We start from the raw sequence: 57,671 nt of genomic DNA, 5'->3' as shown, positions 1-57,671 counted from the left end.
GTGTTTCGCGGATCATGCGGGCAGCCTTTTCCAGCTTAAGGTTGAGCTGATATTGGCCTGGAGAGACACCTACAACTTCCTTGAAAGTCTTCCTAAACCAGGCATAACTTACATTGTGCTGCGATGCCAGTTCTTCCAGGGTGGCACAATTGGACAGGTTCTCATGTATTTTATACCTGATGTTATTGATCACCTGCTCTTTTCTGTCCATTACTTTCTCCTTTTGAAGGGCAGAAGCATAGACCAGTCCAAGTAGCTGAGTGGTCAGGCTGGACGATAATTGCGCAAAGGCCACACCCTCAAACTTAAGCGTGTCGATGAGCCTGATGAATACATTGATGAACTCCGAATTAAAACCCATATGGATCAGGGGAGCATGAGGATCGAAACAATCCTGCTGCATCAGGTAGCTGGCGTAACTGCCATTAAACCCAACCCAGTATTCTTCCCAGCCTTCATCGTCATGCGGTTTGTACCGGTGCCATATATTGGGAAAGAGGAGTAGCACGGTGCCCGGATGTACGACAACACTGCCGACCTGTTCGCTCTCGAATGTGCCGCTGCCCTTTGCGATATAGATCAGCTGGTATTCCTCCAATATACGTCCCTTCGACCAGTCAAAACAGTATAAATTGGGATGGTGGGGATCCGGATATTTTAATTTTCCAGGATGGATGTTATGGCCTACATTTAAGATGTTCACGCCGAAGTTGGGCTGTGACTCCTCTAAATAGGCGAGCTGGTCCGAACTGAAATATTTACGATAGGGCTCCATAGCAATCAAGTAGCTGGTTAAACTAAATACAACTGGAAAGCGGACATAATATAAATAAAAATGTTAGGATTACAGCATCTAGCAAACCTGAATCGTTTGAATATTTAGTAGACGGCCTAGTTTTACAATCTTTGAGGCAATGTGTCCTATGCCTATGGCACAATGGTGTGCGGGCCCATGGCTGTTCCATACATTTACGAACTTCCGGGCGCCAATGCTGAACTGATAGCGGCTGTTGGTATTGCCGATTTCAAGTATCGGTCCTGGTACGGAATGACCTTCGGCAATCAGGAGCATCAACTGTCCATCGGCTTTCTGCACGACTGACAGTAGGGTGACCGATCCATTTTTTACGGACATCTCTACGGATAAACCGCTGCCCACTTTGCCATGGTATTCCTTTAAAGGTTTTACCTTGGTTTTTCCCTCCGCAATGCGGATATGCCCCGGGCCATCATGGCCCATCAGTACTACATCATCTTTAAAGTCCATGGCATAATATTCAGTGAAGGACCCTCCCGCGCCAAAGCTATCCATGATCTTCATGGCTTGTGCGTTCTTGATCTCATATTCTCCGGCAACGGGAATTCCCCGGGCTGTGAGCATGGAGCTGCCAATGATGATGGAGCTAATCGTCTCCTCATGATCCGGATTTCCGGTACCTTTGTAATAATAGGCTATTGACCCTAAATTGTATTTCACTGTAAGCATGTCCAATGCGAGCGATGTGCAGGCTGCAGATTCCAGGTGCTGTTCGCTGCTATCGGGAGCAACATCAAATTGTTCACGAATATATTTTACACGCTCGACTATTGCCGACGGTGTGACCTCTTTCCGTAAACAGGAAAGTTCATCCACCTCAATCATCTCCATATGTCCGCCGAATGTTGCCAGCTGCTGCGTCAGGTCAGTATAAATATCCAGCATACCACTGTAGTAATGACCAATACAGCCCATTCTGTTATGAAACATGATGTTTGCAACGTTTGCCGCCGCGATCCATTCCTCGATTTCATTCCAGCATTCCGGGTCCTGATGCAGCATACCTGTGACTTCATAAAAGGGGATACCTGCTCTTCTGAAAACATTGGAGATCTCCGGAACTGCGCAGGAAGAACAGTGTGCAAGCCATTCACCAGTCATCAGTGTCCGGTCGTTCATGGCATTGAAGTTTTTATAATCAATGGAGGCTTCCGGGGAAAGGTTTAGCACAATGACAGGAACACCCGCCCTTTGTATAACCGGAAGCACCGTTGCAGAGAGGGAGTAGGTCGTAACATAAAGAAAAATGAGGTCTACATCTGCACTGCGGAATTGATGTCCTGCCTCAAAAGCTTTGTTTACCGTATCGATCAGCCCAAGGTTCAGTACCGATCCGTTGATGGCTTTAATCTTCGATTCTACAATATCAAGGTAGCCTTCCAGCCTCGGTTTTAATCCTTTGAACTGGTTCCAGTAGGTGTCAAGTCCTATACCAAAAAGTCCGATTTTAAGCTGATGATCGCCAGTGGCAGGTTTGTTCTCTTTTTGACTACTCATAATTGTTTTCAGGCCTCATGTTGCTTTTTAAGGCTCAAATCAAATATAGGTCTGCAAAAAACTGCATTTCTTATCTTATTTGATCAAAACAATATCATTAATGATAAAATGCCGCAGTCTCGGCAGATATGGTGGGGTATCCTATTTCCGCAGCGATTCCACCAGATGTCCATCCATTATATCCCTTGTTAATGTAAGTAATACCTGACAGTTGATCGGTCACTCTCGTGAGATAGCCTTTTGAAACACGGTTGCCCGTTTCGGAAGGATGGTCATTGAGGTATGTGATGGAATCGCCAATGGCCAGCCAGGTTATCTTTGCTGGTTTAAATGACGCCATCAGGCATACTACTATCAGCAGAAGTAGACATTTTCTCATTTTGTATAAGGAATTTTAGGTAAGTATATACAGATGGAAGTAGCCCGCTCAGAGCATTATTTTTTTTCCTTCTTTTGCAGAGCGTTTTGCTGCTTCCAGTATGCGCACGACGATGAGATTGTTCTCAAGCGAGGAAAGGTCATTGCCAGGCTTGATTTCATTCTTCAATACTGCAGACAGGTAATCCAGGTAGCTGCGGAAAGATTGCTCCAGCGGTTTCGCCGTCTTCATTTGGTATTCACTTTGTCCTTTTTCCTTGATGCGTAGTGTGTTGGCGTCGACAGCCTGAACATATCCGGTCTGGCCAAAAAGTTCCATATCCTTAATGTTAAAAGGCCAGTTCCAGGAGGCTTCGATAATCCCTGTAGCATCAGGATATTCCAAAACAATAGTGGCATCATCATCTACATTTGGGTACATCTCTTTTTTGATCTGTTTGGTGACGGCGGTAACCGATAGAGGGGCTTTTCCATCCATCAGCCAGGTCATCAGGTTGGCGCCGTAACAGCCGAAATCGATAATCGCCCCGCCACCATTTTTGACGGGGTCAGTTAACCAGCTTACAAATTCTTTGCTGCAACCGATTTCTTTAGGACCGTTATGGCCGTCATGCACAATCATTTTTCGTAGTTCCCCGATGGACTTTTCATTTTTCACCTTGGCGTAGGCTTCCTGGTTGCTTGCGTACCATGTCGTTTCGTAATTTGTCAGCAGCTGGATTTTGTATTGTCTTGCCAGTTTTGCCATACGTTCCGCATGTTCAACAGAAACTGCCAGGGGTTTTTCTACCATAACGGATATACCTAGCGGAGCTGCGGTTTCTACCACTGCGAGGTGATCCTCTATCGAGTTAAAAGCGAGTACGATGTCCGGTTTTTTCTGCGCCAGCAATGTGTTCAACTGATTGTAGAAAATTGAGTCGGGTAGATTTGCCCGTTTTTTAAATCGCTTCACCAGATTCTGATCTGTCTCAGCAATGCCGATGATGTTGACCTCACCTTTTACATAGCTGTCCATGATTAGATTGACGTGATCATGGCTTAAGCCTGCCAATGCTACGTTCAGCTTGGCTATTTTATTGGATTCCTGGGCGCTACTGTAAAGGGCGATTATTGTCAGAATTGTTATCATGCCAATGTATAGGCTCACTTTTTTACAAATTTCAGTAATTCGCATTGCTGTATGATTTTAAGGAATCAGCAATTTAACGATTTACTATTTAAAAAAAAGCGCTCTAAGCTGATGATTTGATAATGAAGCAACTCTGGCGCACGTACGCAGATATAGTCACCTGTGTGCAGATTAAGTGTTGACATGCTAACCTAAAAACAGAAGAGCAACACTTATTTGTGTCGCCCTTCTGTTTTTTTAGGTGCATCTATTTGCCGCGTCTGGCAGTTCTGGTATCGCTGCTTCTGCGGTCTGGCCTCTGATCACGATCGTTGGATTTTTTATTCTTATCGTTGTTGTTCTTGTAATTACGGTCGTTAGACTTTCTGCTATCGCGAATCACTAGTTGAGTTGTTCTTCCTCCTTTATACCTGCTGTACTGCTTTACATTATTCCGGTGAGAGAGGTAGGGTTTTGGGTTGTTCATCACCACTTTATATCCTTTATACAAATCATAGTTTCTATATCTTGAAGGCAGGACATTTGCTCTCGTCCATCTTCCATTTTCCATATAGATGTATTGTTTGTCGGGCACATGGTAATATGCTTCGATGTCTGGCAGGTAATAGTAGTCTACATGATTGTATCCTGAAGGACCCCATTGTGGCTGCGAACCGATATTGATGCTTAAGCTAACCTGCGCTTTAGTGCTGATGCTGCTTAACGAAGCTACTCCGAAAACTACAGCTAAGATGATTCTTTTCATAATGTGTGTATTTGCCAGGAGTAGTTCAAAGGACATGCCGCGGCATGGTCAAATTAAGTGTTAATCTACGGATAGGAGCTGTCAGACGATGAAGCTTCGGAAAGAATCGACGGAGGCCTCTTTTGTGTGTATTGTTGATGCTGGCCATTGTCCTGAATACATTTCAAATGTGCTGACTTGTTGTCTTAAGTAGGAAGACTACTTTATTTAAACCTATAGCCAATTCCAATTTGAAAGATTTTGAAGTCGTGCTTAAAAGATCCGAGGGGATTGCTGAAGCTGTAGGGACTTAGCCATTCATATCTTGTATTGATATCGAATTGCCGGATATGAAAGCTGGTGCCGATGCTAAATCCAATATTTACACTGTTTATTTTTGTGTTCTGCAGCTGTTGCATAAAGTTTTTAGTGTTCATGAGTGTATCCGTAACTTTCTCTATAGTACCCAGCTTAAATCCTGATTTGGACAAAGGTATGCTTAACAGCGGTCCTGCTTTCAGGCTGATGGCCTTTGATAGCTTGTATTCCAGTAGTAGTGGGATGTCTGCCACAACAAGTTTTCGGGTGTCGCTGAATTTAAATGCCGGCATAGAATCGGGTCGAAAATAACTGGAGAGTGTATAGTTTCCGGAAAAACTTCTTGATGTATTTAGCCTCAACCCGGATTGTATTATCCACCGGGTGTTAATTCTGTAAGCGGCGATGGCTCCAATCTGAAAGCCTGTATGACTGGCATTTTTGCTGAGGCCCAGCTCCAGGGTATAGTTGTATTTTGGTGTTTCCAGCTGCTCCTTTTTTGCTTTTTTATTTTTAACTACATGGTTTTTTGAGGTTTTTGCTGCGAGCGCCTTTACCTTCTTAACCTTGTTTCGTTTTTCTGAAACTTCTGTTTCTGTCTGTTTGTTCAGGACGTTTAGCCCCGTGTTTGTTAATGCTGTAGTGTGGTTGCCCATGTGTGTTGTATCTCCAATCGTTTCGTTGCCTTTGTTTCCGGCCTGTTGACTTTTGGTGTTTTCTTTGACAGTTTCTTCTGTTTGGAGATGTTTACTTTTATTGAGCCCGATGCTGAGCTGCGGAGTATTGCGTTCAATGTCTACATTGTCTCTGGGTACGGACAGGGATTTCCTTCCTGAGACGCTGCTGGCCTGTCTCTGTTCTTCGGCAGCTTGTTCAAAAATCTTTCCGGAATGATTTTGAAGTGCACTTACTTTTGATGTTGGTGTTATTGCTGCCGTTTGACCTTTTGTATGATCCTGATCTTTAACATGTTTTTCCTGATGAAGGCGATCCTCAATTCTGGGGAGATCTGTTGTTGTTGTTGTTTCGGTTTTTTGGTTTTGTTGACGAAGTGCTGTTTTTGCAGGTGTTTTTAATTGTTGTGGTTGGTGGAAAATTAAAAAATAAGTGATCCCAAGGAGGATGGATGTTGCGGGAAGGGCGTATGTTAAAACGTTGATGAATTTTGATCCTAAAGTTTTAGGTGTGGGAAGGCTCTTCCCGGTAGAGGGTATATACACATCCAGGATCTGCTGCATAGCCGTCCAGCTGGAATCCGCGGATTCCTTTATCGGCAGGTTGTTGAGTTTGCGCTGCCATATTTTGCGATACCATGCTGAATTGCTCATGTTGTTTTTTTGTTTTTTTCAGTTGGTTGATCCTGGGATAACTGTTGTGGTTCCAGTAGTCCTCTTAATATTTTCTTTGCTTCTGAAAGGTGCCATCGGGAGGTGCTTTCTCCGATGTTCATTTGCGCTCCTATTTCTTTGTGTGAATAACCATCAATAACCGATAGGTTGAACACCAGTTGAGTCGCGGTGGGCAGCTTTCTGATGTAATTGAGCAGATCTTCCGCGTACAGTTTGTTTAATATTTCGGGGGCTGGCAAGTCTTCGCTATATTCTTCGGCCTGCAGGTTGATTTCACGGAATCTTGCTTCTTTGCGGCTAAGGTCAATGCAGCTTCTGATCATTATGGTCCTGATCCAGCCACCAAGTTCCCCCTTATGTGGTTCGAAGCTGATGATGTGCTGAAAAACCTTCAGAAATCCGGAGTTGAGTGCTTCCTTAGCGAGAAGGTCTGACTTAAGATAACGATAGCATAGGCGCAGCATTTCTCCATAGAATAACTTGTAGAGCTGCTCCTGAGCCTTCCTGTCGTTTGCCTTACAGTCTTTGATGAGCCTTGAGTAGCGTTTAAAGATATTCATTCAAATAATTTGGTAGCATGCACATAACTAGATCAACTACGTGCCTTGAGAGCTAAACGTTGGGCTGAGGAATGTTTTTTTTAAAAATAATAATATTGGGTGATTATTTGACTTTTCTGCCAGCGTTTATTGCCCGGGCGCCGTAATTGTTGCAAAAGAACATCCTATGTTTCATGAACGCAGTTACGACCAACATAAAGAATGGTACAATCATAAGTTTCCAACCGAAGCCGCTAAAGCCAGCTTCTATCAGCAGAAGAAAAAACGACAAGCAGACAGTGCTGCTTCATGGCTTCAGCAGCTTTTTTTCAATTGCATTGACCCCTTACTGAAAAGGGAAGGTAGTTGGCTCACCGTGGGTGATGCTTATGGGTTCGATGCGGCATATGTTCTGAGAAAAGGTAGTAAGGCAATTGCGACAGATTTAAACGGTGATTTCCTGCATGTAGCAAAAGTCCAGGGGCTGATCAGTACTTTTGCAATAGCCAATGCAGAATCACTTTTTTTTGAGGATCAGTCGTTTGATTATGTGCTCTGTAAAGAAAGTTATCATCATTTTCCAAGACCCTATGCTGCAGTTTATGAAATGATAAGGGTGGCAGTAAAGGCTGTTATAATCATTGAACCCCAGGATCCAGTCACTAAGATGCCCCTGCTGTTGTGGTTAGTTAACCTTACCTCCAGCTGTTACTTGCTGCAGAGAAAAATATGGAAGAACAGATTTTCATTTGAGCCAGTAGGAAATTTTGTCTATAAAGTGTCTGAAAGAGAATTCGAAAAGACCGCTGCGGGATTAAATCTGCCTGCAGTAGCGTTTAGGAAGATTAACCCCAATTTTTATACTCCCGATGTGGAAGTGATGAAGGCAGATCGGGGCAAAATCGCATTTCTTTATTTGTATTTAAAAAAGCGGTTGCTGGATTTGTTAACGAAAATAGGTGTAATTCCAGGTCAGGTGCTTTCTACCATTATTTTTAAGACAGAGCCCGATCAGCAAACCATAGCAGAATTAAAAAAAGGTGGCTATAAGGTGGTTCATATTCCTGAAAATCCTTACTCACCTCGTATTTGACAGGTATTGCGAATTACTTCCCGGCAATCATGACGTTGACGCCTTTCTCCTCCAGTGATTTTTTGGTTTCTTCTGAAATGCGGCTATCTGTGATGATGTATTGAATCTGGTCCAGTCCGCATATTTTTCCTAATCCACGTTTACCAAATTTGGAGCTGTCGGCCAATACGATAGTTACCTGAGCGGCATCAATCATTTTTTGATTGAGTCTTGCTTCCATTAAGCTGGTCGTGGTCAGTCCGGTTTCCAGGTCGATGCCGTCGACGCCTAAAAAAAGCAGGCTACAGGAAACATCAGTAAGAATCTGTTCCGCATAAGGCCCCATGACCGATGATGAATTCTGTCTGAGTTGTCCTCCGAGCTGCAATACCTCTACATTTGGGTGTTGCGACAATTCAAGGGCAACATTAAGTGCAGAAGTGATGACGGTTAGATGTCCATCTGCGTTGATGGCTCTGGCAAGGGCGAGTACACTGGTGCCGGAGGCGATAATGATAGAGTCATTTCTGCTGATCATCGCTGCGGCGGTTCTGGCAATTGTCTTTTTTTCTTCAGCATTCAGCTGCTCTTTTTCCGCTACGGGTTTATCGTTCGTGTAAGGGTTTGTTTTTGAGGCACCTCCATGCGTCCTATAGAGCAACTTTTTATCTTCCAGTAATTTCAGGTCTTTTCGTATGGTCACGTCTGAAACCATCATCTGTGTGCTGAGTTCCTGTACATTTACATGTCCGCTTTCTTCAACTTTTCTTAAAATGATCTGATGTCTTTCCGTGATGCTTTTCATACTTGGCTATATACTGGTTCATCAAAATTAATAATTGTGTGCGTATTACCTAATGGCCGGCATTCTTTTGCCTTCCATTGCCCGGGTTAAAGGTAAGCAATATTCATTATTGGGCTTTCGAAGTGTTTCGTTTTTTTATTTTTAGTATTCTTAATGCCCTCGTTTACGTGATGCAGATCACTTTATTTTATGATTGTTCCGCTTTTGTTATGTTTTGTTTCGTTTTTATTTGTTTTGAATCATTTTGTTTTTTAATTTAGATCTATCAAACGAAAGTAAATCTATATTAAAATGATTAGTAACGAAAGAAATAGGATAGTAGAAGGGCTTTCAGACGCACAGCAAATGTGGGATCTGATTGTAGTGGGTGGTGGTGCTACCGGACTAGGTACTGCATTAGATGCAGCATCCCGTGGATACAAAACTTTGTTATTAGAGCAGGCAGATTTCGCGAAAGGAACTTCCAGCCGCAGTACTAAACTGGTGCATGGCGGTGTCCGCTATCTTGCCCAGGGAGATATAGGTCTGGTGCGTGAGGCTTTGTATGAAAGGGGCTTGTTATTGAAAAATGCGCCGCACCTTGTGAAAAATGAGTCGTTCATTATTCCTAACTATGAGTGGTGGGGTGGTGCATTTTATACCATTGGCCTGACCATGTATGATTTACTTGCCGGAAGTCTTGGTTTTGGTCGCGCGAAACACATCTCGAAAAAAGAGGTGATCCGCAGGCTGCCAACCATCCAGCAAAAAGGACTTTATGGCGGCGTAGTTTATCACGACGGTCAGTTTGACGATTCGAGGCTCGCAATAAATCTTGCACAGACCAGTCTGGAACAGGGTGCTACGGTGCTGAATTATTTTAAAGTAGGAGGTTTGCTTAAAAATGAGCAGGGTAAGATTTCGGGGGTAATCGCTGCCGATATCGAAACCGGAATTACCTATGAGTTGAAAAGTAAAAGTGTGGTTAATGCAACCGGCGTTTTTGTAGATGACTTGTTGCAGATGGATAAACCCGGCAATAAACCGCTGGTCAGACCTAGTCAGGGAGTACACCTGGTACTGGATATGTCATTTATGCCGGCAGATGACGCCCTGATGATCCCAAAAACAGACGATGGTCGTGTACTTTTTGCTGTACCATGGCATGATAAGCTGGTTGTAGGTACGACTGACACACCTTTGAATGAACATAGCCTGGAGCCGGTGGCACTGGAAGAGGAAATCAAGTTTATCCTTCGTACAGCGGGCAGGTACCTGGCAAAAGCACCTACGCGGAAAGACGTCCTTAGCGTGTTCGCAGGCTTGAGACCGCTTGCTGCGCCGCAAAATGGTTCTTCAAAAACGAAGGAAATCTCACGTAGCCACAAACTTTTCGTATCGGACTCCGGGCTGATTACCATCACTGGCGGTAAATGGACTACCTATCGCAGAATGGGACAGGATACTGTCGACAAAGCGATTGTGGTAGGGCAGCTGCCGGTTAAGGACGTGAGGACCAAAGATCTTCCGATTCACGGAAGCATACAGAATGTAGACCGCACAGATCATCTTTATGTGTACGGGTCAGATCGCAAAGCCTTGCTGGCCTTAAGAAATGAAAACAGCAGCTGGGCGGAGCAGCTTGATGTCCGCGCTGATTTCATCAAAGCGGAGGTCATCTGGGCGGTACGTTATGAAATGGCCAGGACGGTGGAAGATGTTTTGGCCCGTCGGGTAAGGGTGCTTTTCCTTGATGCCCGGATGGCAATCGACATGGCACCGAAAGTTGCTGCACTGATGGCTGCGGAGCTGAAAAAAGACCAGGCATGGGAGCAGGCACAGGTTGCTGAATTTACAAAACTTGCGGGTTCATACCTGCTGGAGGAATATATCCCCTCACGCTAATCACCAACGAAAAACAATAATACATCAATATAGTAAACCAAGTATAATCTCAACATTATGGAACAGTTCATTTTGGCCCTGGATCAGGGAACAACCAGCTCCCGGGCTATTGTTTTCGATCACAAAGGGCAGGTAAGATCCGTCGCTCAAAAAGAATTCAAACAAATATTTCCCCAGTCGGGATGGGTGGAGCATGACCCGAACGAAATCTGGTCTACACAAGCCAGTGTCGCGGCAGAAGCAACGGTAAAAATGGGTATCAACGGGAAAGACATCAAGGCAATCGGCATCACAAACCAACGTGAGACGACCATTGTATGGGATAGAGTTACCGGGGAGCCTGTGTACAATGCGATTGTATGGCAGGACCGGCGTACGGCCGCCTTCTGCGACAAGCTTAAACATGATGGGCATACAGACCTCATCAGGTCTAAGACAGGGCTGGTAATCGACTCTTATTTCTCCGGAACAAAGATCAACTGGATCCTCGATAACGTAGAAGGTGCCCGGGAAAGGGCAGAAGCTGGTGAGCTGGCTTTCGGAACGGTGGATAGCTGGCTGGTATGGAAATTTACACGTGGCCACGTGCATGTCACAGACGTGACCAATGCGAGCCGTACCATGTTATTCAACATAAAAACCCAGGAGTGGGATGATGAGCTGCTGGCATTGCTGAACATTCCTAAAAGCATGCTTCCTGAAGTGAAACAATCCAGTGAGGTTTACGGCGAAACAACAACGACGATTTTTGCCTCGAAAATTCCGATTGCAGGTATTGCTGGCGACCAGTCTGCGGCATTGTTCGGACAGATGTGTATAGAGAAAGCAATGGTGAAAAATACCTATGGTACGGGTTGTTTTATGCTGATGAACATTGGGGATCAGTTTATTGAGTCGAAGAATAACCTGCTCACTACAGTTGCATGGAAGATCAATGGAAAGATAGAGTATGCTTTTGAAGGCAGCATCTTCATCGCCGGTGCGGTAGTACAATGGCTCCGTGATGGCCTGGGGATCATCAAGTCGTCTGCGGATGTGGAGCAGCTGGCCTTAAGTGTGGAAGATACGCAAGGTGTTTATTTTGTTCCTGCATTTGCCGGACTCGGAGCTCCCTATTGGAAACCTGATGTCAGGGGAACAATTATCGGCCTGAGCCGCGGCAGTACCTCAGGACATATTGCCCGTGCAGCGCTGGAATCTATTGGTTACCAGACCATGGATGTCCTGAAAGCAATGGAAGCTGATTCAGGGATGGAAATTAAGGAGTTACGGGTAGATGGTGGTGCAACAGCCAATGACCTGTTGATGCAGTTTCAGGCAGATTTGCTAAACTGTAAAGTGATCAGGCCGAATGTGGTAGAGACTACTGCGCTGGGTGCTGCTTATCTCGCTGGTCTTGCCGTAGGCTTCTGGAATAATGTAGATGAAATTCATGAATTGTGGATGTCTGAGAAGGAATTTGTGCCTTCTGGTGATCCGGTAAAAATTGAGCAGTCCGTGAAAGGCTGGAAAAAAGCCATCCGTGCTGCGCAATCTATCGAAGAGGAAGTTCCTCAATCAGATCTTGTTTAGTTGTTAACTTAAATTCTTTAGTCATGTCACCTTTCATCGCCGAATTAATCGGCACTATGCTCATGATCCTTCTTGGCGATGGCGTCGTAGCCAACGTCCTTTTAAACGATACCAAAGGAAATAACAGTGGCTGGATGGTCATCACCACTGCCTGGGGGCTCGCCGTATTCGTCGGTGTCACCGTTGCTGGTCCTTACAGCGGCGCTCACCTGAACCCTGCAGTCACTGTAGCGCTAGCCATTGCGGGCAAGTTTGCCTGGGCAAGCGTATTGCCTTACATCGGCGCGCAACTTATTGGTGCCGGTATGGGGGCCTTCCTGGTCTACGTTATGTATAAAGATCATTTTGGAAGAACCAATAACCCGGGTGCAATCCTGAGTGTTTTTTGTACCGGTCCTGCTGTGCGTAATTACACTTCCAATATCTCCAGTGAAATCATCGGCGCATTTGTGCTGTTGCTGACCATTCTTTACACCACTGGTGCGGAGATCATCCCTACAAAATCGCCAATTGGTCTCGGCGCGGTAGGTGCCTTGCCAGTAGCCTTTCTGGTATGGGTAATTGGCCTTTCTCTTGGCGGCACAACAGGTTATGCCATCAATCCGGCAAGAGACCTGGCACCGAGAATTGTCCATGCACTGCTGCCGATCAAAGGCAAGGGAACTAGCGATTGGGCTTATGCCTGGATACCTATCCTCGGGCCAATTGTTGGCGCTGCCATCGCAGCCTTTCTCTTTCTGAACCTACAGGCTTAAATAATTCCCCGTCATCTGTGTTGGTTCACAGTGATGGGGATTAATCTTAACATTCAATTTGATTATTGACTTAAAATAACTCGTCATGAAACTCATTATAAAAGGCGGCCTGCTGGCCGTACTTGGGCTATGCCTTTGCCTGAAATCTTTTGCGCAGGATACGTTACGCCTGAAGACAGATACTACTGCCGCAGAAAAAAAATACAAACCTTTTGACGCAACGCTGCAGCTGAGGAACCTTTATTTATGGCGTGGCTTTAAAGTATCCAACAGCCCCATCAGTAACGTTGACTTACATTATACTACCCGCGACGGAAGTTTGTCGGTAGGTGTGTGGGGCGGTGCAGGTTTTACAGGCGACTACAAAGAGTTCGATTATTACATCAGTTATCAGAAAAACGGGTTTAACTTCTCTGTATGGGACATCAATAACTTTACCGACTTCCCTGATGCAGATGTGTTTAACTATAATCCACGCAGTACCTCCCATTTTATTGACGTCACCGCTGGTTATAATTTCGGCGAAAAGCTGCCATTGACTATCAGCTGGAGCACTATTGTTGCTGGTCGTGATTTTCATACAAAGAGCAATGGCGATGTCGCAAATAGTTACTCGAATTACGTGGTGTTGGATTATAGGCTCTGGAAAGAGGGGGATGCCAATCTGCATATCTTTGCCGGTGGTGGTTTTGCTTTCGGCAGGCAGGAGCATTTCTATGGTTCAAAACCGAATATCGTCAATGCCGGTTTCACATTTAATAAAGACCTGAAAATGTTCAATTACAAAATGCCTGTTGCTGCTACTGCAATGTTTAATCCTGAACAAAAATATGCAGCATTGCAACTGGTGGTAAGTGTCTTCTGATCGCTGAATTTTTGAGCTGTTTTAAACGAAATGTATTGCCTGGAAAAAAGGAATGCATTTCGTTCTTGAATTTCATGAGATTTCTATATTTGATGTGGAAATGATAACGCTTATGAGAATCAGACTATTTACTTTTTTACTCCTCATCTGTATGGTATCAGCATACGGACAGAGTTCAAAAAAACTATCGCTTTATATCTTGAGCGACTACAATAAGACTTTAAGAGATCGTACGAAAAGCAATAATGCCTGGGCGATAGGTTTGGGTGTTCAGTCCGCTCTGGATATCGGGACCCGTTTCCGTCCAACAGTTGAGTTTGGCTCTTATCTATACCTTGAAGATGATAAGGTGTTAAGACTGGACGAAGATGGAGGACATGCTGAAGCCATAAGTGGTCATACGAACTTATTTGGAGGGCTTACCTATCAGCCCGTATCTCAGGTTTTTGTTTCTTTTCTGGCGGGGCCGGCTTTTATAAATGACCAGATCTTGATGGGCGTTAAGCCTGGCATGGGTTTGTTTCTTTCAAGAAATCAGCGATGGATGGCTAAGGTAGCTTATGTTCATGTGTTTGATAGGGATAAGTCAACAAAAATGGACTTTTCTTCATTGAATTTTGCAATAGGGTTGAAGCTATTTTAAAGCTGGATGATCAATTCCGTTTATTATTTCTAAAATATTACCATTAAATAATTAAATAGCTGTAGGATCGGTGTAAATGTAATTTTATGAACGATCTAAGAGAACAGACTGCACTATTTAACCGTATTGCTGATATCGTAGTTGATGCCAGGAAACGTGCCTACCAAAGTAACAATGCTATTTTGCTCCAGATGTATTGGGAGATTGGTAAGTTGATTGTAGATGATGAACAACAAGGTAGTCTTAAAGCAGCTTACGGTAAGGCGGTACTGAAAACGCTTGCCGTCAAATTGACCCTTCAATTTGGAAAGGGCTTTGATGAGCGTAACCTGAATAACATCAGGGCATTTTACATTGCATTTCCAATTTGGAACGCATTGCGTACCGAATTGAGCTGGACCCATTATCGCATCATCAGTCGTCTTGAAACCGATTCATTGAGGCTGCATTATGTCAAGTATGCTATTGAAGGCGCATGGGACACACGTACACTGCAACGCAACATCCGGACACAATACGTTGGAAGGGTTCTAAACCCAGGAAAGCCACTGCATCCTGAGGAATTGATTAAAGATCCGTTTATTTTCGAATTCCTTGGTTTGCCTGTGGATACGAGTACTTCAGAAAATAAATTGGAAACGGCGCTGATCACTCATCTTCAGCAATTTCTGATGGAAATGGGTAAGGGTTTTGCTTTTGTGGCCAGACAGCAAAGAATGGCAACTGAAACGGCCGACTTCTATATTGACCTTGTTTTCTACAATTATTATCTCAAATGTTTTGTGCTGATAGATCTGAAAATAGGTGAGCTGACTCCTGGTGCTGTCGGGCAAATGGATATGTATGTCCGTATGTACAATGACTTAAAGAAAGGTGCGGATGATCAACCCACAATTGGGATTATTCTTTGTACTGAAAAGAATGAGACTGTGGTGAAATACTCAGTTCTAGCAGAAAATGAACATCTTTTCGCTAGTAAATACCGCCTGTATCTGCCAGATGAGGCTGAGCTCAGACGACTGATAGATCAGGACAGACTGAAATTTGAGCTGGATCATGATCCAGGTTAATCCGAACGATGGATTATATATTTTATAAGGCAGTAGAATAACGGAATATAAGAAGAAAAACAATCGGAATTTCCCTTTAAAAAAATAAAAGCGATCTTAGCCATTTACATACACAGCTACAATTTATATGGAAAATAACGCAGCGCAACGTGCGGCCCTGATGCCTGGTAAGACGGAACAGGAATTGATAGAACAGTTTGGGGGCATCGCTTTTGAAAAACAATCAGCTTTGGCAAGTGTGATCGGTGAGCAGAACTGGAAAGTGGACATTAACAATGGACAGATCATTTTTGGAGAGGATATTGTCCTGCCTGTTCAGATCATAGGATCGTTTTCTCATTCTGCGGAAACATGGCTCTGGTCATGGGCGAATACACAAGCCAGCATTCCTCCCGCCTTGCTGGAACATGCAGAGTTGATGAAAAAATATGGGGCAGAGCATGGGATCAAGCTGTTTACTGAGGGTGGCTTTGATGCAGATAAGGAAGAACTTCATCTCTTTGGAATGATCGCGTCGGGGATGTTTGATGCCAGTGGTTACTATCTTGCAGACTATGGGGCGGGCACAATGCTACTTACTGTTAAGTCTCCCCTTATAGATGATTTGGAACACAATGATCATCTTCGGATTTTAACCTTTTTTCCTCAACTGATTTCCAATTACGGAATGGATCATAGAAATGCACTGAGGAGCTACCTTATTCTTAAGGGGTATACTGTGACTGAGGACGGGGATCATTTGAAGGGTATTCAAGAGGGGCAAACCATTACTGCTTTGTTCGACGGCCTTCGTCTCAGCTCATTAAAAGGATAGTTATCTCCTGGCCAGCGATTTCAGAAAAGCTTTGAGGAAAGGAAAGGTCCTCAGGCTTTTCATGATGCGAAAGTCATTCAGGATATTCGATTCTGCATCGAGAAACGCAAATACATATTTAGCCTTCGTTCCCTGGAAAAGGTCTGTGAACAGTTGATGCCCCTCGTAACTTTTGCTGTCGAGCACATTCAGTAGCGTTGAATCGTATAAACTTTCTTTAATCCCTATTGGTTCGTCTGCAAAAAAGGGGTGGCCTTTGGTTTTGTAGGTTCGTAATATCTGATCGATCACTTTCTGGACATTCATAAAGGTATAACCTGTAGATGCGCGGGTATCACCGCCGATGCTGCCAATGTTCATCACATTTCCATTCTTCCTTACAAACTGGTGATTGGTCATGGGGATCACGCCAAATTCTTCTTCCAGTATTTCATAAGCATCGATGTTCAATACTTCGTGAAGGTACCTGCTTATCTTTTCATCATACTGATGGGGTTGGAGCAGTGTCTTGGAAAATATGGTATACTCTACAAAAAGTTCGTTTTCTGCAAGCGGTAAGGTGTAGAAGAAAGTCGTGCCGTGCTCCTGGGAGGTGCGATAGTCCATCAGGTAAGCCTCATTGACAGGAATAATAGGTTTATCGATTTTTATTTTCAGCCCTTTAAAATGTTGCAGGAAATATTGGTCGCCAGCTCTTAATTCCGGAGTTGTGTATATGGAATTAAACAGGTACCGTGATGTCAACCGGACTTTATCTGTTTCCATGATGCATTGCGCTCCATCACTGCTGACCGATCTGATGACGGCCTGAAGAAAGGTAATGTTAGGGAACTGCTTTAAATAGGTCAGGCATTCATGGTAGAAATCGATGCTGCGGATGCTATGGTAAGTGTATGGCCCGGCATCCAGTTTTATTTTTTCTCCTGGATTGCTGTAAAACGAAATGTCGGTCCAGCTGGAATGGATAATATGGTCAAAAGCTGTCGCTTTTTTCTTCCAGAAGGAGATGGTCTTGTCGTTTTGTTGTTTGAGGTTGTTGTCGACTACCACAATACGTTTCCCAACCCAGAGGTCTGCTTTCATTGCCCTGTAAAGCAGGCTCAGGCCGGCAATCCCGGATCCGGAAATAATGATGTCGTATGTGTTGGTAGCCATGGAGTAGATAACAATCTAAACCACCAAAGCTAAACAAAAATAAAAGATCTTATGAGGCTTCAGGGGCCGCGTTGTTGAATTCTTCAATTAGACTTCTGGCCTGTTCATAATTTTCCTGCGACACCACAAGGGCTACCTGGTTGACAAGCTGTGTGCCTAATATTGCGGGGTCAATGCTGCTCATGTGTTCATCAGTCATAGCTGCATAGATGTTGTGATCCTGAAGTAATTCCCTGATCAATGATCCTTTCCAGAAATCCCCGTCAAAAACCTGTATCTGCATATTGGTGGTCTTCGTTGTCATAGTTTATAATTTGGTGTCAACAAGATAGTTAAAATTCCGGAATTTAACAGCCTGGTTAACTTTATAATCATGATGATGCACATTACTTTTACAGGGCTACAGCGCATAATACACGTTCAAATTATTGCTGTTGGACAGTAGGGAATAGCTTCAGCGCAACTAGATAACCATATTCAGTAACAATACGCCCAGTAATCCAACAACTGCTACCAGGGTTTCCATCATCGACCAGGAGAGGATGGTTTCTTTTACGCTGATGTTGAAGTACTCTTTGAACATCCAGAAGCCTGGGTCATTGACATGAGAAAACATCAGACTGCCCGCTCCAATTGATAAGACCATCAGGTTAGGGTTGGTGTGGGCTTGCATCATTACTGGCGCAATGATGCCAGCTGCTGTTAATCCTGCCACCGTTGCCGAGCCAACACAAACGCGGATGATGGCGGCAATCAGCCATCCCAAAAATAAGGGTTCATAATTCAGCCCCTGCAGTGCGCTGGCAATGTCGCCGCTCACGCCACTGTCTGAAAGCACTTGTTTCAATGCCCCGGAGCCTGCAATGATCAACAGGATCATGGCTACATCTTTTACTGCTGAGCCGTAGATGTTCATGATAGAAACCATACTTTTACCCATTTTAATGCCCAGGGTGTATGTAGTTACCAGCAAGGTGATGAGCATGACAATCGTGGGCTCGGCAATGAACGCAGAGACTGCCGCAGCACCGGCGGATGTAGCCGGGAATACATATGGGTAGATTGCAGTGATACTGAGTAGGATTACAGGCAATAATGCCGACAAAAGGCTGTTCAGGGTGCCTGGTAAATTTTCTTCCGGCAAGTCAGCGGATTGAAAGGATTGGAGTGGTACAGATACAATCTGCTTCAGCGTTTTGGTATACAATGGTCCGGCAATCATGATGGCCGGTATGGCTAGGGAAATTCCATAAATCATGGTCAGGCCCATATTGGCGTTGAACTGTAGTACCAATGCTGCCGGCGATGGATGGGGGGGAAGGAAGCCATGGGTCACCGATAGTGCAGACAGCATGGGCAGACCAATATAGATGGCAGGTAGCTTATACTTATAAACGACAGAAAAAATCAGAGGAATCATCAGCACAAAACCAACGTTGTAAAACAGGGGGATGCCGACGATAAATCCGGTGAGCACCATTCCCCATTGGATGTTCTTCTGGCCGAATAACTTCATCATCACCATGGCAATTTTTTGCGCGGCACCGCTCTCGGCGACCAGCTTCCCAAGCATGGCGCCAAAGACAATGATAGACACCAATGATCCCAGGATATCACCCATTCCCTTTTGAACGGACTTGGTGATTTCACCTAAAGGGATGCCCAGACATACTCCAGCGGCGATGGCAGTAATCAAAAACGCAACAAAGGGATTCACTTTGCCCCAGGTAATCAGTAAAACAAGGAGAATGATGGATGATAATACAATGAGGATGGTCATATCGTCGGTGGTTTTTGGTTGGTTAGGTGCGGTGTGGTTCCGTTACAATCAAATATATCATTGTTTGTTTATAAATTGCATATTTTTTGCAATTTATTTATGCAAAAAATATGCAGATAATCGTAAACAATGATATATTTGGAAAACAATGTCTAATTTAGTTAAAGTCAAAAATATAATTGCATGAAGGAGTTATCACCACAGGAAATATTTGATCAGTTGGGGTTGACATTACCGCCGGCACCGGAGCCATTAGGGATATATAAACCATTTCTTGTAGATGGTAAATATTTATATTTATCGGGACATGGTCCTGTGCGGCCGGATAAGTCGCTCATTATCGGGCGCATTGGCGATGATATGGATATGGAGCAAGGTAAGCTTGCTGCAAAACAGGTGGGACTAACAATGCTGTCTACCATTGTGACCAACTTCGGAAGCCTGAATGCTGTAAAGCGGGTGATTAAAGTATTGGGGATGGTAAACTGTAACGAGCGGTTTTTACGACATCCTTACATCATCAATGGCTGCAGTGAGCTGTTTGAAGCGGTCTGGGGCCATGAAAATGGCATCGGCGTACGCAGTGCTGTCGGTATGGGCTCCCTTCCCGATAACATACCTGTAGAGGTTGAAGCTGTTTTTGAATTACACATATAATGGATACATTCCTGATCATTTGTTTTGGCGAGCTGATGCTGCGCATGAATCCACCTTCAGGGCTGCGGTTTATACAGTCTAAAAGTCTGGAGATTAATATTGCAGGCGCAGAGGCGAACGTAAGTGTGTTATTGTCGCAGTTGGGCGTGCCTGCACGTTACCTGAGCCGTATTCCTGAAAATGACCTTGCGCTGCTTGCCCTGCAGGAACTGCGAAAATACGGAGTTGATGCGTCTGAGATCATCAAAGGTGGTGAAAGAATGGCGCTTTACTTTATCGAACATGGAAACCATGTCCGGTCCAGCCAAGTGATTTACGACCGTGCTCATTCTTCTTTTGCAAGTCTTAAAAAAGGAATGATCTCCTGGGAAAAGGCATTGAAGGGAGGAAGTGTTTTTCATTGGAGCGGAGTGGCTGCCGCACTCTCACAAAGCGCGGCGGAAGCATGTCTGGAGGCCATTGAAGCAGCGCGTTTACAGGGACTTAAAATATGCTCGGACTTCAACTACAGGAAAACGCTGTGGAAGTACGGAAAACAGCCTGCGGAAATTATGCCTCCACTGCTGGCATACAGCGATATCGCTGTCGCCGATCTTGATGCTGTGAAAGTATATTTCGGCATTGAAACTGATGAGGGGCTTTCTTTCGAAGCGCGTTTCCAGGATTGTTATCAGCAATTGCTGCTAAAAATGCCGGGCCTCAAAACATTGGGCATGAGCTTTAGGAAAGTAAAAGGACTGACACATGAATACTCTGCAGCGCTGGCCCACGAAGGGGACTTTTTCTACTCTGCCGTCCATGAGGTGCCTTACATCACTGACCAGGTGGGCAGCGGTGATGCTTTTACGGGTGGAATGCTGGCGGCAATGGCAAAAGGGCTGCACCCTCAGGAAATTGTCGACTGGGCAGCAGCCTGCGGCATATTGAAACAAAGTATTCATGGAGACTGGGCATTGATCAGGGAAGAGGAAGTCATCCATTTTATCAATAACGGTGCAAATAGTAAAATAAACAGATAATCATATGAAAAACGTCTTTGAGACATTAGCTACTCAGCGTATACTACCTTTAATCACTAAAATAGATATTCCTACTGCCGAAATTATTGTTGAGGCTGCTCATCTGGCGGGGATAAAAACGCTGGAATATGCGGCGCGGTCTGCTGATGCTCCTGAGGTATTGGAGGCTATTCTCAAACAAGTCAAAGCAAAAGGTTATGACCTGCTGATTGGTGTAGGCTCGGTACTGAATGCTGCACATGCAAAGCTGTATCATGAACTGGGTGCTGATTATATTGTCTCTCCTCATATCGAAGAAGAAGTGGGGAAATATTGTAAAGAGCATGATGTATTCTGGATCCCAGGGGCATCAACGTTAAATGAAGCTGTGTATGCCACCAAACTGGGTGCTGGAATCGTGAAGTTATTTCCTGCGGATTACCTTGGCGGCCCAGGATTCATTAAGGCCATTTCTTCTCCCTTTCCGACTTTGAAGCTGATGCCAAGTGGTGGGGTTACTACAGAGGCAGAAAACTTGAAGAGCTGGTTTGATGCAGGTGTGGTTTGTGTGGGCATCGGCTCAAATCTTTTTTCTGCGGAGCTGTTGAAGACGGCCACTGTAGCTAGCGTGAAGGCACGTTTTGACGATCTGCTCAACATCCTGGAACAGCTGAAATAACTATGGAGCAGAACTGGCAGTTGATCGCAAATGTATCTTCCTTTGATACTCCATTTTTGGCGGTCTTTCCTGAACGCATCAGGGAGAACATCGGACTTGCGCTGGAAATGGTACAGTATGATTTGTCCCGGTTCCGGCCGCACATCAAAACCCATAAAATGGCTGAAGTCCTGCGGCTGTTTCTGGATCGTGGTATTGCTAAGATCAAATGCGCCACCATCGCGGAGGCCGAGCTTGCGGCAGCTACGGGAATTACCGATGTACTGCTGGCCTATCAGCCTGTTGGAGCCAAGGTGGGCCGCCTGCTGGCGCTGATCGAGAAATTTCCTGAAACCCATTTCTCCTGCCTGGTGGATCATCTTGCGTCCGCAGAACATATTGGCGAACAGGCGATACAGTGCGGGAAAACCCTGACCGTGTATATCGACCTGAACACGGGTATGAACCGTACTGGTTATCCTTACCGTGCTGACCTGCCTGATTTCTACCGTGCTATTGCTGCAATTCCAGGACTGGTGCCTGTTGGGCTGCACATTTACGATGGACACCTGCAGAATACGGATGCGCTGGAGCGGGTCAAACCGGCAAAGGAGGCACTGGATTTTATCCTGAAAGATGTTGCTTTAATTGAAAGACAAGGATGGCCAAGTCCCATAATTGTTGCCGGGGGATCGAATACTTTTTCATTTTATGCCGCCGAAACGACAGTAGAATGCAGTCCGGGGACGTTTGTTTTCTGGGACATCAATTATGCTGTCTCCCTGCCTGAACTACCTTTCAAATTTGCCGCTGTGCTGGCAATGACGGTGATTTCTAAACCTACAGCGGATACGATCTGCCTGGATCTGGGTTACAAGTCCGTCTCCTCGGAGCAGCCTCTGGAGAAAAGGATGATCTGCTACTGGAACAATGATTTGTCGGCTGTAGGACATTCTGAAGAACACCTGGTGATGAAATGTAAAGGACCGGTACGCTACGAAGTGGGGGACCTGATCTATGGCATTCCATTCCATGTATGTCCTTCTGTTGCACTTTACGATCAGGTATACGTCGTCAACGACCGGCACATTACCGGCACCTGGCAGGTTGCTGCCCGTGGAAAGAAGGTTACCGTCTGACCCGAAATTGTTATTCACAACTTAATCGCCGATATATGTTTATACTAGATGCTCATCTTGACCTAAGCATGAATGCCATGGAATGGAACAGGGACCTTAGACTGCCCGTAAAAGAACTTAGGGATAGGGAAAAAGGACTGACTGATAAGCCCGACCGGGAACGTGGGACGGTTTCTTTTCCTGAATTAAGGAAGGGGAATGTCGGCATCGTGGTGGCTACACAAATTGCACGCTTCGTAAAACCTGATAGCGTCATCCCGGGCTGGCACTCTCCAGAACAGGCATGGTCGCAGACGCAGGGGCAACTCAGCTGGTATCAAGCTATGGAGGCCGCGGGAGAAATGGTGCAGATTAAGGATGCTGAAGGTTTGAGACAACACTTTGCGTTATGGGATGATGGGCAGCCCAATGAAAGTAAACCTATCGGTTACATTTTAAGTCTGGAGGGCGCAGATTCTATTGTTGACATTTCCTACCTGGAGCGGGCTTATGCTTATGGTCTCAGGGCCATTGGTCCTGCGCATTACGGGCCGGGAAGGTACGCCAATGGAACGGATGCTACCGGCAAGATGGGGCAAGAGGGACTGGACCTCCTGCGGGAGATGGAGCGGCTAAACATCATTCTGGACGCCACGCATCTGTGCGACGATGCGTTCTGGCAGGCACTTGACCATTTCTCAGGGAAGGTGTGGGCGAGTCATAACAATTGCCGCAGCCTGGTCAACCATAACCGCCAGTATAGCGACGAGCAGATCCTTGCCCTTGTTAGTCGTGGAGCCGTAATTGGTGCTGCACTGGATGCATGGATGCTGGTCCCGGATTGGGTCAGGGGAGTCTCTACGCCTCAGAACATGAACTGTGGACTGGACAAGGTGGTGGCGAACATCGACCACATCTGCCAGCTGGCAGGAAACGCGAGACATATCGGTATTGGCTCCGACCTTGATGGTGCTTTCGGAACGGAACAGTCGCCGGCTGATCTGGATACCATCTCTGATCTGCAGAAACTGGTACTCATGCTCCGCCAGAAAGGATATGCTGAGGAAGACCTGGAGTGTATCTTTCACAAGAACTGGATGAACTTTTTATACAAAGCATGGAGCTGAGCCACAGCGGAAATGTCCTTGCTGAGGAAAAGTAACTAAAATTTTAGGCAGGATTGTAAATGATTGTGTACGACAAAATCAAATTATGTTAACTTTGATTTTCGACGTTAAAAAACACCTAACATTTCATTTAATGAAAAAAGCATTACTGTTATTTTTTGCCATGCTATTGACCACAGCAGGCTTTGCCCAGGGCGTTATCGCACTGTTTAGTCGCTCTGAGGAATTCTTTAGCCTCATGAACGAGCAGAAATTCAAAGAAGCCCAGGCTTATTTTGATACCGTAGCTCAAAAACAGACCACACCAGAAAAACTGGGTGAGATTTGGGGTAGTCTAACTAGCAACCTTGGTAAGTTTACTTCGCTGGACCTTGTTCAAAGTTCTGTACAGGGCGATTATTACTATGTTGCAGCGGATGGCAATTTTGAAAAAGCAACACAGGGTTTTACCCTGATCTTCAATAAAGGCCAGAAACTGGTGGGCTTGCGTCCCCGTGAACGTGCCGTAGAAAGCGAGTATCAGATTCCCAGCTATGCAGATACCACTTTATTCAAACAGATAGAAGTCCATGTAAAGACGCCAGGGCACGATCTGGTGGGACTGTTAACCATTCCCAAAAATGGCTCGAACTTCCCGCTGGTTGTATTTGTACACGGCTCGGGACCTTCTGATATGGATGAAACAGTTGGGCCTAACAAACCTTTTAAAGACATTGCGGGTGGTCTGGCATCAAAAGGTATCGCTTCCATTCGTTATGTAAAGCGGACGGTACTTTATGCCAATGAGTTTACTACCTCCTTTACGGTAAAGGAAGAAGTGATGGATGATGCGCTGGCAGCGATCGCACTGGCCCGTACCACTCCTAATATCGACAAGGGACAGATTTATGTCTTCGGACATAGCATTGGAGGAATGCTGGCCCCAAGGCTGGCTCTGCTGGCCCCGGATCTTAATGGGATCATCCTGGCTGCGGCGCCGGCGAGAAAACTTGCCGATATCATTGCTGATCAGAATAAATATGGCGCCTCCCTTGCAAAAGATACTACAGGCCTTGTGGCGAAACAGCTGACAGAAGCCTTGAAAAAGGTTGATGCAGCGAGGATCACCTCCTTAGGGACGATGAAAGCAGATTCTGTAGTATTGGGACTGCCAGCGGCCTATTGGGTTGATCTAAACAATTATAACCAGGTAGAAGATGCCAAGAAACTGGGCAAGCAACGTATTCTCGTCATCCAGGGTGGATTGGATTTCCAGGTGTCTGAGCAGGACTTTAACATTTGGAATACGGCATTGAGCACAAAGAAAAATGCCAGTATGAAATTGTATCCTGACCTGAACCACCTGTTGAGTCCGCAGAATGAAAAAGGTACGATGAGCCAATATCAGGTGCCGATAAACGTATCTGCTGTACTGGTCAATGACCTTGTCACATGGATCAATAGCAATTAGTCAGATCCAATCAAATTGAAAGCGCCCCGGAAAGCTACATTTCGGGGCGCTTTTTTATTGCCGATAAGTTTCCCTATCGATGACGATGGAGAAGAAAAAATCCGCCGCTATATTTTGCTCTTCCAGTTTTAACCTTTTTCCTCTTGGATCGTCTGCAAGGGAGATGTCTTTCATGAAATTTTCCAGCACCTCCTTTGGATGGTAGTTGTGCAATTCACAAAGCACGCAGAAGTCGGGACTAAGTCTGAGTGCCTGCGTTTCATCAATCATGATGTGATCAGCAAAAGTCGCGTGAGGATGTACGGACTCATGTATTTTGCTGATGATCTCCCTGCTTTGCGTCCGCTTCTCGTTTTCTGAAGGTTGAGAGGCGGCGACAAGCGTGATCAGTGCTGCGAGGTATTTGATGCTTTGTGCCCGCTGTTGCATGAATGGAGTGCTTGGCCCTCGCTGGTCTTTCAGCGCGTGACTGAGCAGGGCGTTTGTGGCTAGTGAATAACAGCCGTTGAATTCGTTGCTCAACGACTGGTAAAAAGAGATGTGATTAATGAACAGTTGCAGCATGCTGGCAGGCTTGACTTTGTAAATGCCACAGGCTTCTTCAAAATTCTCAGCAATCTCCAGTGTATTGTTTTTGTCGGCTTTCATGAGTCGTTTAATTATTCAAATACCTTCTCATACATACAGCCATATTCTTTAGAACGTATCTTTTTCAATTTGGGAAATTCCTTTAATGAGGTGAAGCTTGCTATTGCAGCTTGTATATGTTTCGGGTCAAGGTTATTATTGCCCGATATGGTTCTGCAGCGCTGGTATATTTCCAGTGCAGTTTTTGCCGAGTAAAACAAACGCCCTTCAAATAGAACCTTCATTACAGCCTGTGCCTCCTGGAAATATTCCGCCTCCGAGGTGGGATAACGCACATAACCCGGGTTCTCCTCCAGCAGGTGAAAAACGAGTGTCTGACTCTGGTCCTCGGCGATGCGGAAAAGCTGCAGGTCAATTCTGACCTTACTGAGGGTCTTTACCAATAAGTAGTCTGCTTCTTTGTTGTGCTCCTCATAACTGTAAGAGAAGCCTCTCCAGGATCTCTCCTCCAGGGCGGTGGCAAAATTGTGGATGTCTTCAAAGGAGAACCCGATTTGTTTTAATTCTTCTTTCTGCCTGATGTAATCCGTGGAATAACCCATCAAAAAGGACATCTCCGCAGTGGAATATCCCCTTGAAATACGTTTAACCATGAATCCATAAAGGATGCCTACCTGTAATGAAGTCATTCGTCCTTTAAAAGTTGTGACCATTGAATGTTTAGTTTTGTCTGTCATTCCTGAGTTGATGTTAATTTATGTATAGAATTTCTATACGAACGTATGGATATTCTATTTAATTAACCAAGTATTATATAGATTATCTTAATCAAATGTATATTTATCGATATAAATATTTTGAAAATAGATATTATCGTATGACATTTCTCGGAGAATTTTTAGCCCGACGCTCTGTAAACAGGGCTTCGGTATCACGTAGAACGGGTTTTAGTACTTCCAGGCTCAATGAGTTGAGTCTTACTGATACCACAAAATTAAGGGCGGAGGAAGTTTATTTGATTGCCATGGCAATTGATGTTGATCCCGGCGAATTGCTGAAAGTAGTGTGTGGTCATTTGCAGCTCAGGCCCGATGTGATTGAACCTAAGAAGGAAGGTGCAAAGCGGGGAAGAAAGCCAAAAAAGCGGGCCGCTGATCAGGCGCCGGAAGAAGATGCGGGATAAATTAAAATAATCACCTGAAGCGATGCAAAAAAGCCCTGCCTGGATTACCTTTATTTACATTATACTCGGTGCAGTCTGGCTGATGCTGGGCAACATCCTGATTGAGTACATTGATTTACAAACCCCAAATCAGGATTTGAGCATTCTCTACAGCTACAAAAACCTGATTTTTCTGATGGTTTCCGGAATTTTACTATTTCTGCTGATCCAGTTGAATCGCCGGAAATATCTCGCTGTGGAGCAGAACTACGAAGCTCTTTTCCAGGGATCACCAGCGGCAATCTATGTTTTCGAAAAAGAAAGCTACCGTTTTCTGGAGGTGAATGAGGTGATGGTCAGAAAATACGGATATAGTGCTGAGGAATTTCTCCATATGACTGCACTCGACATCAGGACTGCTGATGAAGCGGAAAAACTAAAACAATATTTCTCCACGCAACCGGCTGAGGGACACGAAACGGGCATCTGGCTTCATCGAAAAAAAGATGGAACGTTGTTCCATATGCTGATTTCCTATCATAGCACCGTTTATAAAAATATCCCTGCCTATACAGTCATTGCCATCGATGTGGAATTGAATGTCGTGGCAGAGCAGAAGATTAAGGAGCTCTTGAAAACTTATGAAACGGTGACGAGCGTAACTAATGACGTCATTTGGGAATATGATCCTGGAACGGATCGTCTAAACTGGATGGAAGGTTTTTCGGAGATTTTTGGTTACGAAAGTGGGATCAGGGAGCATACAAGGGAATGGATCATGTCATTGGTTCACCCGGACGATCAAGCGCTATTGGATGCCTCCTTAGAGGCGGCCTACGCTGCAAAAAGTGAAAGATGGAGTCATGAATACCGCTTTTTATGTGCTGACGGTACTTTCAAACAGGTATACAACCAGGCATTTATCTTTTGGGATAAAGATGGAAACCAGGAGAAGCTGGTAGGCGCATTAAGAGACATTACTGTACGTAAAAACTATGAAGAACGCCTGCTGAAGAAAAATGAGATGCTGAAAGATATCGCCTGGAAAAACTCCCACGAATTGAGGCGCCCCCTCGGGAATGTGATTGGGATGGTTGACATGCTTAAGGCCGACCCCGGCTCAGCGGAGGATCCTTCCATTATGGAAATGCTCAGCAAATCAGTAGCGGAGCTTGACGAGATTGTCGCCGAGATCAATCAGTTTTCTTCGCGCTTCGAAAAAGAATAACAGGGTGCTTTTGTAACGTAATAATGAAGTTTTGAGGCGGATGTCAATCTATGGCAAAATTGTTGCTAAGGATATGACGAAGATCCATTCAAAAAACTATAACATATGATCAAAAGAATACATGTACTTGAAGATGACGAAGATATCCGATATATCATAGGCGTGTTACTAAAGGATGAGGGCTATGAATTGCAGTTGTCTTCTACCTTTGCTGAACTAAAAAGTAAATTAAAAGACTCCGTTCCTGATTTATTTATCCTGGATGTGATGTTGCCTGACGGTGATGGTGGAGATATCTGCGAAGACTTGAAGACAGACATTTTTACTAAGCACATTCCGATCATTGTCATGTCTGCAAATGATCAGAATAAAGAGAAAAGTATTGCAGCGGGAGCTGACGACTACATCAGCAAACCATTCGATATTGACTATATCGTAAAGAGAATAAAAAATCTTTTAGAAAAATAATCTTATTGTCTCAGATTATCGTTAAAGGCCCCGCAGCAGTGCGGGGCTTTTCTATTTGTAGAGGAGATCCAAGGACGCTATCGAAGAAGTAAATATTGAAAAAGGAAGGAAATCGGAGACATTACATCCAGGTAATGTACATCGGCGCCGTATAAATGACTTCAGGGTAATCGAAGGGCAATGATTTCAAAAAGTCCAGTAATAGTACTTTAGTGTTGCTTAATGACCCTTTGGATGTTGGTAGCTGATTTAAAGGACACAAATGACTTAGGTGTTGTAAAATAATAAACGGTTGTAAAAAGGAACAGGGATAAACCTTGGAGAGGTATCCCTGTTAAATGATGGTTGGCCCACCACAGACCAACCTAAACCAAACAAACTACACCTATAACGAGCAATGTTGTAAGAATGTTTTAAGAAAATAAAAATAAACATTAAGATGACAATATCTTCTGGGATTTCGTCATTGTGATCATTCATCAACATGTCATACTTCCCGTGAAAAACACATTGGAATCGTCAATTTAATTGATATTATTATATTTGGGTTTTAAAAACACCAATTAAAATGTCAGATCAAAAAAAAGAAATATTTGATGGCGTTGCACAACGCTTAAAGATTGAAGGATTTAATGTGGTTAACCGCGATGAAACTCGTCCTTGGGGTGGTTTCTTTGTGATTGATGAAGACCAGGCTCAGCAATTTGCCAATGTCTACTTTGATGGATTGAATGTTGATGACTTAAAAATCTCAGGCAAGTTAAGCCCTAAAATATTAATCGTTGCTCCTCAGACACGTTTGTCGTGGCAATATCACCACCGTCGCGCTGAAATATGGAAAGTGGTAAACGGTACAGTAGGCGTCATCACCAGTGATACCGATGAGCAGGGAGAAGTACAGCAGCTTGCTCCTGCACAGACGATCAAATTGAAACAAGGTGAAAGACACCGCCTCATCGGCCTTGACGACTGGGGTATTGTTTCTGAAATCTGGCAGCACACTGATCCGGAGAACCCGTCGGATGAAAGCGATATCGTACGTGTACAAGACGACTTCGGCAGATAAGCTACAACTGCTTTAAAACATATAAATCCCGTTCAGTTAAAACTTTACGGGATTTTTTTTGTTACTTTTGCAGCCCCAAAGATCGATTTGGTGTTTGGACTACGTATACCTTTATATGATTATTTTAGTTTTTTTTCTTTTACACTGGTTTCTATCACTCTTCTCCCAAACATTCTTTCTGCACCGCTATGCATCGCATAAGATGTTTAAAATGAATTTCTTCTGGGAACGCTTTTTCTACCTTATCACTTTTCTTTCCCAGGGCTCCTCTTTCCTGAACCCACGTGCTTACGCCATCCTCCACAGGATGCACCATGCTTTTAGTGATACTGAGAAAGATCCTCACTCCCCGCACTTCGTGAAAGATGTATGGGGCATGATGATCCAGACCAAAAATATCTACCTCAACTACGCCAAGTATAACGTAGAACCTGAAGAGCAGTTCCGTGATAATTATCCTTCCTGGCCAATAATTGATAAAATCGGAGACTCCTGGATTACCAGGATTGTTTTCATCAGTTTTTATGTGTGGTTCTACGTGACTTTTGCTACGGCATGGTGGATGTTCTTCTTGCTACCCATACACTTCCTGATGGGTCCACTACATGGCGCCATCGTCAACTGGTGCGGACATAAATACGGTTACTCCAACCATGATAACAATGACCACAGCCGCAACTCGCTGCCATTGGACTTCCTGATGCTTGGAGAGTTGTTTCAGAATAACCACCATAAAAAGCCCAATAGCCCTAATTTCGCCAGTCGCTGGTTTGAATTTGACCCTACTTACCCTATCATGAAAGTCCTGCACTGGATGCGCATCATCAAGATTCGCAAGGTTTAATCCTCCACTGCGCTTTAGCTGGTATTCAAATTACACATAAAAAAACAGGCTGAAACCTTTTGCCCTGAAGGGGGCAAAAATTTCTATGCCTTTGTTTTTTATGTGTAATTTGATTGGGCGCACAGCAAATATGCACAAAGCTGGATGGAGGAATAAAACATCACGAATCAATATTTAAGCGACATCCTTAAAAATCGATCCATTGTAGATGCAGATTGTTTTTGATTAGTTTAATTGCTAAGATTTGGTGTTTGCTTTTGTGCCTGGTCTTTGACTTTTAAGGTTTGTATTTGCTTTTGCGGCTGGTGATGTGATTTGTAAGATTTGGTGTTTGCTTTTGTGCCTGGTCTTTGACTTTTAAGGTTTGTATTTGCTTTTGCGGCTGGTGATGTGATTTGTAAGATTTGGTGTTTGCTTTTGTGCCTGGTCTTTGACTTTTAAGGTTTGTATTTGCTTTTGCGGCTGGTGATGTGATTTGTAAGATTTGGTGTTTGCTTTTGTGCCTGGTCTTTGACTTTTAAGGTTTGTATTTGCTTTTGCGGCTGGTGATATGATTTGTAAAGTATGGTGCTTGTTTTTGAGTCCGGTGATGTGATTTATGGAACTTCCTACGAATTAAGGTACTTCATGAGTGGTTAGATCGTAGATTTAAGTTTAGCATTGGTAGCTAAATTAATGAACGATCAATTGGGTGGTATGGGGTAAGTTTCATGAATGTGATGTGGCAGAATATAAATTGTAAGGCCCGAAGTAACCATTGCGATGTTGTTGAATACTGTTTAAGAATAGAAAAGGTGTTTCTTAACTCAAGCTTCGTGTATATAGTCGAATCTTCATGTATTCACTCAAATAGTGTCTTCTTACAAGCCACTCGCATTACTTGTAAACTATACAATAAAAAAGCTTAAGAACTTCCGGAATGGAATCACTGGTTTTATTTCACAATTTGATTCATCTTCCAAACATCGTCTCGATTGCTAACTGCATAATAAATGTATCAGGCGCTAAACGAGTAGAGACCATCTGATACTAAATAAAAAAAACATCAATACGCTTTAATCACGGGTGTTTCCAAAGCTTCTCACATCCCCAAAACCATCCCTAAATCGTCCTCCCGGTTTTCTTTTTTATGTCAATGGAGAAAACCTTCTTGTATGCGACTTTGCAATTGTGGGACATAAAAAAAACAGGTATGCTATAAAAAGGCATAGGAATTTTGCCCTTTTCAGGGCAAAGGTTCCAGCCTGTTATAGCATACCTGTTTTTTGATTAAGAACCAGAATTCCTAGCCAGCTTCAAGAAGCCGTTTTAGGAATTCGTTTTCCCTTTGCTGTGCCATCTTCTGCTGCCACTGCTTGGCGTCCTTTTGGCACCACTCAGGTTCGGCTGACGTTCAGTTCTTTCCGGGCGTGCGCCTCTTGAAGGTTTGCTTTTACCCTTGCTTTTTGCCGCAGCTGCGCTCGACATCAGGCTTTGCCAGCTCATGGCATAAGGATGGTCTTCCTGCACTGGAATTTTTAGGGCAATCAGTTTTTCGATATCGTCAAGGAATTCTTTTTCCTCACCATCACAGAAGGAGAAGGAGATCCCGCTGTTTCCTGCACGACCAGTACGTCCGATCCTGTGTACATAGGTTTCAGGGATGTTCGGCAGTTCATAGTTGATGACGTGTGTCAGCTCATCGACATCAATACCGCGGGCGGCAATGTCGGTAGCCACAAGGATACGTGTTGTTTTTGCCTTGAAGTTGGTCAGTGCCCTTTGTCTGGCATTCTGCGACTTATTACCATGGATGGCTTCAGCTTTCACACCAACTTTGATCAGGTCTTTCACGACCCTGTCGGCACCATGTTTTGTACGGGTGAATACCAGGGCTGTCTGAATGGTTTTATCCTGAAGAATGTGGATCAGCAGGTTTTTCTTATCGCCTTTCTCTACGAAGTAAATCATCTGCTCAATTTTTTCAGCAGTAGAGGATACCGGTGTTACTTCCACTTTCAGCGGATCAACAAGGATGGTATTGGCTAATTTTTGGATTTCCGGAGGCATGGTTGCCGAGAAGAACAGTGTTTGTCTTTTTGCAGGGAGCTTCGCGATGGTTTTTTTAACATCGTGGATAAAGCCCATATCGAGCATTCTGTCGGCCTCATCAAGCACAAAGATCTCGATGTCTTTGAGGTTGATGAAACCCTGGTTCATGAGGTCCAGTAATCTGCCTGGCGTAGCAATCAGGATGTCCACACCACGATGCAGCGCATCAGTCTGAGCTTTCTGACCCACACCACCAAAGATCACCAGGTGACGTAGGGAAAGGTTCCTTCCATAAGCTTTGAAACTCTCTTCAATCTGTATCGCCAGCTCACGGGTAGGGGTAAGCACCAATGCTCTGATCGGTCTTGGACCTTTTGCATTCTGATGTTCCTTATTTAACAGTTGTAACATTGGGATGGCAAAGGCCGCCGTTTTACCGGTTCCTGTTTGCGCGCAGCCCAAAAGATCTCTGCTGGTAAGTATGGTTGGGATGGATTGTTCTTGTATTGGGGTAGGTTGAGTGTAACCTTCTGTTTGGAGCGCTTTTAAGATGGGCTCAATCAGGTTTAATTCTTCGAATAACAATGTATTTGTATTTTAATGTATAATTATGAAATAAAAGAATATCATTTCGCTGGCAAAGATACGTATAACTTTCGGCTTTTGGTGGCTTCCTGTGTTTATGTGTAAATCGCTGCTGGTTAGTGTCTTTTGTGTTGCGTTGTTGGCATTTTTTGCTTCTTCTTATTTCCGGGTATCCACTTCGGGGAATTTGTCTTTGTTCAGGATCCTGTTAATGAAATATATGATGATAAAGCCAAAGAAAATCAGCAATCCATTCCTTCCTGCTTCGGGGTCGTCGTTGTAGATACTGAAAGCAACAAAACAATAGGCGCCGATGAAGATGAGTGGGAGTAGCGGATACAGTCGCATGGCGTAGATACTACCTTGATTGGATGGATCATACTGTTTGCTTCGTTTGCGTAAAAAGAAGATGGTAGCTGCAGAGGTGGCCATGCCAATACAATCGAGGAATATGGTATAGTTCAGGATTTTCTCGAAGGTCTGTGCGTAGAAGAGCGTAAAGATGGCAATCATCGCAAAGACACTGAGACTCACAAACATGACGTCATTTTTTTTGCTTTTTTTGGTGAAGACTGCCGGCAGTGCGCGTTCTTCACCCATGGCGAACATGGCCCTGGGGTTACTCAGCAGGTTGACATTGACATATCCCAATACGGAGATGTAAATGAGAAAGGAAAGGATGGTGAAGCCGGTGGGGCCGAAGATCGTTCCTGCAAGAATGGCCGCAATGCTTGATGAAGTCTTGAGTTCATCAAAACCAATTACCTTCACATAGGCGTAATTAATAGTGAGGTAAAGGGTGATGATGACCACCAGGCCTGTGATGATCGCCCGTGGAATTACCTTTCCCGCATCTTTGGTTTCACCACCGAAATTGATGGTCTGCTGATATCCGCCGAAAGTGAAAGATACAGCAATGAGACAAACGCCAAGTGCCTTACCATAGTCAGTCCAGTTTATAGGTTTTTCTTTTTCAGATGGATTAACGCTCCTCTCTGTTGACTTAATCTCTATGGCTTTGATATCGTTAGACTTTGTATCGTTAGAATTGGTATCTGCAGACTTGATCTCGTTATACTGAGATTCCTTAGTCTCAATCTCCGCAGCCTTGGTACCTTTAGCCTGGATGTCTTTGGCACTCCCATCGGCAGCTGCAACCGGGGTCACTACAGACTGCCCATCTATGTGTTGTTCTGTTGTTTTGCTGCTGTGTTCTGTGGTTTTGTCCGTTGTGAAAAATATTGAAGAGATCAGTGTGAGTACCATAGCAATTTTGATTACGGACAGTACATTCTGTGCCTTGGAGCTTACCTTAAGCCCCAGCAGGTTTACAAGATAAAAAAGTATGATCGTCACCGTCGCAATGGCGATCCTATAGCTTTCCGTTTGCAGGGCCTCGGGCAATATCACCTTGCTCAGATATTCTGCGCCGATGATGGCGACCCCTGCAACCGATCCTGCGTTGGAAACAACAATGATACAGTTGATGGCAAAGGCAATCGAAGGATGATAAAATGCGGAGAAGATCTTGTAATAACCACCTGTCACAGGAAATCTGGACCCGATTTCTGCATAGGTTAAGGCGCCGCATAGGGCAATACCACCGCCAATCAGCCAGGCCAGGAAAAAGAGCTCCGGGATTTTCGCCGCAGCAGCTACGTTTACAGGGGTGCGGTAAATGCCCATGCCGATGACCAGGCTGATGACAATCATTGATAAATCAAATAGAGACAGCTGTTTTTTCTCGGACATAGTTACCGGATGTAATTAACGGATATAGTTAACAGGCATAATTAAAAGGCATTCCTCGCCTTAATACAGTTGAGGCAGCTGAATATACGCGAAAATGTGTATTTGTTGAAATTTTGTGGTTGATAGCATCGCATATTAGCTTAAATTTGTAGTTCTACTCACTTACACTCCATTTACTCATGGCTGAACCGAATTATAACGAAGATAGTATACGCTCCCTCGACTGGAAGGAACACATCAGACTGCGTCCCGGTATGTATATCGGTAAACTCGGAGATGGATCCGCACAGGACGACGGAATTTACGTGTTGCTCAAGGAGATTGTCGACAACTCTATTGATGAGTTTGTGATGGGCTCGGGTCGTACCATCGAGATTACGGTGTCTGACCAGAAGGTGAACGTGAGAGATTACGGGCGTGGGATCCCTCTTGGAAAGGTGATCGATTGCGTTTCCAAGATCAATACCGGAGGTAAGTATGACAGCAATGCATTCCAGAAATCTGTAGGTCTGAATGGAGTAGGTACAAAGGCCGTCAACGCATTGTCCACTGCTTTCAGCGTGCAGTCTTACCGCGACAACAAAACAAAAAAGGTAGAATTTTCAAAAGGTGAGATCACCATTGACAATCCAATCATAGATACTACACAGCGTAACGGTACTGCCATCACGTTTTACCCTGATGAAAGCATCTTCAGGAACTACCACTACATCCCTGACTTTGTGGAGAGCATGATCTGGAACTATGTGTTCCTGAATGCAGGGCTTACCATCAATTTCAATGGACAGAAATACCTTTCTGAACGTGGACTGTATGACCTGCTCACCAAACACGTTGGTGCTGAAGTGATGCGTTACCCCATCATCCACCTGAAAGGTCATGACATTGAGATTGCCATGACCCATGGGCAGCAATACGGAGAGGATTATCATTCTTTTGTTAACGGGCAGAACACCACACAGGGTGGAACGCACCAGGCTGCATTCCGGGAAGCGGTGGTGAAAACAATCCGGGAGTTTTATAAAAAGGAATTTGATGCTTCGGACATCCGCGGATCTATTGTAGCGGCCATCTCCGTACGCGTGCAGGAGCCTGTATTTGAGTCGCAGACGAAAACAAAACTGGGATCTCAGAACATGGGGCCTGAAGGTCCTTCGGTACGTACCTTCATCAACGACTTTGTAAAAAAGGAACTGGACGACTACCTGCACAAACATGCAGATGTAGCGGATGCGCTGCTGAAAAGGATCCTGCAGTCGGAGCGTGAGCGTAAAGATATTGCCGGCATTAAAAAGCTGGCCAACGACAGGGCTAAAAAAGCTTCCCTGCACAATAAAAAACTCAGGGACTGCAAGGTGCATTTCAACAGCACTCATGAGAAAAGATATGAAACGACACTCTTCATCACGGAGGGGGACTCTGCATCAGGATCGATTACTAAATCCAGGGATGTAGACTGTCAGGCAGTGTTCAGCTTAAAAGGTAAACCGCTGAACTGTTATGAGCTGACAAAAAAGGTTGTTTATGAAAATGAAGAATTCAACCTGCTCCAGCATGCCCTTAATATTGAGGACGGACTGGATGGTCTTCATTACAATAATATTGTGATTGCCACTGATGCGGACGTGGATGGGATGCACATCAGGCTGCTGATGATGACTTTCTTCTTACAGTTCTTTCCCGATCTGGTGCGTTCAGGGCATGTTTACATCCTGCAGACACCATTGTTCCGTGTAAGGAACAAAAAAGAGACCATCTATTGCTACAGTGATGAGGAGCGTAAAGCCGCCATTGCTAAACTTGGCAGCAAACCTGAAATTACCCGTTTTAAAGGATTGGGCGAAATCTCTCCGGATGAGTTTGGCTTATTTATCGGAAAGGATATCCGTCTGGATCCGGTGATTCTGAAAGATCAGACCATCAAGAGTCTGCTGGAGTATTACATGGGTAAAAATACGCCTGACAGACAACAGCACATCATCAGAAATCTGAGAATAGAAAAAGATACCATCGAAGAACTGGTGTCAGCAGAGGAATCTGCAGCTACGGCAGCAGTAAGTCATGATATTGTGGACGAAGACGATACGTTAATTGCAGAATCGGCTTAATCCTGATGGATTAAGCCTTTTTATCTTTTTCTGTTAGCTCTTCGTCATCAGTGTCCCCGATAGCAACAGTGTCTTCCGGGTGCTGGGGTGGCAGCGACTGCACATTTTCCTCCACGACTACAATCTTGGTATGTACCGCATATTTGCTCGGTGTAATCCCCTTGCCGTATTTCTCTGCATAAGCTTGTGTGAACTCAGCCCCAAAATAGAGAATAATAGAGGTATAATAGATCCAGAGCAGGATGACGATGATTGAGCTGGCTGCGCCAAATGCAGAACCGGGATTACCTTTTTCAATATAAATCCCAATCGCATATTTACCTACGCTGAAGAGTACTGCAGTAAATAAGGCGCCCACAATGGCAGGTTTCCATTTCAAATTGACATCGGGCAGCACTTTGAATATGATGGTGAAAATTGCCGCCACTACTGTAAGCGTCAGGGCATTGGTCAATATCACGACAAGTAACTGAGAAACTTCTTCAATGCCAACCTGAGCTGCATAACCAGTCAGTTTGTTACCAATGCCGACCACAATACTATTGATGACCAGGGATACGAGCAGAAGGAAACCAAGGGAAGCAATCAGGGAAAAGGAAAGAAGCCTGTTGGTAATCAGTTTTTTCCATCCTTTCTTAGGTACGGCCTTTACCTTCCAGATCAGGTTAATGCTGTCCTGGATCTCAATGAAAATTGCCGTAGCACCAATGATCAATGTGGTGATACCAATGATTAGTCCAAGTGTACTTTTCCCGGAGTAATTGGCATTGCTTACGAAGCTCCTGAGCTGGGCAGCAGCTTCTCCGCCGATCATCTGGGTGATTTCTCCGGATGGGCCGAATAACTCATCATTTGGGTTAATCGCGAGCCGGTCGCCAAGGAAAATACTCGCTGCAGAAATTACAATAACAATCAGAGGTGCCAGTGAAAAGATCGTGTAGTAGGCCAATGCCGCACTGAGCTTCATCACCCTGTCTTCCATAAAACCTTTACCCGCTGCGATGAACAAATGGTAGGTAGCCTTGAAAAAGCCGATCGTTTTCTTTACTATACTCATACGCTATTAAAAAGGGTATCCAATACCAATATTATACACTAAGTTATCATTTCTCCAGGTCTTGCTGCCGAAGTCTACCTGGTCAATTACCCAACGCTCATTCTCAGGCAACCAAGGTTTCCTGATCGGGAAAGCCACATCCAGACGGATCACAAAGATAGTTGCGTCAACACGTAAACCGGCACCTGTACCGACAGCCATCTCGCTGAATGCATTTTTTAGTTTAAATTCTGATCCTGGTTTTTCGGGATTTTCTTTTCGTAACCATACGTTTCCTGCGTCAGCAAATAAAGCCCCCTGCAATACGCTGACCAGCTTAAAGCGCAGTTCTGTATTCAGCATCATCTTGATGTCACCGCTTTGGTCAGCATAATAAGTGTCTTTGCTAAGATTTCCTCTAAATGTTCCTGGACCTAGCGAACGTGCTGGAAAGGCGCGTATATCGTTACTTCCTCCTGCAAAAAATTGCCTTACGAAAGGTAGTGAACTACTGGCACCATAAGCATATCCATATCCAAGATTCAGGCGATTTGCCCAGATCAGGTTTCTTGTAATTTTAAAATAGTCACGAAAATCTGCTTCCAATCGCACAAATTGAGAAAGCTCAGTATTGAGTACAGTTGGGTTGCCTGCGCTATTTTTTGAAGCAAATAGCCCCCATACATTACCACCTCCCTCAATGCTTCCATTGAAATACATATTGTTTCTACGGGATTCATCCATTTGATTGGTATAGGTAAAACTGTAATTACTACCAATGATGAATTGTTTTTCCAAAATGTTTCTTAACCCAATTGAATTGAGGCTGTCTACCTTTGTAGAATCTACAGAAGGTTGCACATAATTTATGGAGATAGGATTGAAGGTGTGTTCTTTATATAGACTCTCTTTCCAATTGTAACCAAACTCACCCTTAAAAGAGTTGAGTGAATACAACGATCCCCTGCTTAGGCGTTGGTAAGAGGTCGAAATTATCGTTTTAGGAATGAAAGCTTTTGTGCTTCCAAATCTAAAGAATGGTATGAGGAATCGAGGAAAGGTCAGTTTGCCTTCTGTCGTAAATGAGTATGAATTGAGGCCTTTTGATTGCCCGCTGACTTGTGTTTCGAAACCTCCACCCACACTTATGTCCAATTGTTCAGCTCCTCTGAATATATTTCTCGTCGTTTGGGTGATTTTGGCTTCAGAACCCACAAAGTTATTAGACTTGCTGGTGCCAGTGACAGAGAATGTCAATGAATTTTTTTTCATCGGAGTCAGGTAAATGTTCAGGTCCAGTTCATCGTTTTTAAAACTGTCTAAGGGGAGGAATTCAGCCCTTACATCCCTAAATACATTAATGTTGACGAGTCGGTTCAGTGACAGGTTATGGTCTCTACGGTTATAATGTTCTCCTTTTTTAAAGAAGATGAGTCTGTCGAATACCCAAGGTTTAAAAGTGTTCCTGTTGTCGTAGATATTGAAGTCATTGTGTATCTGAGGAGGCAATGCTCTTAGAGTGCTGTCTCTTCGCTCTGAGTAGCTCGGAAATACGTTGATGTTCCTAATGGTGTAAGGTTTCAATCCAGCATCGGGGGCAATGTCTTTTACTTTCACCCTGATGTCAACAAGATGTTTACCAATAGTACTGTCAACCTGTAAAATCAGATAGTCCGGATTGAAGTAAAAATAACCTTCCTCCTTTAAATCATTATCAATACGTTCGCGCTCGCTCTTGAACGTTTCCAGGTCGTAGAAATTACCCACTTTCAATAATGACTTGTCTTTGTTTTTATTGACCAGGCTTGAAAGATTGCCTGTGTCTGCGGGGAAAGTTACACTATTGATTTTATAGCGGTCGCCGGTGTTGGCAATATACAAGGCGCTTCCTTTTTTATCTTTTGAAATGGTATCTCCCGTAACTACCGACTGGAGATAACCCTGACTAATAAGATAGCTGGTCAATACGGCATTGTTGTACGGAATTTTTACTTCACTTAGCAATACAGGTGGCTCTCCAACTTTGGTTCGCAGCCAATGGCGGAAGCCTTTCGGTTTTTTTGGCTCACCTGCCAGATTGTAGATGTAAAGTTTTGGTTTCAAACCAAGTATGGATTTATTGGGTTTTGGCCTGGTTTTACCCTCCAGAGTTTCCCTCACTGCTTTTTCATCAGCAATCCTTCCTGATGAATCCGGGTTGATCTTTACTTCCGCCCCGGTATACAATTTCTGACCTGGTTTCAGATATTTTGTATTACTGCAGGCAGCCCACACCAGACATGAAAAGATAAGTATGCTTGGTTTAATTAGTTTTTTCATCTGCAGGTTTCTGTTCTATGTTATTTCTGTTCCTTCTTTTTTGGAAAATTTCCCTAAATCTATTGTAGTCTACTACCAGTGTAAATCCAACTCCGGTTTCAATAATTTGTCCTTCAATGACACTTTCGTTTTGATTGCGCCTATAAGCACGCAGGCGATACCTTCCGTCCGCTGAAAGCGCATATTCTACATTAACGTTTCCGGCGATATTTGTGGCATTTTGGTTTTGCTGTTGTGATGAGCCACCCTCAAGGCCAAACGAGCTACCGACGGTTACGGTAAGTCTGTCATTAAGCAACTTTTTAGACAAGCCTACTTCCAGATCGGTTTTTTGTTGTAAAGAGCCAGAAGAATAATCTTCTGAAGAATTGACATCAAAGTTAATGTCGACACCCTGTACCAGATCTGAGGCCATGTTATTTAACTGTTGGGTGAGCAGTTTACTCACACTGGACCGTGCAAGTGTGTTGATCCCACCTCCGCCACCAGCAAGGCTTTGGAACGGATTGTTGGCGATAAAGCGATTGAGTGCAAGCAGAGCGAATACCTGTTTGTTCAGCTCATTTTCATCCCGGTTTACCTGAAGAAGCTTCGTATAGGCTTCCGAGTTTGCGCCCCTTTCATTTTCAGGCAGGTCAAGACGGAAAGAGATCGCAGGTTTCAACAATTCTTCTTTCATAATCAGATAAACCTGGACTGGAATTTTGGTTTTTAACGTAGGGTCGTCTGGTCGGTTAAGCAAATCAATCGGTGCAGCATTTACTTCGTACAATGCAGTTAAATTTACATTTGCTGTCATAGGATCGCCGGTCCATACGATGGTACTACCCTTGACCATTTTAAATTCTCTTTTAGCAAGACCGCCCACAGATAGGTTGTAAGATCCTTCCTCTACTTCATACCTTCCTGTTAAACTGGTTTTTCCACTTGGATCCATAGATGCATTTAAATCTGCCGTTCCTCTGATACGTAGGGCATCTCCGTTAGAAGGATCTACAACTACGTTCATCTCGGCCGCTGGATCTACTTCAATATCTGCAACGAGATTAAAACCTTTTATGGGTGCTTTTTCAGTGCTATCAGCACCGGAAAGTGCCTTCTGGCCATTAAATGGAGGCATATCGGCATCGATATATTGGACGATGCCATCCTGATCTATAACAGACGGATCGTCGGCCGGAAGCGCAAAATAAAACTTCGTTCCTTTCTCCACTTTGACACTCATGTTCACATCGGGCTGATTCAAATCTCCGCGGACCTTTATATCGCTGGTAAGGTAAACCGTACCATAAATCATTTCATTGTCTTCCGCTGTGGAATTCAACGCCCGGAAATTGTCGGTTTTGATGTTCATATTGAACTTGAAGTTCGTATAGTCCGTCGTACGTATGCCACCACCGATTGTTGCTTTTCTATTGAGTGAATCGAGGATGGTAAAATTGTTGAAATTGATACCTTCAGGAGTAAAACTGATCGATTCATTTTGCATTCTGAAATAAGAATTGACATAAGTCGCATTGAATCCAACCTGGTTGAACTTGACGTCTCCAATGACTTTTGGAAGGGAGGTAGAACCTTTCACTGTAAGTGCACCTGTAATGGTTCCTGTACCACGTTTAATTTGCCCCATGGACAAACTTTCCAGCGCCTTCATGTCGATCTTGTCGATGTTAACATTTAAATCCAGTGCTTCCTCCCTGTTGGTATAATAAAATCCGTTTACCCTGAGCTCATGTACGCCGGTGAGGGCGATGTTAGTCTCAAAGGCATCGGCAGTGTTGTTATTTACCGCTACACGCAAGGTGCCGAGCTGATCTTTTTGATAACGCAATTGATCAATGGTCAGGTTTGCTTCAAACTTAGGCGTGCTCGCCAGATCTTTAACATCAACAGTACCGTTGATGTTTCCTCCTGCAAGGGAGCTGTCCTGCTCAGCAAACTTAGTGAGTGTCTCAATCCTGAAGTCTTTAAACTCTACTTTCAACGGAGAATTGGGTTCGCCATTGAGACTGTTGATGCTCAATAACTGATTGTCATGGCTGAGGTTAAATTTGTTGGCAAAAATGCCCGAGTCGCCAAACTGAAGATAGTTTTCAGGAGCAATCGCCCATTTCTCATAATCCAGCAATAACTTTTCAGGATCCAGGCTGAACTGGTAGTTTTTATCGATCGCCTTGAACGTACCGCCAATCACATATTTATTTTTCAGCTTGCTATCTTTTAAATAGATGTTAACCCCCAGGTTGTTGTTAGCCGCTGCTCCGCTGATTTCAGAATTGTAGAGTGCAATTGATGGACTTTGCAGACTCTTGATAAAGAGTTTATAGTTCAGCTTGTTGTCGCTGTTGTCTACCGTTAACCTGGTGCTGTCCACTTTATAGTCGCCGTACACGACCTGAGGGATCGAAGCACTCATCAGCAGACTGTCCTTCTGTGTATCCAGTAATCCATAAATCCTGGCAGGGGAGAAGGTAGTCAGTGAAGGCACCAGGTTCTGCACGAATTTAGGATTGTAGAAGCGGACAAAAAAACGGAACCGCTGATCGGGGATTTGTTTGACCTCTCCAAATGAATAATATTTGTTGATCTCATTGGTCACCGCTGTACCCAGATTGCTCAATTGATACTTACCATCAATCCGGGCATACATCAATTCAGACTTCAAGGTCAATAGGCTTCTTTCTGCCGTTGTTTCGGCATGTACATCAATGGTATCCACATTGAAAGCCTGTCCGTCTTTCACCAGCTGCAATCCATTTATGGAGATGTCGCCATTCAGGTAATCTACATCTGCTGTGGGAATGTCTGCATCAATTTTTCCTGCCAGTCTAAACTGAGTCGGACTGAAATTAAGCTGTTGAAGATCGATCTGTTCGAGGTTCATATTGGCTTTTATAGCCGGATATTTTCCGGCGATGTTGACTGCTGCAGTTAGCTTGAAATTCGCATTGCTGTCAGCCATGCTGCTCTTCAGGTTGAGTTTCTGACCTGCATAATCACCGCTGATGTTGAGGTTGCGATAGGTGTATTTGTTATAGTAAGCACTGATCACCTGTGCATTTAATCGGGCCGCGGCTGTTTTTGCATCCAAACCGGTACCCACCACAGTAGCTTTAGCCGTAATACGGCCCATCTGTGCTTGTTGTTTCAGTAGCCTGCCTACGTTAAAATTATTCAGGTTAACATTTGCCGCATAACGTTCCCTGCCTTTTGCACCGCTCATGTTGGCGGCCAGGCTGGCGTTACCCATATCTGTTCTGATGTTGAACCCGGTCTTGAAGTTCGTCATTGAGCCCGTAAACTTACCATTCGCCTGAATGCTGTTTGGCAGCTCTATGCTGGCGGGGAGCGATTTCTTAGGAATGAGCACCAGCAAATCTGCTTTAGTAAGGCTAAACCTTTTAATGTTGATGTCAGCAAACAGCTTATTCATGTCTGGCAACCCTTTGATGGTACCATTGACATCAATGGCCGTGCTTTTCAGTCCGTTTATCTTAAGCTCAGGAATGACCATATTGTTCATATAACCATTCACACGCGCAGTTACGCGGATCTTCTCATTACGGTAAGCTGCAGGCACAGCATCACTAAAATAAGCAGCATCTTTTAAACCTATGGTTGTATTTTTGACTGCAAGGGCAATTTTCACGCGCTCAGGATGTTTCGTCAGATCGTCCAGTGAAGTGTAGGTCAGCTCGGTATTATTTTCAATAGAAGTATTTGGTGTTTTCAATATAAAGTTGCTCACCTTGGTTTGCTTTTCTGCATATACCACATCTCCCTGAAGCTGGTTCAGCTGAAATCCACTTTTCTCCAAAAAGGATCCTTTATTGACCTTGACTTTAATCTCGTTCTCTTTATAGGTGATGCCTTTGGCAGCAAGCTCCAGGTTGTTGATTTTCAAATGATTGAAATCCATTCCTTTTACTGGTTTTTCCGCCAGGTTATCAAATTGAATGTTGTTTTTCGAAAGATTCAGGTTGTTGAGTAACAAGGTGATCGGTGCAGCCGCAGCGGTATCCTTAACATTCCCGGCTTTGTTTTTGTCACCTGTAGCGGATACTGTCTGTCCTGATTTTTGAGCTTTTTTCTGCGATTCAGCAGACGCAGATTTGGATGCCGGTGCAGGTTTGAAGGCAAACAAGACATTTGAATTGTTCAATGTGGCGTCTTCCAGTTGGTAGGTACTCTTGTTCAGGTCAGCAATCAGATTAGCGATGGAAAACTCCTGGAGGTTTACCTTTGCTTTCATGCTGTTGGCCAAATCATTAAAGTCGATGTTAGACTTGTTGATTTTAGCTTCATCGACTTTATAATTGTTGTGAGTAAGATCGGCAAACAGGTTGCTCAACAATACCTCATTCAGGTTCAGGTCAGCATTCATCCTCGTCAGCTGATCATCAAACCTGATTTTGATGTTATTGAAAGCAAAGCCCTGTATCTCTACCTGAGGCAGCTTTCCGCTTTCGGTATTGGCAGTATCTACCGCCGCCTCCAGCTGTGCCTGAAGTTGTGTAAGTGGCTTTTGCTGCAGGTACTGCAGGTTGGAGTTTCTCAATGATAGGTTTTTGATCACATACTTCTGGTTGTCCAGGTCAAAATCCTTGATATTGGTTTTAAACTCACCCAGGCTCAGCTTAACGTCATTGCCCGCTACATCATCGCGATAAACAATCCCGATGTCCTCGAGACTGATTTTGCTCACAGAAAACTTCATGGTAGAAGTTGTGTCTTTTTCAACCTGATCTTCGGGTTTCTTTTGTTCAGACATGAAAGCGTCCACAATAAAAGAAAAGTTGAAAGTCGTATCCGGATCCTTACGGATTACATTCGCCCTGATCTTCTCTAATGAAATGCTGTTGATTTCCACTTTGTTGCTCAGCAATTTGAACAAGCTGATGTCCACCGCCAGTCGCTGTGCATAAAGTAGTGTGTCTCCTTTTAAATCCTCCATGTAAAATTTATTGAGCACAATGTCTTTGGGAAGTGCGATTTTAATGCTTTCCAGGCTGACCTCTGTATGGGTCTTGTTTTTTAAATAACCTATAGCCTTATCCTTTACGAAGTTCTGCACTGCCGGAATGTTCAGCGATATCGCAATGAGTACCACAAGCATGATGATGCTGGCAATGACCCACAGGACAACTTTAAGACTTTTGCGTACGTATTTATTCAACTGATCAAAATTGAGGGTTTGTGATGTATCCAGAATAGCTAAAACCATGCCATGGGGCCATTTTACCTGCTACTCATCCATATCTACAAATTTGTCATGGAATTGTTTAAGATTAGGAGTGAAATTTGTAGTACGTTTACCTATGGAACAAAAAATAATTACGATCAGTTACGAATCTTTCTCTGGGATTGATATGCTTTCCGATGTCGATAGGCAACTTTGCCTGAAAGCGGAAGAGGCATTGAATACGTCGTATGCTCCATACTCTCATTTTAGGGTAGGGACAGCCATCCAGCTAAAAGGTGACCAGATTGTCCTTGGCAGCAACCAGGAGAATGTGGCTTATCCTTCGGGGTTGTGCGCGGAGCGGGTTGCCTTGTTTGCTATCGGCGCTGCAAATCCTTCAGCGGTGATTGAACGCATGGCCATCACGGCAAAGGCCGATCATTTCCAGGTCGAGCAACCGGTGACCTCCTGCGGCGCCTGCCTGCAGGTGATGGCTGAGTTTGAGAAAAAACAGCAGCAGGAAATTGAAGTGCTCTTCTATTGCATCGGCGGCGAAATTATGAAAGTAAGGGGCATCCGCAGTCTGCTGCCCTTTGTGTTTGTCGAATCGCGTCTGGAAGGTTAATCACCGCATTTTTCATGATTTTATTTTTCCACCCGCAGTGTTAAAAACTCGGTTCGTGGAATTTCATTTTCAAGCCTTATATTTACAGAATCCAATCCATTTTTGATGAGCGAAGAACTAGAAAACAACATAAACGAAGAAAGTAAACATACGGTAATCCCTATTAATGGTCTATATGAAAACTGGTTCCTCGATTATGCTTCCTATGTTATTCTTGACCGGGCTGTTCCCCATATTCATGACGGTTTAAAGCCTGTTCAGCGACGCATTCTGCACTCCCTGAAGGAAATGGACGATGGGCGTTTCAACAAAGCAGCCAATGTCATCGGAAATACCATGAAGTATCACCCCCATGGGGATGCGTCTATTGGAGATGCGATGGTACAGATCGGGCAAAAAGACCTGCTGATTGATTGCCAGGGAAACTGGGGTGACCCCATTACCGGAGATAGTGCTGCGGCACCCAGGTATATCGAAGCGCGACTATCCAAGTTCGCCAATGAGGTGGCCTTCAATTCGGATACCACCGTGTGGCAGCTCAGCTATGACGGTCGTAACAATGAACCTATTACCTTACCGATCAAGTTCCCACTGCTGCTTGCACAGGGAGCGGAAGGTATTGCAGTGGGATTGGCCACGAAAGTAATGCCCCACAACTTCGTCGAGCTGCTGGACGCTTCTATGGAAGTGCTCCGCGGAAACAGGCCGAATATCCTGCCTGACTTCTTTACGGGCGGTATGGCCGATTTCTCCGCCTACAACGAAGGCATGCGCGGTGGTAAAGTCCGTGTGCGCGCGAAGATCACTGAAAAAGATAAAAAGACCCTGGTGATCACTGAAATCCCTTTCAGCACCACCACAGGTTCTGTAATTGACAGCATTCTTTCTGCCAATGATAAGGGAAAGATCAAAATCAAAAAGATTGAAGACAATACCGCGGCCAATGTAGAGATCGTGGTGCAGCTGGCGCCAGGTATCTCTCCTGATGTGACCATTGATGCGCTTTACGCCTTCACGTCATGTGAAGTCTCCATCTCTCCGAATACCTGTATCATCAAAGGCGACAAACCTCATTTTATGAGTGTCAATGATATTCTCACTGAGAATACCATGCACACCAAGGCCTTACTGAAACAGGAGCTGGAAATCCGCCTGAATGAGTTGCAGGAAAAGATTTTCTTCAGTTCACTCTTGAAGATCTTCATCCAGGAGGGAATGTATAAACATCCGGAATATGAGAATTCTGGTAATTTTGATGCCGTAGTGGCTGTGCTCAACAACTTGTTCGAGCCTTTTCTGCCCCAATTGTATCGCCCGATACAGCCTGAAGACTTCAAAAAGCTGATCGATAAGCCGATGAGCAGCATCACTCGTTTCGATGTGAAGAAAGCTGATGAGCAGATGCAGGCCCTCGCAGATGAGATTAAAGTGGTTAAAAACCACTTGCGGCACCTGACTGACTATGCCATCGCCTGGTTCCAGAAGTTAAAAGACAAGTATGGTAAAGGAAGGCAGCGTAAAACGGAGATCCGTTTATTTGATCGGGTGGAAGCTTCAAAGGTTGCCCTCGCCAACGTGAAGTTATACATGAACCGTGAAGATGGTTTCATCGGAACAGGTTCAGGATTGCGTAAAGATGAGTTTGTTGCCGATTGTTCAGATATTGATGAGGTGATTGTTTTCCGCGAGAACGGGAAATGTATCATCACCAAGGTTGCCGACAAAACCTTTGTGGGCAAAGGCATCCTGCATGCGCAGGTATTTAAAAAAGGTGATGAGCGCACGATCTACAACATGATTTATAAAGACGGTGAAAGTGGTATTTCTTATATCAAACGTTTTGCTGTGGTGGGGGTAACCCGCGATAAAGAGTATGACCTCACTAAGGGTACCAAAGGCTCTAGAGTGTTGTATTTTACGGCCAATCCTAATGGGGAGGCCGAGGTGGTCAACGTACAGCTGAAGCCGCACACCAAGTTGAAGAAGTTACAGTTTGATATCGACTATGCCGAAATTGCGATCAAGGGTCGTGGGTCGCAGGGTAATATCGTCTCTAAATATCCCATCAAAAAAGTGCTGTTAAAGACCAAAGGGGTATCTACCCTGGCAGGGCTGAAGATCTGGTATGACGACCTGCTGCGTCGCTTAAATGTGGATGGAAGGGGTAAGTACCTGGGTGAGTTTGATGGAGAGGATAAAATCCTGCAGGTGCATAAAGAGGGCTGGTATGAGTTGAGTACATTCGAGCTCAGCAACCACTTTGATGCCGACCTGATCCTGATCCAGAAGTTTGATCCTGAGAAACCTTTTGCGGTAGTACAATATGAAGGAAAGGCGAAAAATCATTTTATCAAGAGATTTGTCTTTGAGCCCATTGCGGTAGGTAAGAAACAAACACTGATCAGTGAAGAAAATGGATCCAGGTTCTTGTACCTGACGAGCAACCCGGCGGCAACGCTCAAGGTGGATGTGCTTAAAGGTAAAACACAGATTCCGGAAACACTGGAGATTGTACTGTCAGAATTTATCGATGTCAAGGGCATCAAGGCCAATGGCAACCGGATGACGCAACATGATGTTCAGCATATTGACATCTTTAATCATGAAGAACCCGAGTTGGAAAGCGGCAAGCCGGATGAGAATGATGACGATACTGATATAAATGAAGGAGGAGCGGAGGATGCGGTGACTGAGTCGCTTTCTGAGGAGCCAATAGCGGATCATCCAGTAAGCGAAATGGAAGATTCTTCTGAAACGATTGCCGAACCAACAGCGGATGATGTGCTGGAAGCTGAAGTGCCAATGGACGAGCCTGCGGCGGAAGCAGCGCCTGCGCCAGCTAAAAAGCCATTCAACACAGCGAAGCCCGCAGCTCAAAAGCAAAAGCCGGCTGAGGTAGAAATACCTGCTGAGCAAGCACCAATAGCCCAAGCTACGGAAGTTACGCCTGATAAGGCTGCGCCAACACAGGATACGGCAACAGCTGACGTCCCTCCGGCATCGGATGCTGCGCAACCTGATGCTACAGTTGAGAAACCTAAGAAGGTTTGGGGTGACAGCAGTAAGGCTAAAAAAGAAGAGAAACCAGCGAAAAAAATAGATCTGGAGATCACCAATCCGGATGATGTAGACATTGACAACTCAGGGCAGCTTGGTTTATTCTAGGCTGCACTGAGTTCATGATCGCATGCTCTGTTCTATCATATCTCCGTCAATCCTTTTTGTTTTTTGGTCTCAGATTTGTGTGTTTCTCAGGAAGATAATATATTTGCTGCTATAAAATCTCTATTAAAAACGACGGGCAGGCAAGGAGGCATCAGCGCTTTGTAGTGTTCGCAAAAAAGAAAAACATCATGTTTAAACGGACAATGTGTTTATTGATTTTACTTTCATTCCTGCTGGTAAAGCATACACCATTGTTTGTGCCCGATCAAAAAGCTGTTGCTGCGACCGAACATCAGGACGATTTTCCCGAAACAGAGAAAGAAAATAAAGAGCCTTTGGTGAGTTATGACGAATTCCTTCACGAAAGTCCCGTACGTGTATTACATTATGTCCAATCCAGGATGATGGAGCATGTTTTTGTTCTGAAAATAAGCACTCCATACCTCAGTCTGCCATATACCCCTCCGGATATGATCAATTCATAATCCATAGAGCACAATCCAAATATAATTTAAACAACACAATTCGTTATTATTATGATAAAGTACCCTTTATTAATTAAAGGTTCCTTGATGGGACTTTTATTTAGTGCCGTAGCCTTCTCTGCAAATGCACAGAAAATTGAAGATCAGGAACTGAAAATCAATGTCAGCAAAATTGCCAATTCAACACAGCACCTGATCAATTTAGAGCCTGTTACATTTCAGTACGATGTGAAGAAGTTCAAAAACCTTTCTTTACCATCTACCAGTCAGTATGGCTTTTTAACACGTAGTGTATCTGCTGAATTCCCATCATTAGTGGTGCAGAAATCAACGCAGGTGAACGCCGGAAAGAATGCCAGTAAGGTTGCCAGTTATGATGAAGTAAAAACAGCAGAGCTCATTCCTGTGTTAGTTGCTGCCATCAAAGAACAACAGGCAGAGATTGAACTCCTAAAGAAGGAAATCGGTTTGTTAAAGCGTACAGCGAGGTAAGCTTTAGATTTTTAGTAAAATAGTTTTTAGTAGTGGAGGCTGCCCGAAAGGCAGCCTCTTTAATGTTAACCTCAGGACCTCGCTCTTTGCATCGGGTTACTTCCCGAAGAGGAACCTCGTGGTGCCTGTTGTTGTTTGAAAAGCTCAAACCGAGAAGGTTTAGCCTTCCTCGGCCAAGCGTTGTTGTCTTCATTGATGTCTGCCGTCTCACGATAAGGATCAAGCTGTACCGCGATGACCTCCTTGTCTTTGGCGAAAACTTTGGTGACCTTATGTTCATCTTTACGCCAGATGTAAGCAGGGATCTTGTCCACTTCCTTTGTGCCGTCTTTAAATGTCCATTCGATGATGATCGGCATCACCAGCCCACCTTCATTGGAGAAATCAAGCTCGTAAAAGTTCTTCTTACTTTCGTATAGTTTTCTTTCCTCCTCAGTAAGTGACAACAAGTACTGCTGGAATTCCTGGTCGGCAGTTTTGCTGACCTCAAAACGGTCAAATTTATTGTAAAAATCCAGTAGGCTGGTATCTTGCTCTACTGCAAATTTAATCCCCTCTGCACGGTTTCGCTCCCTGGTGATGATGTAATTTCCCTGATTGTATGCCTGCTGGTCTTGTTTGTTCTCAACGGCAGCATTCATCGTATTCATTCTATAAGCACGGACATCATTAAGTGCAATATCTACCGCATCAGTCCCGAAAAACCAACCCCTCCAGAACCAATCCAGATCAACGGCGGAAGCATCTTCCATCGTTCTGAACAAATCGGCAGGCGCTGGGTGTTTAAAAGCCCACCTTTTGGCATATTCTTTAAAAGCATAATCAAACAGCTCACGGCCCATCACTGTTTCCCGGAGGATGTTCAGAGCGGTTGCCGGTTTCGCATATGCATTTGCACCAAAGTTGATGATATTTTCAGAGTTCGTCATGATCGGCTCCAGCTGATCCTTTGGCATCTTCATGTAGTCTGTGATTTTGCTTGCCGGACCACGTTGTGAAGGGTAGTTGTTGTCCCATTCCTGCTCAGCAAGGTACTGGCAGAAGGTATTCAAACCTTCATCCATCCATGACCACTGGCGTTCGTCGGAGTTCACAATCATGGGGAAGAAGTTGTGTCCCACTTCGTGGATGATCACGCCGATCATCCCGTACTTGATTGCCTCTGTATAGGTGCCGTCTTTCTCCGCGCGACCGTAGTTGAAGCAGATCATCGGATATTCCATCCCATTTGAAGCCTCTACAGAAATCGCTACCGGGTAAGGATAGGGGATGGTATGTTTAGAATAGACCTTCAGCGTATGAGCAACAACCTTCGTGGAGTATTTATTATATAAAGGATAAGCCTCCGGGCCATAGTAAGACATGGCCATTATTTTCTTTCCATTGATGTTTGTGGCCATCGCATCCCATACCAGTCGGCGCGAAGATACCCAGGCAAAATCCCTTACGTTTTCCGCGGTGTAAGTCCAGGTTTTTTTTGCCGCGGATTTTTTTGTCATGGCCGATTTCACCTCATTGAGGTTTATTATTTCTACCGGAGACTTCGCTGTCTGCGCGCTGTTCCATCTTTTTAAGCTTGCCGGACTCAATACCTGTGAGTAGTTCTGACATTCGCCTGTAGCGCCTACAATATGGTCGGCGGGAACGGTCATGTTGACTTTATAATTGCCGAATACCAGGGCAAACTCCCCACGTCCTTCGAATTGCTTGTTCTGCCAGCCCTGAACGTCGGAATAAACAGCCATCCTAGGGAACCATTGCGTGATGGTAAACAGGTAATTGTCATCCTCGGCAAAGTACTCATAACCACCGCGTCCACCAGCAGTCATACGGTTAGAGATTTTATAATTCCAGGAAATCTTCAGTTTATATTTTTCCTTTGGTTTAAGCCCAATAGGGAGGTCTATGCGCATCATCGTGTTATTGATGGTGTAGGCCAGTGGGCTTCCCTTTTCATCTGTAATGCGGATGATGTTTACGCCGAGGTCGTTCTTTGCACCAATGATACCTGAAAGCGCCCTGTAGTTCATCTGATCAGACATTTTGCTGCTCTCCGTAAGCTTGTTGTCGGAACTTGCCTTATGCTGATTTTCATCCAGCTGCACCCACAAATAACTCAGTACATCGGGAGAATTATTGTAATAGGTAATGGACTCGTTCCCGGTCAGCAATAATTTCTTCTCATCCAGTTCCGCATTGATTTCATAATCTGCGCGCTGTTGCCAGTAGGATGGTCCCGGTGCACCCGAGGCAGAGCGGTAGGAGTTGGGGTCTGAGATGATGGTGCCCAGCTGTTCGAACTTATTTCCATGGTTTGATCCTGGATTATTGTTCTGGAATTGTCCAAAAGCATGGACGCTACAAAAAAGGACGATAAAAAATAAGGATGACTTTTGGTAATGCATTAAAGGCTGGGTTATGGTTAGTTCAAAAAAGCCGCGGAAAATCGCTCTGCTGCCATTACGAATGATATACCAAATATAGCTGATGAAATAAAGAAATTCCAATCATATCGCTTAATCTTTACAAAATTGATCAGTAAAGATGATAAACCTAGAATTCCGAGTACAATAATGACCTGTCCGGCTTCCAATCCGAGGTTAAACGCAAGTAATTCCTGTATGATACTGGTGTTTTTTCCTAATAAACTCTTCAGATAGTTGGAAAATCCCATCCCATGGATCAATCCGAATCCTAAGGCGAGAAAATACCTGGCCTTTGTACGCTTGCCTGCTGATTTTTTGTTCAGGATATTGTGAAAGGCAGTTGATAAGATGGTAACCGGAATGAGGAATTCTATAATTGCACTGTTCAGGCTAATGAATTTAAGGACGCTCAAAGCGAGCGTAATGCTGTGCCCTATGGTAAAGGCGGTGACCAGCACAAGTACTTTTTTCCAGTCTGTGAGTGCATAACTGATGCACAGGACCATGACGAATAAAATATGGTCATAACCCTGCCAGTCTAAAATGTGTTGCCAGCCAAGCTGGAAATAGAGCCAAAAATCGTCCATTGAGGTTTAAATTTGTAATTTTGTGCTAATTATACAAACATTCCCCTGGAATCCATTACATCGAAACGAAATGTTACACGTCCTTCTTGTTGCCTTCCTTAATCTGTTTCATCCCTTCTATGTAAGTGTGACCGAGATTAAACAGGATGTGAAGAGTAAGACCATGCAGGTGAGTGTGCGCGTGTTTTTTGATGATTTTGAACTTGCTTTAAATAAAAAATATAAGACAAAGGTCAATATCCTGAAGCCAGAAGATCGGAAGGTGTTGGATGGTTTTATTGCCGATTATGTGAATGCGCATTTGAAAATCAAGACAAGTCAGAAGCTATTGAGCTTAAAATATATTGGTTACGAGATTGAAGAAGATGCTGCATGGTGTTATTTCGAAACAGAAAGTGCAGGCCAGATCAATCAGCTTACTGTTCAGAACAACATCCTGTTTGAGCAGCATGAGTCGCAGTCAAATATGGTGCACGTGATTGTAAATGGTAAACGTAAAAGCACAAAACTCGACAATCCTAAAAATCGGGCAACATTTAGTTTTTGATAGGTTCCTTATCGCTTTTGTAGGTCATTGTCCTCAAACACGAAACTTTTTATTTACTGATCAAGTCTATATCAGATTTTACGGTAAAAGGTGGACTCAGGATGGAGATGATTTAAATTCATAGTGCCTTCATTACGGCGGGTGTACCTACGGTGTATAGATCAGCCAGGGATTAACTTGCCGGAAAATAAAAAAAGCATCCGGAGATCCAACTCCGGATACTTTCTTACAGCTGCTTTAAAGCATTGTTTATTGATATTGAATGTAGCTCGGAATAGGTTTTAATTTCATCAGTTCCTCAGGTGTCATTAACCTGTTTGGTGCTTTTTTCAAATCATTTTTATAAAACAATTTAAATCCTGTGAACTGCACTGGTTCCGGGAATAGGAAGTGGCGGTAAGTTCCGATTTTCAGGTCAGGCTCACCCCATCCATCCATATGCATCACAATTTGTACTTCCGGACGCAGTTTGATATTCTGATAGTTGGTCACCATCTTTCTGGTAAACCTGTGTATTGTAAATACTTTTGGAGGCAGGTTGTATTTTTTTACCAGGTTGGCAAGGTACTCTGAGCAATAGTTGATATCTGCGGCATCATATGTTCCAATTCTTTTACCTGGTTTCGAACCGTCTTTCATAGAGAATTCAGGGTCGATACCTAAATGCACATGTGGCAGTTGCAGGTATTTTTCCAGTCTTGGCAACTCAGCCCTGATGGTGCTTAGTCCTACCTGTATATCAAGGAATACAATAGCATTGTGCATTTTGGCAATTTTAAGAACAGAGTCAATCTGTTTATCACCCATGCGGTTGATGTATTTACCATCGGATCCTGGCGTTCCGCTAGCTACTGCGGCGATGTAATGCACGCCTGGTTGTACCGGAGTAAAAGGATCTACTTTCTCCCATTTTTTGACCTCAACATTTAGTCTTCTCCACATTTCTGCAGGAGGATATTCACCAAGTGCACCCATTTTCTTTGAGTGCAGGTTTCCGTAGTAAACGACAATTCTCTTGAAAGGGAGGATGGCTCCTGCAAGCGGATAGGGTTGTTTTTTTACTGGCCACCTGCCTGTGGTGTCTCCATTGGCTAGTTTTTTCAGTAACGCGTCGTATTTCGCGGTATCAACGGGCTCGCGTGTTGTTCCCGCAGCAGGTTCTTCCACAACAACAGAATCTCCGGCAGCATTTACAGCCTTTGTTGTTCCACTTTTCTTTTGCGCATCTGAAGTACAGCTGAAAACTGTGCACAAGGATGCAATGCCTATTAAAACTGTGCCCGCTAATTGAGGTATTTTCATTTGGTGGTAGTGTTTTTTATATAATTTAAATTCCTACAAGTATAAGGTTCTTAAAACGAATAAAAAAGGACATTATGTGGCATCTTAGAAATTCTTTTCAGAATAGTTTGGAATTGTTCTAAATAAGTTCTTATACTTGTATTGTTATTTTAAATCATTCTAAATAATATGTCCAATACAATTATCCTTGGAATGATGACCTTGTTCAAAAACTAAATTTGGTTAGTTTAGGTTGAGGGACACTTCCGGTGGATGCCGGAAGGTCCTCTTTAAAGAATCTATAGCCAGTATGGTGTTACTGGGGTTTAGGTGTGTTTGAGGCGTCGGATTAGGCCCCGACGCCTTACTTTTTTAAGGTTTTATTTAAACTTGTTGAATTTACCAAAAACGCCAAGCGGTAGTTTTACCCCGGATGTTGCCTGAAGGAAAAGTTCTCCTGTTTCCAGGTTGGTCACTTGCGGGAAAGAGGTTTTGATCAGGTTTTCTACAATCACTGAGGAGAAACCAAGAGAGTAGGTGTTGAGGATCAGGAAGTGTTCTTCTTCGTCCAGCAGCTGTACCACGTCCATCATCATTTCCTGAATGTGGTCTTCGAGTTTCCACTTTTCACCATTCGGACCATGTCCGAAGGCAGGTGGGTCAAGGATAATCCCATTGTATTTTTTGCCTCTTTTCAGTTCTCTTTTCACAAACTTCAGCGCATCTTCCACTACCCATCGCACATCTTTCAGGTTGGAAAGTTCCTGGTTCTCATTTGCCCAGTTGACTACTTGTTTGATGGAGTCGACGTGTGTGGTGTCTGCACCTGCCGCTTTTGCGATCAGCGAGGCTGCGCCTGTGTAGGCGAAAAGATTAAGTACCTTCGGCGAAGGCGATTTAAACTTTTTGACGGAAGAAGAGATATAGTCCCAGTTCACTGCCTGCTCAGGAAAAACCCCAACATGTTTAAAGGAGGTGAGTCCGAGGCGAAGGTTGATGCTCACATCGTCATTTTGATAGTTGACATTCCAGCGGTCAGGAATTTGATTGGCAGATTTAATCCATTCTCCTGTCGTGGCAGAACGTCCTTTAAATCTGATATGGGTTGCTTTTTTCCATTCCTGTTCGGAGCGCATCTTTTTCCATACCGCCTGAGGCTCAGGTCTTGCGAGGATAAGGTTGCCAAAGCGTTCTAATTTTTCAAAATCACCACAATCAATTAACTCATAATCTTTCCAATGTGTGGGTGTTAACAGGCTTATCATAAAATGAAGATATTAAAATTTTCCTTTTGCCGCCTTCATAAACCGGCTGGCAAAAACAAAATCATTTAGTTCTTGGATATCAGTGTGGGCAATTTCCTTGTTGGAACCTTCCCAGAATTTTTTTCCTTCGTGGAGAAACAGGATGTAATCACCAATACCCATTACAGAGTTCATATCGTGGGTAACGACAATCGTGGTGGTATTGTATTCTTCAGTAAGCTCTTTGATCAGTTCATCAATAACGATTGACGTTTTCGGATCGAGGCCAGAGTTGGGCTCATCGACAAAGAGGTATTTTGGATTCATGGCGATGGCGCGGGCAATGCCCACACGTTTTTTCATCCCCCCGGACAACTCCGCAGGGAAAAGTTTGTTTTTTCCTTCCAGGTTCACACGCTCCAAACAGAAATTGACCCTGTCCAGTTTCTCACTGCGGGATTGCTCTGTAAACATATTCAAAGGAAACATGATGTTTTCCTCAACCGTCATGGAGTCGAAGAGTGCGGATCCCTGGAAAAGCATTCCGATCTCTTTCCTGATCTCAATTTTTTCTTCAAAGCTCATGGTCGTGAACTCACGGCCGTCATATTCTACGCTACCCTGTTCCGGATGGTGAAGGCCAATCATGCATTTCAGCAATGTTGTTTTTCCAGAGCCGGACCCACCGATGATCAGGTTGGTCACGCCAGCCTCAAACTTGCCTGAAATGCCCTTTAGTACCTGATTGCTTCCGAATGATTTGTTGATGTCTTTGATTTCGATCATAGTAATAACTGAGTTACGATGTAGTCACAGGCCAAAATGGTAATGCAGCTTACAACTACTGCCCTGGTGCTTGCCTGAGCAACTTCCAGCGCACCACCCTTTACATAAAATCCCTCGTATGCAGGTACTGAAGTGATGATAAAACCAAAAACAAAAGCTTTAACCAAGGCAACTACAATGGTGTATGGGTTGAAGTCTGTCGTAATCCCCTGTACATATTCAGCAGCAGAAACTGCGCCGGATAAAGTTCCGCCAATATATCCACCGGTGATGCTCAAGAACATCGACATGATCACCAGAAGCGGTACCATGGTGATTCCTGCAATGATTTTAGGGAGGATGAGATAGCCGGGGGAGTTGATGCCCATGATTTCCAGGGCATCGATCTGCTCGCTGACGCGCATGGTACCAATCTCTGAGGAAATTGCTGACCCGATTTTTCCTGCCAGTACAATGGCGCTGATGGTGGGACTTAGTTCCAGGATAC

At 44.2% G+C, this 57,671-nt stretch carries 49 protein-coding genes (2 of these 49 running past the window's edge); 25 read left to right on the top strand and 24 right to left on the bottom strand.

Annotated features, from left to right (window positions below; genetic code table 11):
* The 7 genes from PBAL39_RS14390 to PBAL39_RS14360 form a co-directional block, all read right to left on the bottom strand.
* Positions 1 to 775, bottom strand: partial view of an AraC family transcriptional regulator gene (locus PBAL39_RS14390; RefSeq protein WP_008242704.1) — the 5' portion only. It extends 146 nt beyond the left edge of the window; only the first 775 of its 921 coding nucleotides appear in the window; the start codon lies at positions 773 to 775; its stop codon lies off the left edge, out of view.
* Positions 776 to 853: 78 nt separating this feature from the next.
* Positions 854 to 2,314 (bottom strand): arabinose isomerase, encoded by a 1,461-nt coding sequence (locus PBAL39_RS14385; RefSeq protein WP_008242703.1) that lies wholly within the window; start codon positions 2,312 to 2,314, stop codon positions 854 to 856.
* 97 nt (positions 2,315 to 2,411) lie between these two features.
* Positions 2,412 to 2,693 carry a hypothetical protein gene (locus PBAL39_RS14380; protein ID WP_157274034.1) on the bottom strand — a complete coding sequence of 94 codons (282 nt, stop codon included), beginning with the start codon at positions 2,691 to 2,693 and terminating at the stop codon, positions 2,412 to 2,414.
* 48 nt (positions 2,694 to 2,741) lie between these two features.
* Entirely contained in the window at positions 2,742 to 3,824 is a 1,083-nt protein-coding gene (locus tag PBAL39_RS14375; RefSeq protein ID WP_008242689.1) for a Gfo/Idh/MocA family protein, read from the bottom strand.
* Between the two features lie 247 nt (positions 3,825 to 4,071).
* Positions 4,072 to 4,569, bottom strand: a complete 498-nt coding sequence (locus PBAL39_RS14370; protein WP_039866703.1) for a hypothetical protein — start codon at positions 4,567 to 4,569, stop codon at positions 4,072 to 4,074.
* 203 nt (positions 4,570 to 4,772) lie between these two features.
* Positions 4,773 to 6,194 carry an outer membrane beta-barrel protein gene (locus PBAL39_RS14365; RefSeq protein ID WP_008242685.1) on the bottom strand — a complete coding sequence of 474 codons (1,422 nt, stop codon included), beginning with the start codon at positions 6,192 to 6,194 and terminating at the stop codon, positions 4,773 to 4,775.
* Positions 6,191 to 6,775 (bottom strand): RNA polymerase sigma factor, encoded by a 585-nt coding sequence (locus PBAL39_RS14360; RefSeq protein WP_008242683.1) that lies wholly within the window; start codon positions 6,773 to 6,775, stop codon positions 6,191 to 6,193. The genes PBAL39_RS14365 and PBAL39_RS14360 overlap by 4 nt, the downstream gene beginning before the upstream one ends.
* Positions 6,776 to 6,941: 166 nt before the next feature.
* Between PBAL39_RS14360 and PBAL39_RS14355 the strand changes: the two genes are divergently transcribed.
* The gene (locus PBAL39_RS14355; RefSeq protein WP_008242681.1) at positions 6,942 to 7,847 is read left to right on the top strand and encodes a class I SAM-dependent methyltransferase; all 906 of its coding nucleotides are present in this window, start codon (positions 6,942 to 6,944) and stop codon (positions 7,845 to 7,847) included.
* Positions 7,848 to 7,860: 13 nt separating this feature from the next.
* Here PBAL39_RS14355 and PBAL39_RS14350 read toward each other — a convergent pair whose 3' ends face one another.
* Complete coding sequence (locus PBAL39_RS14350) at positions 7,861 to 8,631, bottom strand: DeoR/GlpR family DNA-binding transcription regulator (protein ID WP_008242679.1); 771 nt, start codon at positions 8,629 to 8,631, stop codon at positions 7,861 to 7,863.
* A gap of 291 nt (positions 8,632 to 8,922) precedes the next feature.
* Between PBAL39_RS14350 and PBAL39_RS14345 the strand changes: the two genes are divergently transcribed.
* The 7 genes from PBAL39_RS14345 (at position 8,923) to PBAL39_RS14315 (ending at position 16,234) form a co-directional block, all read left to right on the top strand.
* Entirely contained in the window at positions 8,923 to 10,515 is a 1,593-nt protein-coding gene (locus PBAL39_RS14345; protein WP_039866668.1) for a glycerol-3-phosphate dehydrogenase/oxidase, read from the top strand.
* Positions 10,516 to 10,572: 57 nt separating this feature from the next.
* Positions 10,573 to 12,087: a glycerol kinase GlpK gene (glpK, locus tag PBAL39_RS14340; protein WP_008242675.1), complete on the top strand. Its 1,515-nt coding sequence runs from the start codon at positions 10,573 to 10,575 to the stop codon at positions 12,085 to 12,087.
* Positions 12,088 to 12,110: 23 nt separating this feature from the next.
* Complete coding sequence (locus PBAL39_RS14335; protein WP_008242673.1) at positions 12,111 to 12,842, top strand: MIP/aquaporin family protein; 732 nt, start codon at positions 12,111 to 12,113, stop codon at positions 12,840 to 12,842.
* An 85-nt stretch (positions 12,843 to 12,927) separates the two neighbouring features.
* On the top strand, positions 12,928 to 13,707 hold the full coding sequence (locus PBAL39_RS14330) for a hypothetical protein (RefSeq protein ID WP_008242672.1): 780 nt from the start codon (positions 12,928 to 12,930) through the stop codon (positions 13,705 to 13,707).
* Between the two features lie 112 nt (positions 13,708 to 13,819).
* Positions 13,820 to 14,350 (top strand): hypothetical protein, encoded by a 531-nt coding sequence (locus PBAL39_RS14325; protein ID WP_157274033.1) that lies wholly within the window; start codon positions 13,820 to 13,822, stop codon positions 14,348 to 14,350.
* An 86-nt stretch (positions 14,351 to 14,436) separates the two neighbouring features.
* Positions 14,437 to 15,420 carry a YhcG family protein gene (locus PBAL39_RS14320; protein WP_008242666.1) on the top strand — a complete coding sequence of 328 codons (984 nt, stop codon included), beginning with the start codon at positions 14,437 to 14,439 and terminating at the stop codon, positions 15,418 to 15,420.
* Positions 15,421 to 15,547: 127 nt separating this feature from the next.
* Entirely contained in the window at positions 15,548 to 16,234 is a 687-nt protein-coding gene (locus PBAL39_RS14315; RefSeq protein WP_008242664.1) for a DUF6882 domain-containing protein, read from the top strand.
* Here the strand turns inward: PBAL39_RS14315 and PBAL39_RS14310 are convergent, their stop codons facing one another.
* The 3 genes from PBAL39_RS14310 to PBAL39_RS14300 form a co-directional block, all read right to left on the bottom strand.
* A complete protein-coding gene (locus PBAL39_RS14310) occupies positions 16,235 to 17,389 on the bottom strand; it encodes a lycopene cyclase family protein (protein ID WP_008242661.1) in 1,155 nt (384 codons plus the stop codon). It abuts the gene before it with no gap.
* 49 nt (positions 17,390 to 17,438) lie between these two features.
* Positions 17,439 to 17,693, bottom strand: a complete 255-nt coding sequence (locus tag PBAL39_RS14305) for a putative signal transducing protein (protein ID WP_008242659.1) — start codon at positions 17,691 to 17,693, stop codon at positions 17,439 to 17,441.
* A 159-nt stretch (positions 17,694 to 17,852) separates the two neighbouring features.
* Positions 17,853 to 19,169 (bottom strand): gluconate:H+ symporter, encoded by a 1,317-nt coding sequence (locus PBAL39_RS14300; protein WP_008242657.1) that lies wholly within the window; start codon positions 19,167 to 19,169, stop codon positions 17,853 to 17,855.
* A gap of 183 nt (positions 19,170 to 19,352) precedes the next feature.
* On the opposite strand from PBAL39_RS14300, the gene PBAL39_RS14295 reads away from it, so the two are divergent.
* The 6 genes from PBAL39_RS14295 to PBAL39_RS14270 all read left to right on the top strand — a co-directional run bounded on the left by PBAL39_RS14295 (position 19,353) and on the right by PBAL39_RS14270 (position 25,177).
* Positions 19,353 to 19,826, top strand: coding sequence for a RidA family protein (locus PBAL39_RS14295; RefSeq protein ID WP_008242655.1), 474 nt, complete (start codon positions 19,353 to 19,355; stop codon positions 19,824 to 19,826).
* Positions 19,826 to 20,845: a sugar kinase gene (locus tag PBAL39_RS14290; RefSeq protein ID WP_008242654.1), complete on the top strand. Its 1,020-nt coding sequence runs from the start codon at positions 19,826 to 19,828 to the stop codon at positions 20,843 to 20,845. Before PBAL39_RS14295 ends, PBAL39_RS14290 begins: the two co-directional genes overlap by 1 nt.
* Before the next feature lie 4 nt (positions 20,846 to 20,849).
* Entirely contained in the window at positions 20,850 to 21,503 is a 654-nt protein-coding gene (locus tag PBAL39_RS14285; RefSeq protein ID WP_008242653.1) for a bifunctional 4-hydroxy-2-oxoglutarate aldolase/2-dehydro-3-deoxy-phosphogluconate aldolase, read from the top strand.
* A gap of 2 nt (positions 21,504 to 21,505) precedes the next feature.
* Positions 21,506 to 22,621: a D-TA family PLP-dependent enzyme gene (locus PBAL39_RS14280; protein ID WP_008242652.1), complete on the top strand. Its 1,116-nt coding sequence runs from the start codon at positions 21,506 to 21,508 to the stop codon at positions 22,619 to 22,621.
* Between the two features lie 35 nt (positions 22,622 to 22,656).
* A complete protein-coding gene (locus PBAL39_RS14275; RefSeq protein WP_039866664.1) occupies positions 22,657 to 23,727 on the top strand; it encodes a dipeptidase in 1,071 nt (356 codons plus the stop codon).
* Positions 23,728 to 23,860: 133 nt separating this feature from the next.
* A complete protein-coding gene (locus tag PBAL39_RS14270; protein ID WP_008242650.1) occupies positions 23,861 to 25,177 on the top strand; it encodes a DUF3887 domain-containing protein in 1,317 nt (438 codons plus the stop codon).
* A 54-nt stretch (positions 25,178 to 25,231) separates the two neighbouring features.
* Here the strand turns inward: PBAL39_RS14270 and PBAL39_RS14265 are convergent, their stop codons facing one another.
* Positions 25,232 to 25,825, bottom strand: a complete 594-nt coding sequence (locus PBAL39_RS14265) for a hypothetical protein (RefSeq protein WP_008242649.1) — start codon at positions 25,823 to 25,825, stop codon at positions 25,232 to 25,234.
* Positions 25,826 to 25,836: 11 nt separating this feature from the next.
* Positions 25,837 to 26,478 (bottom strand): hypothetical protein, encoded by a 642-nt coding sequence (locus PBAL39_RS14260; RefSeq protein WP_157274032.1) that lies wholly within the window; start codon positions 26,476 to 26,478, stop codon positions 25,837 to 25,839.
* Between the two features lie 164 nt (positions 26,479 to 26,642).
* Between PBAL39_RS14260 and PBAL39_RS14255 the strand changes: the two genes are divergently transcribed.
* The 5 genes from PBAL39_RS14255 to PBAL39_RS14235 all read left to right on the top strand — a co-directional run bounded on the left by PBAL39_RS14255 (position 26,643) and on the right by PBAL39_RS14235 (position 30,533).
* Positions 26,643 to 26,948 carry a helix-turn-helix transcriptional regulator gene (locus PBAL39_RS14255; RefSeq protein ID WP_008242644.1) on the top strand — a complete coding sequence of 102 codons (306 nt, stop codon included), beginning with the start codon at positions 26,643 to 26,645 and terminating at the stop codon, positions 26,946 to 26,948.
* Positions 26,949 to 26,970: 22 nt separating this feature from the next.
* Positions 26,971 to 28,155 carry a PAS domain S-box protein gene (locus PBAL39_RS14250; RefSeq protein WP_008242642.1) on the top strand — a complete coding sequence of 395 codons (1,185 nt, stop codon included), beginning with the start codon at positions 26,971 to 26,973 and terminating at the stop codon, positions 28,153 to 28,155.
* Positions 28,156 to 28,260: 105 nt separating this feature from the next.
* Complete coding sequence (locus PBAL39_RS14245; RefSeq protein WP_008242641.1) at positions 28,261 to 28,623, top strand: response regulator transcription factor; 363 nt, start codon at positions 28,261 to 28,263, stop codon at positions 28,621 to 28,623.
* A 568-nt stretch (positions 28,624 to 29,191) separates the two neighbouring features.
* On the top strand, positions 29,192 to 29,689 hold the full coding sequence (locus tag PBAL39_RS14240) for a phosphomannose isomerase (protein ID WP_008242640.1): 498 nt from the start codon (positions 29,192 to 29,194) through the stop codon (positions 29,687 to 29,689).
* 115 nt (positions 29,690 to 29,804) lie between these two features.
* Positions 29,805 to 30,533 carry an acyl-CoA desaturase gene (locus PBAL39_RS14235; RefSeq protein ID WP_039866698.1) on the top strand — a complete coding sequence of 243 codons (729 nt, stop codon included), beginning with the start codon at positions 29,805 to 29,807 and terminating at the stop codon, positions 30,531 to 30,533.
* 1,308 nt (positions 30,534 to 31,841) lie between these two features.
* Here PBAL39_RS14235 and PBAL39_RS14230 read toward each other — a convergent pair.
* On the bottom strand, positions 31,842 to 33,149 hold the full coding sequence (locus PBAL39_RS14230; RefSeq protein WP_008242636.1) for a DEAD/DEAH box helicase: 1,308 nt from the start codon (positions 33,147 to 33,149) through the stop codon (positions 31,842 to 31,844).
* Between the two features lie 159 nt (positions 33,150 to 33,308).
* Positions 33,309 to 34,901: an APC family permease gene (locus tag PBAL39_RS14225; RefSeq protein WP_008242634.1), complete on the bottom strand. Its 1,593-nt coding sequence runs from the start codon at positions 34,899 to 34,901 to the stop codon at positions 33,309 to 33,311.
* A gap of 179 nt (positions 34,902 to 35,080) precedes the next feature.
* Between PBAL39_RS14225 and PBAL39_RS14220 the strand changes: the two genes are divergently transcribed.
* Positions 35,081 to 37,009 carry a DNA topoisomerase IV subunit B gene (locus PBAL39_RS14220; RefSeq protein ID WP_008242633.1) on the top strand — a complete coding sequence of 643 codons (1,929 nt, stop codon included), beginning with the start codon at positions 35,081 to 35,083 and terminating at the stop codon, positions 37,007 to 37,009.
* Between the two features lie 10 nt (positions 37,010 to 37,019).
* Here PBAL39_RS14220 and PBAL39_RS14215 read toward each other — a convergent pair whose 3' ends face one another.
* The 3 genes from PBAL39_RS14215 to PBAL39_RS14205 are packed head-to-tail and all read right to left on the bottom strand — an operon-like array spanning position 37,020 to position 45,588.
* Positions 37,020 to 38,066 (bottom strand): YihY/virulence factor BrkB family protein, encoded by a 1,047-nt coding sequence (locus PBAL39_RS14215; protein ID WP_008242631.1) that lies wholly within the window; start codon positions 38,064 to 38,066, stop codon positions 37,020 to 37,022.
* Between the two features lie 6 nt (positions 38,067 to 38,072).
* A complete protein-coding gene (locus PBAL39_RS14210) occupies positions 38,073 to 40,364 on the bottom strand; it encodes a BamA/TamA family outer membrane protein (RefSeq protein WP_008242628.1) in 2,292 nt (763 codons plus the stop codon).
* Entirely contained in the window at positions 40,348 to 45,588 is a 5,241-nt protein-coding gene (locus tag PBAL39_RS14205) for a translocation/assembly module TamB (protein WP_008242626.1), read from the bottom strand. The genes PBAL39_RS14210 and PBAL39_RS14205 overlap by 17 nt, the downstream gene beginning before the upstream one ends.
* A gap of 94 nt (positions 45,589 to 45,682) precedes the next feature.
* Between PBAL39_RS14205 and PBAL39_RS14200 the strand changes: the two genes are divergently transcribed.
* The 4 genes from PBAL39_RS14200 to PBAL39_RS14185 all read left to right on the top strand — a co-directional run bounded on the left by PBAL39_RS14200 (position 45,683) and on the right by PBAL39_RS14185 (position 50,313).
* Entirely contained in the window at positions 45,683 to 46,171 is a 489-nt protein-coding gene (locus PBAL39_RS14200) for a cytidine deaminase (RefSeq protein WP_008242624.1), read from the top strand.
* Between the two features lie 105 nt (positions 46,172 to 46,276).
* Positions 46,277 to 49,336 carry a DNA gyrase/topoisomerase IV subunit A gene (locus PBAL39_RS14195; protein WP_008242623.1) on the top strand — a complete coding sequence of 1,020 codons (3,060 nt, stop codon included), beginning with the start codon at positions 46,277 to 46,279 and terminating at the stop codon, positions 49,334 to 49,336.
* 188 nt (positions 49,337 to 49,524) lie between these two features.
* On the top strand, positions 49,525 to 49,821 hold the full coding sequence (locus tag PBAL39_RS14190; protein ID WP_157274031.1) for a hypothetical protein: 297 nt from the start codon (positions 49,525 to 49,527) through the stop codon (positions 49,819 to 49,821).
* A gap of 87 nt (positions 49,822 to 49,908) precedes the next feature.
* Positions 49,909 to 50,313, top strand: coding sequence for a tail fiber domain-containing protein (locus PBAL39_RS14185; protein ID WP_232282962.1), 405 nt, complete (start codon positions 49,909 to 49,911; stop codon positions 50,311 to 50,313).
* A gap of 71 nt (positions 50,314 to 50,384) precedes the next feature.
* Here the strand turns inward: PBAL39_RS14185 and PBAL39_RS14180 are convergent, their stop codons facing one another.
* Entirely contained in the window at positions 50,385 to 52,718 is a 2,334-nt protein-coding gene (locus tag PBAL39_RS14180; protein ID WP_008242613.1) for a M1 family metallopeptidase, read from the bottom strand.
* A gap of 17 nt (positions 52,719 to 52,735) precedes the next feature.
* Entirely contained in the window at positions 52,736 to 53,326 is a 591-nt protein-coding gene (locus PBAL39_RS14175) for a HupE/UreJ family protein (RefSeq protein ID WP_008242611.1), read from the bottom strand.
* Positions 53,327 to 53,396: 70 nt separating this feature from the next.
* Here PBAL39_RS14175 and PBAL39_RS14170 point away from each other — a divergent pair, with 70 nt between their 5' ends.
* On the top strand, positions 53,397 to 53,873 hold the full coding sequence (locus PBAL39_RS14170) for a DUF6702 family protein (RefSeq protein ID WP_008242609.1): 477 nt from the start codon (positions 53,397 to 53,399) through the stop codon (positions 53,871 to 53,873).
* A 249-nt stretch (positions 53,874 to 54,122) separates the two neighbouring features.
* Here PBAL39_RS14170 and PBAL39_RS14165 read toward each other — a convergent pair whose 3' ends face one another.
* The 4 genes from PBAL39_RS14165 to PBAL39_RS14150 all read right to left on the bottom strand — a co-directional run.
* Complete coding sequence (locus PBAL39_RS14165; protein WP_039866659.1) at positions 54,123 to 55,175, bottom strand: hypothetical protein; 1,053 nt, start codon at positions 55,173 to 55,175, stop codon at positions 54,123 to 54,125.
* Positions 55,176 to 55,534: 359 nt separating this feature from the next.
* A complete protein-coding gene (locus PBAL39_RS14160) occupies positions 55,535 to 56,419 on the bottom strand; it encodes a class I SAM-dependent methyltransferase (RefSeq protein WP_008242600.1) in 885 nt (294 codons plus the stop codon).
* A gap of 12 nt (positions 56,420 to 56,431) precedes the next feature.
* On the bottom strand, positions 56,432 to 57,184 hold the full coding sequence (locus PBAL39_RS14155; protein ID WP_008242599.1) for an ABC transporter ATP-binding protein: 753 nt from the start codon (positions 57,182 to 57,184) through the stop codon (positions 56,432 to 56,434).
* Positions 57,181 to 57,671, bottom strand: the 3' portion of a protein-coding gene (locus PBAL39_RS14150) for an ABC transporter permease (protein WP_008242597.1). 244 nt of this gene lie beyond the right edge of the window; only the last 491 of its 735 coding nucleotides appear in the window; its start codon lies off the right edge, out of view; the stop codon is at positions 57,181 to 57,183. Before PBAL39_RS14150 ends, PBAL39_RS14155 begins: the two co-directional genes overlap by 4 nt.

The organism is Pedobacter sp. BAL39 (assembly GCF_000170795.1).
Taxonomy (GTDB): domain Bacteria; phylum Bacteroidota; class Bacteroidia; order Sphingobacteriales; family Sphingobacteriaceae; genus Pedobacter.
Note: the sequence above shows the minus strand (reverse complement) of the source record. Positions and strands in the feature narration are given on the sequence as shown.

Excerpts from the sequence above, each read along its gene's own strand:
- PBAL39_RS14385 (WP_008242703.1), bottom strand. The coding sequence starts at position 2,314 with ATGAGTAGTCAAAAAGAGAACAAACCTGCCACTGGCGATCATCAGCTT.
- PBAL39_RS14380 (WP_157274034.1), bottom strand. The coding sequence starts at position 2,693 with ATGAGAAAATGTCTACTTCTGCTGATAGTAGTATGCCTGATGGCGTCA.
- PBAL39_RS14375 (WP_008242689.1), bottom strand. The coding sequence starts at position 3,824 with ATGATAACAATTCTGACAATAATCGCCCTTTACAGTAGCGCCCAGGAA.
- PBAL39_RS14370 (WP_039866703.1), bottom strand. The coding sequence starts at position 4,569 with ATGAAAAGAATCATCTTAGCTGTAGTTTTCGGAGTAGCTTCGTTAAGC.
- PBAL39_RS14365 (WP_008242685.1), bottom strand. The coding sequence starts at position 6,194 with ATGAGCAATTCAGCATGGTATCGCAAAATATGGCAGCGCAAACTCAAC.
- PBAL39_RS14360 (WP_008242683.1), bottom strand. The coding sequence starts at position 6,775 with ATGAATATCTTTAAACGCTACTCAAGGCTCATCAAAGACTGTAAGGCA.
- PBAL39_RS14355 (WP_008242681.1), top strand. The coding sequence starts at position 6,942 with ATGTTTCATGAACGCAGTTACGACCAACATAAAGAATGGTACAATCAT.
- PBAL39_RS14350 (WP_008242679.1), bottom strand. The coding sequence starts at position 8,631 with ATGAAAAGCATCACGGAAAGACATCAGATCATTTTAAGAAAAGTTGAA.
- PBAL39_RS14345 (WP_039866668.1), top strand. The coding sequence starts at position 8,923 with ATGATTAGTAACGAAAGAAATAGGATAGTAGAAGGGCTTTCAGACGCA.
- glpK (WP_008242675.1), top strand. The coding sequence starts at position 10,573 with ATGGAACAGTTCATTTTGGCCCTGGATCAGGGAACAACCAGCTCCCGG.
- PBAL39_RS14335 (WP_008242673.1), top strand. The coding sequence starts at position 12,111 with ATGTCACCTTTCATCGCCGAATTAATCGGCACTATGCTCATGATCCTT.
- PBAL39_RS14330 (WP_008242672.1), top strand. The coding sequence starts at position 12,928 with ATGAAACTCATTATAAAAGGCGGCCTGCTGGCCGTACTTGGGCTATGC.
- PBAL39_RS14325 (WP_157274033.1), top strand. The coding sequence starts at position 13,820 with ATGAGAATCAGACTATTTACTTTTTTACTCCTCATCTGTATGGTATCA.
- PBAL39_RS14320 (WP_008242666.1), top strand. The coding sequence starts at position 14,437 with ATGAACGATCTAAGAGAACAGACTGCACTATTTAACCGTATTGCTGAT.
- PBAL39_RS14315 (WP_008242664.1), top strand. The coding sequence starts at position 15,548 with ATGGAAAATAACGCAGCGCAACGTGCGGCCCTGATGCCTGGTAAGACG.
- PBAL39_RS14310 (WP_008242661.1), bottom strand. The coding sequence starts at position 17,389 with ATGGCTACCAACACATACGACATCATTATTTCCGGATCCGGGATTGCC.
- PBAL39_RS14305 (WP_008242659.1), bottom strand. The coding sequence starts at position 17,693 with ATGACAACGAAGACCACCAATATGCAGATACAGGTTTTTGACGGGGAT.
- PBAL39_RS14300 (WP_008242657.1), bottom strand. The coding sequence starts at position 19,169 with ATGACCATCCTCATTGTATTATCATCCATCATTCTCCTTGTTTTACTG.
- PBAL39_RS14295 (WP_008242655.1), top strand. The coding sequence starts at position 19,353 with ATGAAGGAGTTATCACCACAGGAAATATTTGATCAGTTGGGGTTGACA.
- PBAL39_RS14290 (WP_008242654.1), top strand. The coding sequence starts at position 19,826 with ATGGATACATTCCTGATCATTTGTTTTGGCGAGCTGATGCTGCGCATG.
- PBAL39_RS14285 (WP_008242653.1), top strand. The coding sequence starts at position 20,850 with ATGAAAAACGTCTTTGAGACATTAGCTACTCAGCGTATACTACCTTTA.
- PBAL39_RS14280 (WP_008242652.1), top strand. The coding sequence starts at position 21,506 with ATGGAGCAGAACTGGCAGTTGATCGCAAATGTATCTTCCTTTGATACT.
- PBAL39_RS14275 (WP_039866664.1), top strand. The coding sequence starts at position 22,657 with ATGTTTATACTAGATGCTCATCTTGACCTAAGCATGAATGCCATGGAA.
- PBAL39_RS14270 (WP_008242650.1), top strand. The coding sequence starts at position 23,861 with ATGAAAAAAGCATTACTGTTATTTTTTGCCATGCTATTGACCACAGCA.
- PBAL39_RS14265 (WP_008242649.1), bottom strand. The coding sequence starts at position 25,825 with ATGAAAGCCGACAAAAACAATACACTGGAGATTGCTGAGAATTTTGAA.
- PBAL39_RS14260 (WP_157274032.1), bottom strand. The coding sequence starts at position 26,478 with ATGGTCACAACTTTTAAAGGACGAATGACTTCATTACAGGTAGGCATC.
- PBAL39_RS14255 (WP_008242644.1), top strand. The coding sequence starts at position 26,643 with ATGACATTTCTCGGAGAATTTTTAGCCCGACGCTCTGTAAACAGGGCT.
- PBAL39_RS14250 (WP_008242642.1), top strand. The coding sequence starts at position 26,971 with ATGCAAAAAAGCCCTGCCTGGATTACCTTTATTTACATTATACTCGGT.
- PBAL39_RS14245 (WP_008242641.1), top strand. The coding sequence starts at position 28,261 with ATGATCAAAAGAATACATGTACTTGAAGATGACGAAGATATCCGATAT.
- PBAL39_RS14240 (WP_008242640.1), top strand. The coding sequence starts at position 29,192 with ATGTCAGATCAAAAAAAAGAAATATTTGATGGCGTTGCACAACGCTTA.
- PBAL39_RS14235 (WP_039866698.1), top strand. The coding sequence starts at position 29,805 with ATGATTATTTTAGTTTTTTTTCTTTTACACTGGTTTCTATCACTCTTC.
- PBAL39_RS14225 (WP_008242634.1), bottom strand. The coding sequence starts at position 34,901 with ATGTCCGAGAAAAAACAGCTGTCTCTATTTGATTTATCAATGATTGTC.
- PBAL39_RS14220 (WP_008242633.1), top strand. The coding sequence starts at position 35,081 with ATGGCTGAACCGAATTATAACGAAGATAGTATACGCTCCCTCGACTGG.
- PBAL39_RS14215 (WP_008242631.1), bottom strand. The coding sequence starts at position 38,066 with ATGAGTATAGTAAAGAAAACGATCGGCTTTTTCAAGGCTACCTACCAT.
- PBAL39_RS14210 (WP_008242628.1), bottom strand. The coding sequence starts at position 40,364 with ATGAAAAAACTAATTAAACCAAGCATACTTATCTTTTCATGTCTGGTG.
- PBAL39_RS14205 (WP_008242626.1), bottom strand. The coding sequence starts at position 45,588 with ATGGTTTTAGCTATTCTGGATACATCACAAACCCTCAATTTTGATCAG.
- PBAL39_RS14200 (WP_008242624.1), top strand. The coding sequence starts at position 45,683 with ATGGAACAAAAAATAATTACGATCAGTTACGAATCTTTCTCTGGGATT.
- PBAL39_RS14195 (WP_008242623.1), top strand. The coding sequence starts at position 46,277 with ATGAGCGAAGAACTAGAAAACAACATAAACGAAGAAAGTAAACATACG.
- PBAL39_RS14190 (WP_157274031.1), top strand. The coding sequence starts at position 49,525 with ATGTTTAAACGGACAATGTGTTTATTGATTTTACTTTCATTCCTGCTG.
- PBAL39_RS14185 (WP_232282962.1), top strand. The coding sequence starts at position 49,909 with ATGGGACTTTTATTTAGTGCCGTAGCCTTCTCTGCAAATGCACAGAAA.
- PBAL39_RS14180 (WP_008242613.1), bottom strand. The coding sequence starts at position 52,718 with ATGCATTACCAAAAGTCATCCTTATTTTTTATCGTCCTTTTTTGTAGC.
- PBAL39_RS14175 (WP_008242611.1), bottom strand. The coding sequence starts at position 53,326 with ATGGACGATTTTTGGCTCTATTTCCAGCTTGGCTGGCAACACATTTTA.
- PBAL39_RS14170 (WP_008242609.1), top strand. The coding sequence starts at position 53,397 with ATGTTACACGTCCTTCTTGTTGCCTTCCTTAATCTGTTTCATCCCTTC.
- PBAL39_RS14165 (WP_039866659.1), bottom strand. The coding sequence starts at position 55,175 with ATGAAAATACCTCAATTAGCGGGCACAGTTTTAATAGGCATTGCATCC.
- PBAL39_RS14160 (WP_008242600.1), bottom strand. The coding sequence starts at position 56,419 with ATGATAAGCCTGTTAACACCCACACATTGGAAAGATTATGAGTTAATT.
- PBAL39_RS14155 (WP_008242599.1), bottom strand. The coding sequence starts at position 57,184 with ATGATCGAAATCAAAGACATCAACAAATCATTCGGAAGCAATCAGGTA.